The sequence below is a fragment of the Burkholderia sp. CpTa8-5 genome, assembly GCF_017815045.1.
Taxonomy (GTDB): Bacteria; Pseudomonadota; Gammaproteobacteria; order Burkholderiales; family Burkholderiaceae; genus Burkholderia; species Burkholderia sola.
The window spans coordinates 1-54,155 of record NZ_JAGIQD010000036.1 but is presented as its reverse complement, the minus strand read 5'-3'; the positions used below and the strand labels follow the sequence as shown (position 1 = coordinate 54,155).

Below are 54,155 nucleotides of genomic sequence, written 5' to 3'. Positions count from 1 at the left end.
GATCGGGCCGTCAAGTCCCGTCCTGCTCGTTATGCTGTCCGGTTCCTCAGAAAGAACCTTAACTGAACGGCATTAGCAAGCAAACGGCCGTTTCGGGCACCGGCGCCGGGTTCCGTTTGCTAGGATCGCGCGTCTTCCCTCCGCGCTCCTGCCGCCTTGAATCGCTTCGTGCCGTTTCTCCGAGATGCGTGGCTTCGTTGCCGCGCCCGTGTCGCGCCGCTCGCCGCCGCGTGCCGCACGCGCGTCCGCGCGCTGGGCGCGGGCGCGCTGCATCGCCTGCGCCATCCGACCCGGCGCGGCGTCGCGCTGACGCTCGCCGCGATCCCGGTGCTCGGCCTGCTGGTGCTGCTCGCGTTCGTTCCGTTCACGCCGAGCATCGGCGACATCCGCAAGGCGCGCATCGACCGCCCCGCGCGCGTGCTGTCGGCCGACGGCCAGCTGATCGCCGAATTCCGGCCCGTGAACCGTGAATGGGTGCCGCTCAAGCAGATCTCGCCGCATATGGTCGATGCGCTGATCGCGACCGAGGATCACCGCTTCTACGCGCATCACGGCATCGACTGGCGCCGCACGCTCGCGGCCGGGCTGCATACGTTCTCGGGCGACCGCCAGGGCGGCTCGACGATCACGCAGCAGCTCGCGCGCAATCTGTATCCCGACGAAGTCGGTCGCGCGCCGACGCTCACGCGCAAGCTGAAGGAGCTGATCACCGCGTTCAAGATCGAAGCGGTGTACAGCAAGGACGAGATCCTCGAAACCTACCTGAACACCGTGCCGTTCCTGTACAACGCGTACGGCGTCGAGATGGCCGCGCGCACCTACTTCGGCAAATCGGCCGATCAGCTCGACATTACGGAAAGCGCGACGCTCGTCGGGATGCTGAAGGGCAACAGCTACTACAACCCGGTGCTGAATCCGGACCGCGCGGTCCAGCGGCGCAACATCGTGCTCGGCCGGATGGCGCAGATGGGCATGCTGTCGCCGCAGCAGCTCGCGAAACTGCAGCGCCGGCCGCTGCGCGTCGACTTCGAACCGCAGACCGCGCAGCCGGGCCTCGCGCCGCATTTCGCGGTGCAACTGCGCAAGTGGCTGATCGCATGGGCCGACCGCAACAACTACGATCTGTACGCGGACGGCCTCGTCGTGCGCACGACGCTCGATGCGCGGCTGCAGGACATGGCCACGCAGGCGCTGACGCGGCAGACCGAACGACTGCAGGCGATCGCCGACGGCGCATGGCGCGGGCCGTCCGGTTGCGGGCTGCGCAACGACCTGTTCGTCGGCTTCATGCGGCAGACGCCCGAGTATCGCCAGGCGCGCGACACGGGGCTCACCGATGTGCTCGCGCTGAAGCAGCTCGGCGCGAATCGCGAATTCATGCGCGCGCTGTGCGAGCGCAAGACGCAGGTGCAGGCCGGCTTCGTCGCGATCGATCCGCGCAACGGTGCGATCCGTGCGTGGGTCGGCAGCCCGGATTTCGGCAGCGAGCCATTCGATCACGTGGTACAGGCGCGGCGCCAGCCGGGTTCGACGTTCAAGCCGTTCGTCTATGGCGCCGCGTTCGCGGACGGGATGCGGCCGGGCGATACCTTCGTCGACCGCCCCGTCGCGATCCCGATCGACGGCCGCGCCGTGTGGCATCCGACCGATGCGGAACCGCCGACCGGCGAGCCGATGACGCTGCGCGACGCGCTCGCGCTGTCGCGCAACCGCATCACGGCGCAGGTCATGCAGCACGAAGGCGCCGCGAAGGTCGCGCAGCTCGCCCGCGCGATGGGCGTGCGCGACAGCCCGCTCGATGCGGTGCCGTCGCTGGCGCTCGGCACGAGCCCCGTCACGCTGAAAGAGATGGTGTCCGCGTACGGCACGATCGCGAACCGCGGCGTGTACGTCGCGCCGCAGATGATCACGCGCATCGAGGATCGCAACGGCCGGGTGCTCGCCGCGTTCGGCAGCGCGCCGCCGGAACGCGCGTTGCCCGCGCCTGCCGCGCAGACGCTGGTCGACGCAATGCGCGGCGTCGTCGATTACGGGACCGGCGCGGACATCCGCTCGCGCTACGGGATCCGGATCGACGTCGCGGGCAAGACCGGCACGACGCAGGACAACACGGACGGCTGGTTCATCCTGATGCATCCGCAACTGGTGGCCGGCGCATGGGTCGGCTTCGACGACGGCAGCGTGACGCTGCGCAGCGACTACTGGGGCGCGGGCGCGCACAGCGCGCTGCCGATCGTCGGGTCGTTCTACGATGCGGCGCTGCGCGCGCGGGCGATCGATCCGCACGTGCAGTTCTCGCCCGACTTCCGGCCGCGCAGCGCGCCGGCGCCGAAGCGACGCGCACCGCCGCATTCGGGCCTGTTCGACTGGTTGAGGTTCTTTCGCTAAACGTGCCGGCGGCGCTCCGGGCTACCGCAGCGTCGTCGTCGCGTGCCCATCCGCGTACAGCCACACGGGAACGCCGTCATCGCGCAATGCGGCGACCGGTTCATCCATGCGCCAGCGCTGCGCGATCTCGACACGGCGAACGAACCACGGCATCAACGTCGCATGCCGTGCATCGTCGTCACGATCGTCGTCGAACAGCGCATCGTCGCCGATTCGCGTGTAACGCGCCGGATGCAGCACGGTGCCGTCCGCGCGCAATACCGTCGCGCGCACGTCGTGGCCGTCGTCGTCCTGCACGCTGGCGAGCCAGCCATGATCGGCGCCCCAGAACAGGCCGGCCACATCGTCGTAGCGCCCCTGCGCGATCGTCGCGCCCGTCTCGAGATCGCAGATCGCGAGTTGCCCCGGCTCGCCCGGCAGGACGCCGATCGCGTAACGCGTGAACAGCTCGCCCGGCACGGCTTCGTCGTCGGGCAACCACGTCAGCGCCCCCATGTTGACGAAGTCGAACGGCGTCAGCACGCGGCCCTGCCCGTCGACGATCGCGCAACGGCCGTCGTCGCGCCGCACGATATGGCGGATCGTGCCGAGCTCATCGAACATTTCCGCGTGTTCGCCGCCGGTCAGCGGTGCAACTTCCGCGTAATGCGGTTCGACGATCACCCGGCCTTTCGCATCGACGAGACCGACGTGACCGTTACGCCGCGCGACGAACGCGCCCCACTCGGACGACCATTCGAGCGACGCCCACTCGGGCTGTGCGCGCCATTGCCCGTCGCGCCCGATCAGCCCCCATCGCTCGCCTTCGGCTGCCGCCGCGACGGCGCCGTTCACGAATTCGTGCGCGTCGTCGAAACGCGGCGGAATCGTCCACGCGCCATGCGTATCGACGAAGCCCCAGCGGCCATTCAGGCTCGCCGACGCGACACCGCCGGTGAACTCGCCGAAATCGTCGAGCGTCGGTTCGAGTACCCACGCCCCGTCCGTGCGCACGAGCCCGAACCGCTCGCCCACGCGCACGCAGGCGACGTCGCCGCTGAAATCCCACACCGCGTCGAACGCCGGTTCGCGCACGATCCTGACACCGCCGCCCGCGACGTCCCCATCGGCAAGCAGCAGGCCGACCTTGCCGTCGCGCGCGGCCCACAACAACCGGTCGTCACGCGCGCCACTGGCCCACAGGTTCGTCCACTCGGGCGGCACGATCACGTCCCACGCGTCGTCGGTTTCACGCCGCACGCCCCACAGGCCGTTGCTTCCGCGAAAGCTGAACGTGTCGTGATCGAGCCAGTTGCCGTGCAGCTCACCGGCGTCGAACATCTCGGCGAACGTCACGCGGCGCGGCGGATTCTGGCGCCGGAAATAATGATGCGACACGCCGCCGAATCCGAAGCCCCACGCCCAGTCGCCCCAGTCAGCGGGCGTATCGATCTCGAGTGCATCGCGCACGCCGCGCACGTCGCGGAAGTCCATGCAGTTCGCGACCTGCCACCACAGGCGCGTGCACGCATCGCGTTTCTCGTCGATGTAGTCGTTCGGATCGCCGTCGTCGAGCCATGACAGTTCGTCGAGGTTCGCGGATAGCCGGGCCGCGCCGTGCGCGTCGCCGAGCGCATCGATCGACTCGCCGAGATGACGCACGACCGCATCGAACTGGCGCGCGAGCGCCGGATCGTCGCCCGGCAGTGGATACGCGGTGACGAACGCCGCGAGCCGGCTGAGGCGCGCAAGCGCGGCGCGTGCATCGCTCATGAGATTCGGCGTGCCGGCATCGCCGAACACGCGTTGATCGGTAATCGCGTCGCCCGCGCCGCCGTCGGCCAACAGCACGCGCCACAGCAGCGGAAAGTGATTATTGGATTCCGCGAACTCGATCGTTCGCGCGTCGTCGCCATTACCTGGCTGGAGATAAAGCCATGCTCGATTGCCCATCGGAAGGGTCGCCCTCGTTATTATTGTTGCCGTGATCGTGTCGGCGCCCATTATAGAAGCACGCGATGACGCCGGCGGTGGCCGCCTGCGCCGCGCACCATCACCGTCATCGTTCGACCATGACGGCGCGCAATACGCTATCCGATTTCGACCGCGACTATCTTCCCGATTCGAATGAATCGCCGGCCCGGCGACGTACCGGCCGGCGAGGCACTCGACCGCGTTCAGCCGGCCGCGAGCGTGGCGGCCAGCGCGTCGTATTCAGGCACCCACGCTGCACGCCACGCCGCCTTCGTCGCGTCATCGACCCACGCGCCGTCGATCCCGTTCAGCATGAACTGCTTCAACTCGGCCACGGTGAAGCCGAAATGGCTGAACATCAGCTCCCACGCTTCCGAAGGGTTCACCTTGTGCAACGTCGGATCGTCAGTGTTCGGATGGATCTTCAACCCGAGCCCCGGCATCTTGCGCATCGGATGCAGTTCGGCCCATTGCGCCGGCGGCAGCGTGCGCAGGTAATACGAATTCGTCGGCACGACGGTAAACACGATGCCGCGCTCCGCATAGCGGGCGCACAGCTCGGGGTTGTCGACGATCGTATAGCCGTGATCAATGCGGTCCACCTGCAGCAGATCGACGGCCGTCTCGACGTTGCGCCACGGCATCCCGAACTCGCCCGCATGCGCAGTCGTGCGGAAGCCGACCGCACGCGCGCTGCGGTACGCCTTCCAGAACAACTCGGGCGGCCGGTCGTTCTCGCGATAATCGATACCGAGTCCCGCGACTTCGTCCGCGCGATGCGCGCTCATCCACTCGACGATCGCAACCGCTTCGTCGGGGTCCTGCTCGCGGTCGATGCTCGGAATCACGCGCGCGCCGATTCCGAAATCGCGCGCGGCATCGCGAATTCCCGTCACGATCGCGGCCTGCGCATCCGCATACGCGATGCCCGACACGCGCACCGTTCCCGTCGGATTCCAGAAGAATTCCGCGTGCCGCACGTTGTGGGCGGCTGCGTCTTCCAGATACTCATAGGTAATACGCCGCAGGTCGTCGGGTTGCGTCAGCAGATATTTATCGAGCGCGCGCAGCACGTGCAGCACGCCGACCGGTTTCTCGCCGCGTGCGTAGAACGCCTCGATCTCCGCGCGTTCAATCGGTGCCCCGCTGCGTTCGGCCAGCGCGACGAACGTGTCGTGCCGCACCGCGCCGAGCAGGTGGCAATGCAGCTCGACTTTCGGCAGCGCGCGGAAGAAGGCCCGATGGGCCGTCGTGATCTCGATGCCCGTGCGCGCGGCCGGAACGTTGCCTGGTGTTCCCTTCATGTCAGTCTCTTTTTTCGGTAGTGCCATTGCGTCGCGAAGCCGTCTCTCAGTGCGGCTTCACGACGGTCCAGAAGTAATAGCCGAGCGGCAGCGCGAGCACGACGAGCCCCCACGACACGTCGCGCCAGCGCCCAGCCAGCAGCTTGACGAGCACGTAGCACAGCAGCCCGCCCGCGATGCCGGTGCCGAAGCTGTTCGACATCAGCGTGAGCAGCACCATCGACATCACGGGCAGCGCATCGGTGAAGTCGTCGAAATGCGTATGGCGGATCGTCGCGAACATCGACAGCCCGATCAGGATCAGCGCCGGCGCCGTCGCCTCCTTCGGAATCGCGAGCGCGACCGGCACGAACAGCAGCATCGCGGCGAACAGCACGGCCGCCGCCACCGACGACAGCCCGCTGCGGCCGCCCGACTCGACGCCCGCTGCCGATTCGATCAGCGCGGTCAGCGCGGGAATGCCGAACACGGGCCCGAGCGTCGCGGCGAGCGAGTCGACGAGAAACGGCCGGTTGATGTTCGGCAGGTTGCCGTGCTCGTCGAGCAGGTTCGCCTTCGCGCCGACCGCAAGCGCGGTGCCGAGCGTCGAGAAGAATTCCGCCGCGAAGAATGCGAACAGGTACGGCGCGGCGGCCAGGCTCAACGCGCTGCCGATATCGAGCTTGAACGCGATCGGCGCAATGCCGTGCGGCAGCGACATGACCGACGCGGGCAGGTGCGTGACGCCGAGCGGCACACCGGCCGCGGCGGCGACGAGGATCGCGATCAGGATCGCGCCGGGCACCTTGCGCGCCTGCAGCACGATCGCGACCGCGAGGCCGATCAGCGCAACCAACGCGCCCGGCCGCGAGAAGTCGCCGAGCGCGAACGCGTTGGTCTTCGCGTTCGCGACGACCATCCCCGCATTGCGCAGCCCGAGCATCGTGACGAACAGCCCGATCGACGCACCGAGCCCGAGTTTGATCTGCACCGGAATCAGCCGCACCACGACGCCGCGCGCGCCGAGTATCGTCAGCAGGAAGAACAGCACGCCCGACACGCATGCGATGCCCAGGCCCGTCTGCCAGCCGACGTGCTCGGTCGTCGCGAGCGTCACGCCGATGATCACCGAGCCGCCGATACCGGGGCCGACGAGGAACGGCAGGTTCGCGTAGAACCCCATCAGCGTGGTGAACAGCACGAACACGATGATCGTCGCGGTCGTCGCCGCGCCGCGGTCCATGCCGCCCGTCGCGAGCAGCGACGGGATCACGACGAGCAGGTACGCGGCCGCGAGAAACGACGTGACGCCCGCGATCGTCTCGGTGCGCACGCTCGTGCCGCGCGCGGCGAGCGCGAAGCGGCGTTCGAGCCAGTTGGCCGGCACGCGCGCCGGCATCGTGTCAGTCGCTGACATGGTGGTTCTCCTGTGATTCCGAATATTGTCCTGTGTCGGGTCGTGCAGCGCGGTCTTATACTGCCGCGTACCGCATCCCGACCGTCATTGCCCGATGTCCGACCGCTCGTCGCTGCTTCCCGCGCTCACGCTGCGGCAGGTCCAGCACTTCGTCGTCCTTGCACACGCACGCAGCTTCACGCAAGCCGCGCAGGCGCTGTCGCTCACGCAGCCCGCGCTCACCGCGTCGATCCGCCAGATCGAGTTCCTGCTCGGCGGCCGCCTGTTCGCACGCACCGCGCACCGGCTCACGCTGACCGCCGCGGGCGAAGCCGTGCTGCCGCTCGCCGAGCGCCTGCTCAATCAGGCGCGCGGCACCTTCGACGACATGACGCGGCTCATCGGCGAACGCATCCAGACCGTGCGCATCGCGTTCATCCCGTCGGTCGCGGGCCGCCTGCTGCCCGCGCTCAACGCGCTGCGCGCCACGCACCCGACGTTGCGCTTCACGCTCACCGATTTGCCGAACAGCGCGCTCGTCGAAGCGGTGCGCGACGGCGTCGCGGATCTCGGCATCGGCGTGCGCGAACCCGACAGCGACGACGGCACGCTGCGCTACCGGCAGCTGTTCGAGGACGAGATCGTGATCGTCGTGCGGCACGACGATCCGCTCGCCCGCGCGAAGAGCGTCACGTGGGCGAAGCTGGTCGATCGCGATCTCGCGGTGTTCGTGCGCGGCAGCGTCAGCGAATCGCTGCATCGCACCGGCGGCGCCGGAAAGCTGCGCCTGAACGTCACGTACCGGATGGAATACACGGAGCCGCTCTACGCGCTCGCGCGCAACGGCCTCGCGACCGCCGTGCTGCCGAGCCTCTACACGATGCATCTGCACGATCCCGAACTCGTCGCGCTGCGCGTCGACAAGCCGCGCGTCACGCGCGCGATCTCGCTGATCTCGCTCGCCGCCGACGATCGCGGCCCGCACGTGCGCGCGTGCCGCGAGTGGATCGAGCAGCGCATCTGATTCCGTTCGCCGCGCACGGCCGCCCGCACTCAGGGCAATTTCGCGATGCGCTCGACGAGCGTCGCGTAGAAGCGGTCCGCGTCGACCTCGTTGATCCATGTCGCATTCGCTGCACGGCCGCTGCGCCCGTTCCAGTCGACGATCGTCTCGCCGAGCGTCCACTGCCCGGTCGTCTCGACCACCACGTTCACCTTGCGGCCGCCGAACAGCGTCGGATCGACGAGATAGCCGACGGCCGTCGGGTCGTACATTGGCGCGTCTTCAACGCCGCGCCGCTTCTTGTTGTAGGCGAGCTCGGCCTCCATGATGTCGGCGACGATCGCGCCGCAGCGGTTGCCGAGCGCACGGAACGGCGCGACGCGCGCCGGCGTGATCGACGCCTTCACCGCGACGTCGCGCGGCAGCACGACGATCGGCACACCGCTGCCGAACACCACGTCGGCCGCGTGCGGATCGACGTAGATGTTGAACTCGGCGGCCGGCGTGATGTTGCCGCGCTCGAAAAACGCGCCGCCCATCAGCACGATGTCGCGCAACGCGGCGCGAATCTGCGGTGCTTCGACCAGCGCGGTCGCAAGGTTCGTCAACGGGCCGAGCGCACACAGCGTCACGCTGTTCGGCGCCGCGCGGCTCAGCGTATCGACGAGGTACGACACCGCGTGACCGGCGGCGAGCGGCGCGCGCGGCGCATGCAGTTCGACGCCTTCGAGCCCGGTCTTGCCGTGCACGTTCGCGGCCGTCACGAGATCGCGCACGAGTGGCCGCGGGCAGCCCGCATACACCGGCAGCGCGTTCGTGCGGCCGGCCCAGTCGCGGATGATCCGCGCATTGCGTTCGGTCAGCTCGAGCGGCACGTTGCCGGCCACGGCCGTCAGCGCGCGCACGTCGAGCCGGTCCTGCGCGCCGAGCGCAAACAGGATCGCGATGGCGTCGTCCTGCCCCGGATCGGTGTCGATGATCACCGTGCGGCGCGCGGCGTCGCCGCCGGCCGCGAATGCGCCCGTTTCGGGCAGCAGCGCGGTGCCGGCCAGCGCGGCGGACAGTTTCAGGAAGGTGCGGCGGGAGGCGATCGGATGGGTCATGGCCGGGCGCTCAGAACACGTGCCGGACGCCGAGCGTCGCCATCATCTGGCGCGTGCCGGTCGAACGCGCATACGCGAAGATCTGCGCATGGTCCGCGTCGCCGGCCGCCTGCTGCGCGATCACCGTCAGCGCGACGTCGGTGCGTTTGGACAGGAAGTAATCGGCCTGCAGGTTCACCTGATGCCATTTCGGACGCTTGTCGATCACGTCGTACTTGCCGTTCGTGAACGCATACGCGGCGCCGAGAAAGAGTTGCGGCGTCATCGTGTAGACGACGTTCACGCCCAGGTTCTGCAGGTGCAGGTGCGAATTGTCGAGGTAATCGTAGCGCACGTCGGTAAACATCGCCGCGAACTGCGCACGGCCGATCGTGTAGAAGCCGCCCGTGCCCGCGATCCGCTGCCGGCTTGCGTATGCGGCCGGCGACATCGCGCTCTTGCTGAAGATCAGCAGCGGCGACGCATAGTCGTTCGCGATCGCGCCGTCCTGGTTCGTCGCGCTGTACGGATGGTTGTACTGCGCATAGACCACGCTCCAGCGCAGCGGGCCGCGCTCATACCCGAGCCCGAAGCTGTACGCGCTATTGTTCGCGAAACCGGTCGTATTGCTGAAGCCGTACAGCGCGGTGAACTTCAGCCCGTAGTAGACGGGGCTCACGTACTTCACCGAGTTCTGCACGCGGATGTCGTTGTAGCCGTTATCGTTGTCGCCGATGTTCACGCCGTTGCTCGCGATGATCACGGGCCCGATGTAGTCGTGGATCGCATCGTACTGGCGACCGAACGTCAGCGAACCGTAGGTGCGGTCGGCGAGCCCCACGTACGCCATACGCCCGAACTCGCGACCGTTCTGCGCAGCCGTGCCCGTCATCACGTTGAAGCCGTTCTCGAGCTGGAAGACGGCGGACAGCCCCTGCCCGAGATCCTCCTTGCCCTTCAGCCCCCAGCGCGGGTTCTGGTTCGTGCCGGACAACGCCTGCCACGCGTTCTTGCCGCCCTGGTTCGTCGCGAACCCGACACCGGCCGAGATGAGACCGTACAGCGTGATGCTGCTTTGCGCACCGGCATGGGTCGCGAAGGCGCCGAGCATCGCGAGCGGAGCGAGCTTGTAGAGAGTTTTCATGCGGGTCGTGTGGTCGGTGGTGGTCCAGGCGCGGCAGGGTTCCGCGAAACTGGACTCGACTATACGAACCCGGATCGGATAATAAAAGTTTGCTTTCCTTATATGTCAATAAAACGGATTTATTCTCATCCTCGCGCATTCCGCTGTCGGTGAACCGGCGCTCAGTCCGCCGTGTCGCCGCCCTTCGGCAGCTTCGACCACGCGCCGCGCCCCGGCATCGGTGACCAGGCCGGGCGAGTCTTGCGGGCGCTATCGATCACGACCAGGTAGCGGCCCGCGATCGGCGTGACGTCGCGATCGCGACGCAGCACCCACAACGACTTGCCGGCCTCGACGCGTGCCTGATAGTCGTCGTCGAGCAGGCCGTGCTGGTCGAGGAACGTGTTCAGCGACGCGGGAATCCGCACGCAGCCCTTCGAATGCCGGATGCCGAGCAGCGCTTCGAGCCGGTCGGGGTCGGTCGCATGCATCTGGAAGCGCATCGGCGACACGCCACCCTTGCCCCAGCCGCGCTCGCCATCCACCCAGCCGAAGTCGTAGATGCGCATGTCGCGGTGGCCGTAGCCGCGAATACCGTTCTCGTTCGTCGTGCCTTCCGCGCGGAAATCCATCGTGTCGGGCGAGTGATGAAACACGCCGAGCGGTGTCAGGAAATGGTCGTACCGGCCCGGCAGCCCGGTGCCGACCGGCGATGCGCCAATCATCAACCACGCATTGGCCGGCGTCGCGCGGAAATAGATGAACAGCGCCTGCACGTTCGGCGCGCGATCGACCATTACGACGTATTCGCCGGCGAGATCGCCGAGATCCGCATCGGCGAGCGCTTTCTGAAGGCGGTCGCCGTACGCGCGCTGTTCGTTCGCGGGCACGTTCAGGCGTCGCGTGACTTCCTGCGTGAAGCGCTTGCGCATGTCGAGCGCACGGGTCGTCGCGTTTTGCGCCTCCTCGACCGACAGCGGCGGATGCCGGCGCGGCGGAGTGGGTGGAGGCGGCTCGGCCTCGCTGGCGGGCGTGCCGGATGCGGCCGATGCGGGCGCGGCGGCCGACGCGGCGGAAGCCGCGGATGCCCCCGATGTTGCGCTCGCGGATTCCGCGTGATTCGCGTGTGACGCGGCGGATGTTGGCGCGGCAGCCGATGCGCCCGACACTGCATGCGCAGATGAAGCCGGCGGCGTGCGGGACGCCGCTGAAGCCGGCAACGCAGTGGACGAAGACGGCGCAGCGTCGGACGCGGCAAAGGCAGGCTGCTCGGCGAGAACGGAAATCGACATCGCGACAGCGAGCCACACGTATGCGGCGGCTGCACGTTCGAGGCAACGCGGCTTCGCAAAGCGCCGCGCCAGAGGGGCAAGAATCATACGTTCGAAGCCATCGGCCGATCCGGCCGCCGCATGCTGCTGGTGCGAGCGGCGCATCTTCCGCGCAAGCCATCGACACGTCCGGCGCATCGTGCGCGCCCGGCGCCGACGCCTCTTCGCGGCGGAGCCGTCGCTGTGCAACGCGGGCGCTCCGATGGCGGCTAATGAGTCGTCAGGCCCTTCATTCTACTCGTCGATACGCGAATCGGCAGCGACCGGAAGCGCGCTTTTACGTGTAATTGCGCTTCGTCACGCTTTGTTTCAACTCGCTGCCGCTTGAGCTTTCGTTGCGTGGCAGGCTGGCGTGTTGGATGTTTTCGGCGCGCTTGCGTGTTTCATGCGGTTCCGATATCGCCTCGCAGTTGATTTGCATCCCAAATCATTTCGACGATGGCGAACACCGGAACGCAACCGCGCCGCACGCATGCCGCACGAACCGTGCGACACGCATGCGCAGATGCCGACTACTTCGAGATGGTTTCGAGTGCGATGCCCTTCGTGCGCGGCCCCATCCCCCCGATCGCGGCCATCACGATCACCATCGCGCCCGCGATGAACGCGAACACGCCGAACGTGCCGAAACCGCGCAGCACGGCGGCGATCACGAACGACGAGAAGATCGCCGAGAAGCGGCTCCACGAATAGACGAAGCCGACGGCCCGCGCGCGAATCGACGTCGGGAACAACTCGGCCTGGTACGCGTGGAAGCTGTACGACATGATGTTGCTCGCGAGCGTGAGGCCGATGCCGAGCACGATCAGGAACGCGCCCACCGTCGTTTGGCTGAACACCAGCCCGCAGACGACGATCGCCGCCGCCATCGCGACGATCACCGACTTGCGCTCGAAGCGGTCGGCGATCACGAGGCCGATCAGCGGGCCGATCGGCGCCGCGAGCGCAATCACGCTCGAATACATCAGGCTCGACGTGATCGTGATGCCCTGCTTGATCAGCAGCGTCGGCACCCAGTTCGCGAAGCCGTAGAAGCCGACCGTCTGGAACACGTTGAAGATCGTCATCATGATCGTGCGGCTGCGATACGGCGGCACCCACATGTCGCGGAAGCTGCCGCGCGGCGGCACGGGTTCGGCCGGCGCGGGCGGCGGCAGCGGCCGCCCGTATTCGGCCTCGACCTTCGCCTCGAGCGCGCGCATGATGCGGTCGGCTTCGTCGACCCGGCCCTGCTGCGCGAGCCAGCGCGGGCTTTCCGGCAATTCGCGGCGAATCCACCACACGAACAGTGCGCCATGCGCGCCGATCAGCACGACCCAGCGCCAGCCGTCGAGGCCGAACGGCGCGTGCGGCACGAGCAGATAAGCGAGGAACGCGACCACCGGCACCGCGACGAACCCCACTGCCTGCTCGCACGCGAACGCACGGCCGCGTATCTGCTTCGGCACGAGTTCGGAGATGTACGTGCCGATCGTGACCATCTCGACGCCGAGGCCGAGACCGACGACGAAGCGCCAGAAGTTCAGACCTGTGGCCGTGTCCTGGAACGCCATCACGACGTTGGCGGCCGTGTACCACAGCAGCGACCACGTGAAGATCGCGCGGCGGCCGAAGCGGTCGGCGAGGAAGCCGCACGCGATCGTGCCGATGAAGAGCCCGGAGAACAGCGCGGCGATGAAGCTCGCGACGCCCGTGGTGCCGAACAGGCCGTGCGTCGTCGCGGACAGGATGCCGCTTTTCACGAGGCCGGGCGCGACATAGCCGCTGTACAGCAGGTCGTAGAGCTCGAAGAAGAAGCCGAGGCTCAGCAGCACGACGAGCTTCCAGACGCTGCGCGTCGGCGGCAGGCGGTCGAGACGGGCCGAGATGGAGCCGGGGTCGATCGCGGCGGGGCGCGCGGCGCCTGCTGCCGTGAGCGGGTCGGGCTGGGTGGATGCCATGGTGGCGAGTCTCCGGATTCTTGATTGTCGTTAGCGCCAGCAGAGGGGAACTGGCGAGCGGCTTCGCGCATTTTAGCGAAGCGCGTGTGCGAGCACATCAATCGGGTGATGGGCGGGGCGGGCCGAATGTCTTCGGAGCGGTTCAACGGGCGGTTTCGCGATGAATGTCTAAACGAGCACTGGTTCATCTCGGCCCTGCCCTCACGGCACACCACTTACATCCCGGTCAAATATTTCGAAACTCCCGGATACTCAGACAAGAACTCTTCCGATTTGATAAACGAAATAACCGTACATCTTACGCTCTCGGGGGCCTTATTCACATACCTCAGCAGCAACCCGAAATCCCCATAATCAAATTCTATTCCAAGCAAAGTGACAGCCCATTGATTTTCAGGAGATCGATCAATCACCCCGCCCAACTCTTGCACGAGGGCCGGATAAAATATGTGACGATCAGCGGCCTCAAGTATATTGCGCGTGCACTCTTGAATACCGAAATCGTCCGCATCAGAAAAGGACCTAAGAAGCTCCACCGCGACCTCGTAGGTCATATTTTTCTCGGCCTCGATCAAGAGATTCAAGAATTCATCGGACTTGCTCTCGTCGACGAAGTCTTCACATGCGTACAAGCGTTCACGCCAGCGATCGAAATTGAAACCATCCGGCATTCTCACACCTCACTTCATCGGCAGTACGTGAAACGTGTGATCGCTCCGCTAGGTGTCGCACCCAAGTCGCAGTGGATAGAACCATTTGATGGAATTAGGTGAATATCGATAAAAGTACGCGACACCCAGGTTTCCATATGTGATTCCCTCCACACGAACCCAGTCGTACTTCAACGCAATCGACGCACCCCGATACGTTATATAAAACTCATCAAGTCCATAATTCCGAACAACGCCTAGATTCAGGAGCTCCTGATCGACCGCCTTCCAACTATTCCTACTTGCATCTTCACAAACCGCATCCAGATATTGCTCAAGCCGCGATCAAATCACGAACTATGACCACCCTTTCAGCACCCCTCTTTTATAACTCCTTAATCAAAAAATCTTTCAGCTCCGCCTCCGATAATTCAAACTCAGGCCCCGCATCCATTCCTTTCAGAAAATTCACCACATGTTCTAGACGAGGATCATCAAAAGAATGGTCCAGATAAAACTCGTACGCGTAGCGCGCGACCTTATCTGGAGAATAACCCTCCAGCTTGATGAGGGAATTCAGATCATTGAGAAACCGTTCTTTCATTTCAGACATGATTGCGTTTCCTTATGGGCATCTCGACGTTGCTCGACCAGAGGCCGTAGCCTTACCTTGATCAATATCCGCTTTTGTCGGCGGATAGTGAGGCAAGTCTAGTACCTCGCCACTGTTCATCTTGGGATGAACTCGGTTGACCTCGCCAGCCTGATGTATGTCTCCTCCCACGACCGAACTTGGCCGGTTCCCGGATTCCATTCGGTTACGTGCGAACGTCCGCGCGTAGGCCCCGGCTTTAGAGCAGGGGCTTCGGCATCGTAATACCTGATTCTCCCGTCAGGGAGTTGTCGTGTGCTGACCGCGCTTCCCTGTACCTTTTGGAGCGCGCGCAGCTTACGTGCGAGCTTCTCTGCCGGGCCGTCGCACCTAAGTCCCAACGGATCGATCCACTCGATAGGATTGGGCGCATATTGATACGCATTTAACCCACCCGCCAGACCAATCGGATCCCTACTGACAAAGCACCCAAGAACAGGATCATAGTACCGATACCGGTTATACCTCAGCCCCGTCTCCGCATCCTTCCTGCTGCCCCTGGAACGAGAGGGGCGCCTTTCCGTGCTGCATCAGGTTGTGGCTCAGGTGGAACCGTCCGGGCACTGCCGGTCAGTTCGGCATCAACTGACCGGTGGGATACCAGTAGTGAATCTCACTCCTTTCTTCGTGGCACGCAAAACAGCATCGGCCAATTGATCGCCGACGACAATGTATGTCGGGGAGTCGTATTGCCGGCCAATGCCATTGGCTGGGAAATCGGGGCGCAAGACCATCTTTTTGAAACCGACCTTAGCGTCAGGAAATCCCGAGACTTTCACCATTATCGGCTCTGAAGCATCGTGATCAACCACGTCAACTTTCCTAGTCGGGTTGAGAAGAAAGTACGGGCCATCAATCGCCTCTCCGTTCGATCTAACGACAGCCGGGATGAACTGAACATCATCGTCATTCGCCAGTTCTTCAATCGCAACACGCACCGCTTCACTTACGAGCGGAATCAAGATGTCTGACCAGATGACGCCGTAGTCTCGAATCTTTGACAGCCCTTTCTTGGGAAGCTCGAATAATAAGGGATCGAGTCTTGCGAGGCGCTTTGCCTCCTGCAACTCGAAGCGATCCACCCCATTTTTTGCCTCGTCGTAGAGTGCCATCCGACTTTCCGGATAGTCCGCCTCCGTGGTCCAGATTTTCGTCATACTTCCCCGCTCAGGTCGGACACGCCCATGGTCGATGATTCTGCCTTCAGTAGCCTTATCGGATCATGACTGATCAACGACTTCAAGCAGGCGGCCTAGAGTTCATCTTTCGCCAAGCGTCAAGCCTTTGAGATTCACCAACAAATCGGTCAGTGAGTCTGCTGATCTCTCCAGAAATTTCGGGTTCATCACCCCCATTCCTACTTCAAATACCTCTCCGCTGGAATTGATCAAAATTGCTTGACCACCACTATCATCCCCAATCATGAAATATCCCGGGAGGTATTTCTGGACTTCATAATCGACATTCCGTTCTGGCAAAATTTCTATCTCGTGCAGAGCCAAGCAGCCCATCGAATTTAGCCCGTTGGTGATTTGAAGAAGGTCAACGTATTCTTTAGGAAAAGACAACCCAATCTTCGTCTCCGCATCATGAATCTGACTAGAGGTCGCTGGAGTTCTCAGTTCGAAATGTTGGCTAAGATACGCTTTATTTAGCATTGAAAGCTCCCAAACAATCGAAATACTTGTAATTTTGCCGTATCGCTCGTCTCACGACACTTTCTGGAACACCGGCCGCCCTCATCTGCCGAGCGGCCTCGTTAAACTCAGTCTGTACATCCGTATTGAAGCCGTTTTGATTTCGGAATGCCCGCTGCATACCGGAGATTTGGGCATGGACGGAGCCCGAAGTGCTCGGCAGCAAAACCGCCGGCGCAGCTCGTGAACTATAGGTCCCGTTAGGAAACACCTGTTGCTTCGCCCATTCCTGCTGAATCGGATGATGCGACTGCACCAGCCCGTCGGCAACCGTATTCGTGTTACCTGGCGCACGATTCGCGTTGGGGCTAAGGTTGCCGTGTTGATCTGCGTCATTCACGCGATAGCCGCCCGGCCGGCGGCACGCCAAACCAAGTGGGTCAATCCAGGCGATCGGGTTTGTCGCGTATTGGTAAGAATTCACTCCACCCAGCAGCCCGATCGGATCTTTGGATACGAACCGCCCGCTACTCGGATCATAGTACCGATACCGGTTATACCTCAGCCCCGTCTCCGCATCCTCCTGCTGCCCCTGGAACCGAATCGGGTTCCTCGGCTCCACGCCCGCCGCCTTCGACGCCCGCGCAATCACTTCCCGCGCCTCGCCCCAGGCCCGATACGACGCCTCCCACACCACCTCCCCCACCTCGTCCGTCATCAGCAACGGCGTCCCAATCTGGTCGCAGTGGTAATAGAACAAATGCGCGTCCGACTGTCTTTCCGGCACACGTTGCAGCGGGTCCTTCTCCGGCACGTACGGCTCGCCCTCCTGCCACACCGGCGTCTGGATCCCCGCGATCGGTTGCGCCGTCACATATTGCGCAAGCGGAACGAACGTTTCCGGCTCGTAAACGTACTGCGTCGCACCGGTCTCGTTGCTTTCGTACGCCAATTGATCGCCATCCCACCCGAACACCGTCCGCACGCCATCCACGTCCTTGCCGATCCGGCGCCCGAAGGAATCGTAGAAATACCGCGCCTCATGCTGCCGCCCGGCCTCCTCGACACGCGCCACATGCAACCGGTTGAATCCGTCCCACTCGTATTCCTGCCGACCCACCGGTGATCGCTTGCCGATCAGGTTCCCGCGCGCATCGTATTCGAAGTGCGTACCCGCATATTCCTTCAACAGATTCCCGAGCACGCGCGGCACTTCCGCCGGCAATGTGCTGTCCACGCTGTCCGGCACAACCGGGCTTGCTTTCACCGCCCCCGGCGTACGAGCGTGCCGGGGACTACCGGGGTCAATGATGTTGCTTGCCGGGTCGAAGGCGAAAGTCTCGGTACCGAGCGGCCCGATCGCCGCGATGAGGCGGCCAACCGGGTCATAACGATAGTTGATCAACCCCTTGCGGCTGTCCTCGATATGCTCGAGCCGCCCCACGGCATCGTACCGATACCGGCGCTCGGCCAATGCGGCAGGCGCATTCGCTCGCCGAATGGCCTGCCGGGTGATTCGTCCGGCCGGATCGTACTGCGTCTGCTGCCCGACCTTGCTCGACAGCATCCGCCCGGTTTCTCGATGCAAATCGTCGCGCTCGAACTGGATTCGCTCCTCACCATCGAGCACGAGCCCGTGCACGTGACCCGACCCGTAGATCAACCAGTCCAGCACATGACCATCGGGGCGGACGGTCTTGATCCGCGTGCCGATTTCGTCGTATTCGTGATGCCACACATAGCTGCGCGATTCACCGAACAGCCGATAAGCATGATGTTCGCGCACCAGATTGCCGACCGAATCGAAAAACATCTGCGTCCGGCTGTGGCTGTTAAGCGCCTCGATGAGTCGCCCGCTGGCGTCGTATGCGAATCGCTCCTTGCTCGCACCCGAGGTCCGGCATACGATGCGGCCGGCCTGATCGAATTCGAGTTCGGTCACCTGCCCGCCCTCGTCGATCTTCACCGGCTGCAGCGTGCCCTCGCTGTATCCGTATGTGGTCCGCTTGCCGTCGAACCCGATCTCTTCCAGCAATCGCCCCGCTGGATCATAGTGAAATTGGTAGGTCGCGCGATTCGCGTCGGTCAACACCGTCAAGCGACCGAGGCGATCGTAACGATAGGCGAGCGTGTAGCCGAGCGCATCGACGCGGCTGGCCACACGCCCCGCGACGTCGTATGAAAAACGCGTCATGCGCTCGAGCGGATCGGTATGGGACAGCAGACGGCCTTCGGCATCGTGCGTATATCGATAGGTGCCTGCCGGAGACGAGATCTCGCTGACCGCCCCATTCGGGCCGTACCGGTAAACCGTGGCATTGCCAGCCGCATCGATCGACTGCGCCAGTCGCCCGTCGGCATCGTAGCGCCACTTCGTCACCTTGCCCGAGCAGTCGGTGTACTGAAGCAGTTGTGCCGCGTCATCGTAGACAAGTACCTTCGTACCGCCCTTCGCATCGACCATCTTGACCGGCATCCCGGCGGCGTTGTACGCATACTTCGTCTCGTGCCCGAGCGGGTCCTTCTGCACGATCAGGTTCCCCGCGTCATCGTACGAGCGCTCCCACACATAGCCTTCGGGATCCTTGAGACGAACGAGTTGATCGCGGTCGTCGTAACTCATCTCGATCACGGCCCCGTCGACGCGGTAATGCTTCGTCATGTTCCCGCGTGCGTCGTAGTCCATCTCCTCGATGCCGCCGTCGCGATGAACATGCATGACCAGGTTGTTGTCCTGGTCGCGCCGCATCCACTCCTCGGTGCCATCCGGATACGCGATCCGGTACATGTATCCGCGGATGTTGTAGTAGTACCGCGTGACGTTGCCCAGTGCATCGGTGACATAGGTCAGGCGGATGTTCGGGTGCCACATGAGACGAATGTCGTGGCTGCCGTCGTCGGCATATTCGCGCACGCACCGAGCATTCGTGTTGTCGTCGCGCTCCGCCCCTTCCCACTCGAGGTTCATGCCGCGGCCGGTGCGATCGGTATAGCGCGTGATCAGATGACGGTCGTAAGCATACTGGCGCACGTTGCCGTAACGATCCGCCGCACGCACGAGATCGCCGTTCTCGTCGTACTGGTATTGGGCAAGCGTGGTGCGCGTGTTCGCGTCGACGATCTGCTCGATCGTTGCGATACGTCCGCGGCTGTCGTGGCGAAACGCGAGCGTATGGCCGGCCGAACTGACGAGCCGCGCCAGACGATTCGCGTCATCGTAATCGAGCGCGATCGTATTTCCCGCGCGATCCTTCTGCAACGCGAGACGGAACGAATCGCCGCGCTTCTCGTACACGTGCAGCAAATCGTGACCGTACGCGACCGTCGTCCACGTGTCGTCGAGCCGGCTCAGTGTCACACCTTCCACGCGGTCGTCGTGAACCGCACCTGCCGCGAGCGCCGGATATTCGATGTTGCGGCCGGTCGAATCGCTGTAGATCCATTTGCCGTCCCGAACATCGATGCGCGTCATGTACGGCGAGAGCCAGCGCGCGCCCAGTTCGCCGGCATCGTATCCGGCCAGCCGGGACCGATAGACGCGTATCCAGACGACGGGCATCGCACCCGGCAATTCGAAATCGGCATGAGAAAACGTCTCGTCGCCGAACGCGTAGCTGATCGAACCGCCCGACGCGCCGACCCCGCACTCTTCGCAGTGGTCGACACCGGAGCCCTTCGCTCTCGCCTCCTTCTTCGTCGCGGCAACGGGCACCTGCGGCCGCCGGGCCGTCGCTTCCGTCGTGCCCTGCGATTTGATCGATGCGGCCCGCATCGCGTCGCGCTTGTGCCGCAACGCATTGACCAGCTTCAGCAGCAGCCACATCAGCTTGCCTTCGTCGCTGCCCTTCAGCTCGTTGATCTTGCCGACCACCACTGGAGCGAGCGTGCGCAAGGACACGGCAATCTGGCGAATCGGTGCGACGTATTCCTCCGAAATAAGCCCGGTCGCCGTGCTGGTCGCGGCGTTGGCGCCGCGCTTGACGAGCGCCGTCCTGGACTCGGCCAGATACCCCCACGCCCCCGTTACCAGATCCTTGCTGAACCATCCGCTCTTCTTCATCTGCTGACGATACTCGGCGGCCCGCCGCTCGTTCTCCGCAGGATCGAACAGTTGCCCCGCCAACACTGCATCGATGCCGTCCGCGAGACTTGTCAGGATCTCCCGTGCTTTCGCCGCGCAGTGATCGATCACATCGTTGAGCACGGCCTGCAGCTTCGTCAGGAAATCCTCGATCTCGGTCGCGCATGACGCCTGGACATGCGTGACGACGATCGATATGAGCGCGGCGCCGATGTCGCGCTTGTGAATCAGGATTTCATTGCGAATCAGCGCCAGAAGCGGCCGCGCCGTGAGGCGCATGGGCGCCAGTACCGGCGGAAATGGAATCACGCCGATCAGGTTGATCGCGAGTCCGAGATAGTCGAGCAGTTCGCCGCCGCGCTTGCGGATGATCGAGACGATGTCGGTGAGCGCATCGGCCAGCGCCATCAGGTTGTTGAGCACCGGAATCATGCTCGCGACCGTTTTCAGTCGATCGACGTCCACGTAGCCATGCGTCACGCTGATCAGCCACGCGTTGAAGCCTTCGCCGGATGCGACGACGTCGTCCGGATGAACATCGGTCAACCACGGGGTGGCCTGCTCATACTCCGCGCCCGGAGGGAGTTTTTGATCTGCCATGCTCTCAGGATTCTTCTGGTTGTTCGGCTTTCGACGTGCGGCGACGGCCTCGCCTTCTCGTGTCCCGCATGATCGGCCAACGGCTCGCGGCATTGTACCGACGATTGGGCGACGGGAAAATGAAAGGTCCGGTTTCCCCGTAGCCGCCCGGTTCTTCGCACCCCATTTATCGCGGCTCGCGGTCGCACCGACTTTATGTAAATTTCGTAACCGTCTGTCGCGGTGACAACGGCCGCCCGACGCTGAAAACGGCGCCCTTCCGGGGCGTGGCTCGATCGACACGGCCCCGATGCGACGGGATAAACAGGACTTCCGCCGGTCCGTCGCCCATGCCCGCGTCGCAGACACCGCGGAAGCAGATTCGAAAGTCGTTCATCTCCGCGCCCCGGTAACATGCTACCGGGCCAACTACCGGCTTCCGGCTGCCTTTCGGCAACCGGCATTGTCGGCAAATCGTAAGCATTCCATGTCCATACAACGACTATCCACGTACGCCCGCCGGATCGCGCTGATCGCGCTGCTGCAGTTCGCGGCGATCGCGACGGCGTCGGCGTTTCCGGCCGCCGCTTCCGCTCCCGTCGCGAGCGGCGTCGGCGCAACCGTGCCGGCCATCTCGCTGCCCGACGCCGTCGCGCAGCTCAAGCAGATGCAGGCCGAGCTGGACCGCATCAAGCAGCAGACGTCGACCGCGTCCAACAGCAAGGAGCTGGACGGGCTCGACGACTCGGCGCAGGAGCTGAGCACCGATGTCGCGAAACTGCAGAGCGATCTCACGCCGCAACGCGCGCAGGTTCAGGCGCAACTCGACGTGCTCGGCCCGCCGCCGGCCGAGGGCGCCGCGCCGGAAACGCCCGCCGTCGCGAAGCAGCGGGCCGCGCTGGACGCACGCAAGACGCAGATCGATGCCGCGCTGAAGCAGGCCGCCGACCAGAAGACGAGCCTCACGAACCTGACCGAGCAGTTCGCGAAACTGCACCGCAGCCTGCTGAAGAACCAGCTCGCGTTCCGTTCGGGCAGCATCTTCAGCGCGCAGTTCTGGCTGCCGCTGTTCCACCTGTCGCCGGACGACCGTCAGCGGCTCGACGATTTCAACGGCGAACTGTTCGACATGCTGCGCTCGTCGTGGGTGCCCGGACAACGGGCGATCACCACGCTGCTGCTGATCGCCGCGTTCGCCGCATGGCTCGGCGGCCGCCGGCTCATCGAGCGCGGGCTCGCGTGGATTGCGCTGAACCGCCTGCCGCCCACCCGCTTGCGCCGCAGTGCGCTGGCGCTGTCGACCGCGCTGTCGACCTTCCTGGCGACGGCCATCGCGATTCAGATCCTCTACCTCGCCGTCGCGCGCCACTACGAACTCACGCCGTCGCTGACCGATCTGTGGGACCAGTTCGCGAAACTCGCCGCGACCTGCGCATTGATCGCCGGGCTCGGCCGCGCACTGCTCTGCACGAAGCATCCGTCGTGGCGCCTGCCCGCGCTCGCCGATCCCGTCGCGCTCGCGATGAAGCCGTTCCCCGCCGTCCTGGCCGGGCTGCTGCTGGTGTCGGGCACGCTCGAATCGATCAACCGGATCGTCGACACCAGCCTGTCGGTCACGCTGTTCGGCCGCGGCATCGTGTCGCTCGTCGTCGCGCTGACGGTCGGCGCGTCGCTGTTGCGCGCGAACCGTGCGCGCAGCGCCCTCGCGGCGGCAGGCGAGGCGCCCGAGCAGCGCTCGACGCTTGCCGGGCTAATCCATGCCGGCGTCACGCTCGCGATCGTCGCGTCATTGATCGCACTCCTGATCGGTTACATCACGGTCGCGCGCTTCATCACATACGAGCTCGTGTGGTTCGAGATCGTGCTGTGTGCGACCTACATCCTGATCCAGTTGACGCGCGACGCGAGCGAAAGCCTGTTCTCGTCGAGCCTGTCGACGGGCCAGCAGATCAAGCATCTGTTCGCGCTCGAAGATCGCCACCTCGACCAGGCGCGCACGGTCCTGTCCGGCTTCGGCACGAGCCTGCTGATGCTGATCGCGGCGATCGCGCTGCTGACGGGCGGCTTCGGCACGACGCCGGGCGACCTGCTCGACAGTGCGGTCGCGATGATCGGCAGCCAGCGGCTGCAGAGCCTGAACATCATGCCCGACCGGATCTTCAACGCCGTGATCGGCTTCGCGATCGGCTTCTACCTGCTGCGCTCGCTGCGCCGCTGGCTCGACGGCGAGTTCATGCCCGCGCTCGGCATGGATACGGGCATGCGCGTGTCGCTGATCACGCTGTTCACCAACGTCGGTTACGTGCTGCTCGTGCTGATGACGCTCGGGCTGCTCGGCGTCCGGTGGAGCAATCTCGCGTGGATCGTCAGCGCGTTGTCGGTGGGTATCGGTTTCGGCCTGCAGGAAATCGTGAAGAACTTCGTGTCGGGGCTGATCCTGCTGACCGAGCGCCCGGTGAAGGTGGGCGACATGGTCAGCATCGCGGGCGTCGAAGGCGACATCCGCCGCATCAACGTGCGCGCGACCGAGATTCAGCTCAGCGACCGCTCGACCGTGATCGTGCCGAATTCGCAGCTGATCTCGCAGAACGTGCGCAACGTGACGATGGGCAACAGCACGCAGGGCGTCGCGACGCTGGTGCTGACGTTCCCGCTGAACACCGATCCCGAGCAGGTGCGCGACCTGCTGCTCGATGCGTATCGCGAGCATCCGGCGATTCTCGACAAACCGGCGCCGTCGGTGACGTTCAGCCAGCTCGCGCCGGACGGGATCACGCTGAGCGTGACGGGTTACGTGTCGAGCCCGCGGATCGCGAGTTCGACGAAGAGCGACCTGCTGTTCGAGATCCTCAAGCAGTTGCGCGCGGCGGCGATCACGCTGTCGAGCCCGCAGATGCTGGTCGTGCAGAACATGCCGACGAACGATGGTCCGACGCCGCACGAATCGTAAGCAAGCCATCGAGCGGGTACGCTCGCGATCGATCGGCGTGCCGCACGCCTCGCAATAAACGACAAGGGCCGGTTACCGCTTTCGCGACAACCGGCCCTGTTCATTCGACCGTCGATGCGCCCTGGCCGGGCGCCCGCCCTCACACGTCGAACTTCACCCCCTGCGCCAGCGGCAGTTGCCGGCTGTAATTGATCGTATTCGTCGCCCGGCGCATATACGCCTTCCACGCGTCCGAACCCGACTCACGCCCGCCGCCCGTTTCCTTCTCGCCGCCGAACGCGCCGCCGATTTCCGCGCCGCTCGTGCCGATGTTCACGTTGACGATCCCGCAATCGCTACCGGCCGCCGACATGAACTGCTCGGCCTCGCGCATGTCGTTCGTGAAGATCGCCGACGACAGGCCTTGCGGCACCGCGTTGTGCACGTCGATCGCATCTTCGAAGTCGTCATAGACCATCACGTACAGAATCGGTGCGAACGTCTCGCGCTCGACCACCGCGGATTGCTTCGGCATCCGCACGATCGCCGGACGCACGTAGTACGCATCCGCGTGACCGACGTCGATGCGCTCGCCGCCCTTCACTTCGCCGCCCTGCTCGCGTGCATCGGCCAGCGCTTTCTGCATCGCGTCGAACGACGCACGATCGACGAGCGGGCCGACCAGCGTACCTTCCTCGAGCGGGTTGCCGACCTTCACCGACGCGTAGGCCTTCTCGATGCGCGGCAGCAGTTGCTCGACGAGGCTGCGATGCACGATCAGGCGGCGCAGCGTCGTGCAGCGCTGGCCGGCCGTGCCGACCGCCGCGAACGTGACCGCGCGCACGACGAGGTCGAGATCCGCGCTCGGCGCGACGATCATCCCGTTGTTGCCGCCGAGTTCGAGGATGCCGCGCGCCAGGCGCTGGCTCAGCACCTTCGCGACTTCCTGGCCCATCCGCACGCTGCCCGTCGCGCTGACGACCGGCACCTTCTTCGACGCCGTCAGCACCTCGCCGACATCGCGCATGCCGAGCACCAGCTGGCTCAGCTCAGCCGGCGCGACGCCCGGATGCGTCTTCTCGAACTCACGGAGCGCCTTCTGGAGCAGCACGTGACATGCGATCGCGGTAAGCGGCGTCTTCTCGGACGGCTTCCACACGACCGAATCGCCGCACACGAACGCGAGCGCCGCATTCCAGGCCCACACCGCGACCGGGAAATTGAACGCCGAAATCACGCCGCACACGCCGATCGGGTGCCACGTTTCCATCATCCGGTGGCCCGGGCGCTCGGACGCGATCGTGAGGCCGTAAAGCTGGCGCGACAGACCGACCGCGAAATCGCAGATGTCGATCATTTCCTGCACTTCGCCGAGCCCTTCCGACGTGATCTTGCCTGCTTCGAGCGTGACGAGGCGGCCCAGCTCGGCCTTGTGCTCGCGCAGCACGTTGCCGAACACGCGCACGAGTTCGCCGCGCACCGGCGCCGGCACCGTGCGCCACTTGAGGAACGCGTCGTGCGCGGCGTCGATCTTGCGCTCGGCGTCGGCGGGCGTGTCGACGGCCAGCGTCGCGAGCGTCGCGCCGTCGAGCGGCGAGCGCGCGGTCAGCGCATTGCCTTTCCACTGGGCGAGATCGATGTCGAGCGCGGCAAGAATGTCGTTGAATTGCATCACTTCCTCTTCAGGGACAGATTGATCGGTGCGGCGGCAGCGCCGCCCGCGTGATTCGATTGGAGCGCGTTCGAGCGCCTCGTGCAAGCGGATGCGCCGCGCGGCGGGCCCGGTGCGCCATCCGGCGCATCGCGCGGCGCCGCCGCCGGCAAGCCCGGCCGGACGGCGCGCCCCAGCCTCGCGAGGCACGATCCATGAAACACATTGTCGATGGCCACAAGTCGGGCCGCTATTGATATTAACTCACGACTTCATTCCCAAAACGCAAGAAGTCAGCCGCGCAGCCGCGCCTTTGTCTACGCTGACATCAGACGGTTCCAAAGCCCGCAGACGGGCACGCGGACGCGTCCCGGCCCGACGCAAGTTGATGACGATCCCGCATCACCCTGTGCGGAAATATCGTTTGCCGCCCGTGCATCGGACCCCACACAATCGGTGCGACGTCGAGGTGCAACGCACCCGGCGCGCCGCCGGCCGCCACGACCGCCGCCGGACGACCGACGAACGCGACACGCACCACGGCCCGGGTCAGCGGGCCCGCTTCGCACCGCATCACCGCTGCCCGGCCCACGGCCGGCAACGCGTCGCGCTTCGTCACCGAAAAACAATCCCGGAGACAGCGCCCAGCGCCCGCCATGCATTCAGACGCCCGCCCCGATTCGTCCCGCCCGTCCGGCTCGCCGCCCGCGAAGCCGTCCCTCCACCGTGCGCTGCAGGCGCGCCATCTGCGAATGATCGCGATCGGCGGCTCGATCGGCACGGGCCTGTTCGTCGCGTCCGGCGCGTCGATCTCGCAGGCCGGGCCCGGCGGTGCGATGCTCGCGTACATGATGATCGGCCTGATGGTCTATTTCCTGATGACGAGCCTCGGCGAAATGGCCGCGTTCATGCCGGTATCGGGCTCGTTCGCGACCTACGGCGCGAAGTTCGTCGACGAAGGCTTCGGCTTCGCGCTCGGGTGGAACTACTGGTACAGCTGGGCCGTGACGCTGGCGGTGGAGCTCGTCGCCGCGCAGCTCGTGATGCACTACTGGTTCCCGCACGTGCCGGGCGTCTGGTGGAGCGCGCTGTTCCTCACGCTGATCTTCGCGCTCAACGCGCTGTCGGTGCGCGGCTTCGGCGAGGCCGAATACTGGTTCGCGCTGATCAAGGTGCTGACGGTGCTCGCATTCGTCGGCGTCGGCCTGCTGATGATCTTCGGGATCATGCAGGGCGGCCCGAGCGCCGGCTGGGGCAACCTCACGATCGGCGACGCGCCGTTCGTCGGCGGCTGGGCGACGATGCTCGGCGTCGCGATGATCGCGGGCTTCTCGTTCCAGGGCACCGAGATGATCGGCGTCGCGGCCGGCGAATCGGAGAATCCGCGCACGACGATTCCGCGCGCGGTGAGCCAGATCTTCTGGCGCATCCTGCTGTTCTACGTGTTCGCGATCTTCGTGATCGGCGTGCTGGTTCCGTACACCGATCCGAGCCTGCTGAAGAGCGACGTGACCGATATCGGCGTGAGCCCGTTCACGCTCGTGTTCCGCCACGCTGGGCTGGCCTTCGCCGCAGGCGTGATGAACGCGGTGATCCTGACGGCCGTGCTGTCGGCCGGCAACTCGGGCATGTACGCGTCGACGCGCATGCTCTACAACCTCGCGGTCGAAGGCCGCGCGCCGAAGCTGTTCGCGAAGCTGTCGCCGGGCGGCGTGCCGCGCAACGCGCTGTATGCGACCACCGCGATCGGCGCACTGTGCTTCCTCACGTCGCTGTACGGCGACAAGACCGTCTACCTGTGGCTGCTGAACACGTCGGGGATGGCCGGCTTCATCACGTGGCTCGGCATCGCGGTCAGTCACTACCGGTTCCGCAAAGGCTTCCTGAAACAAGGCTACCGGCTCGACCAGTTGCCGTACCGGTCGAAGTGGTTCCCGTTCGGCCCGCTGTTCGCGTTCGCGCTGTGCGCGGCCGTCGCGCTCGGCCAGGACTATCAGGCGTTCCTCGCCGACAAGATCGACTGGACCGGCGTCGCCGCGACCTACGTCGGCCTGCCGTTCTTCCTCGCGATCTGGCTCGGCTACGCGCTCGTGCGCAAATGCCGGCTGGTGCGCTACGAGGACATGGACATCGCGCCGTGGATCGAACGCAACGCGACGCATGAAGCGACCGAAAAGGCCGACGCCGGCTATCCGGCCTATGTCGCCCGTCCGGCCAACCCGACGCCGGGCGCCTGACGCCCGGTCACGCGCCGGCAGCCGCCCCTTCGCGGCGGCCGCTGCGCTGAAATCCCCATTCGACGCGGCGCGCGCGTTCAGGCAAGATCGACGCGCGCCGTCCGCCTTTCCGCCGTCACGAGTCACCGAACACGCATGCAGAACTTCTACGAAGCCACCGTTAGCCGCCAGCCCTACCCGCAACTGACCGACACGATCGATACGCAGGTCTGCATCGTCGGCGGCGGCCTCGCCGGGCTGTGCACGGCGCTCGGCCTCGTCGAGCGCGGCGTGCACGACGTCGTCGTGCTCGACGGCGAACGGGTCGGCTTCGGCGCGTCGGGCCGCAACGGCGGCTTCGTGTTCGGCGGCTACAGCCTCGACAACGCCGACCTGCTGCGCACGCTCGGCCGCGACGAAGGGCGCCGGCTGTACCGGCTCACCGTCGACGCGGTCGACCTGATCCGCGCGCGCATCGCCCGCTACGGGATCGACTGCGACATCGTCGACGAAGGCGTGATGCTCGCCAACTGGTTCGACGATCCGTCGCGGCTCGACGGCGTGCGCACGCTGATGAAGCGGGAATTCAACGTCGACTGGGAACCGGTCGCGACCGACGCGCTGCGTGCGCGGCTGAAGACGCAGCGCTATTACGGCGGCCTGTTCGAGCCGAACGCATTCCACTTTCATCCGCTGAAGTACGTGCTCGGCGTCGCGGCGGCCGCGTCGCGCGGCGGCGCACGCGTGTACGAACGCTCGGCCGCGCTCGGCATCGCGCGCGACGGCGCCGGCTACGTCGTGCGCACGGCGCAGGGCGCGGTGCGTGCGAAGGACGTCGTATTCGCCGGCGGCGGCTACGCGCGCGGCGTGTCGCCGCGCATCGAGCGCGCGGTGCTGCCGATCGCGACCTACGTGATCGCGACCGAACCGCTCGGCACGCGCCTACCCGACGCGATCGACGCGCCGTACGCGATCTACGACACGCGTTTCGCGTTCGACTACTACCGTCCGCTGAAGGACACGCGGATTCTGTGGGGCGGCCGGATCTCCGTGCTCGATCGCGGCCCCGACGCGATCGCGCGCCTGCTGCGGCGCGACCTGCTGCGCGTGTATCCGCAACTGGACGGCGTGAAGGTCGACTACGCGTGGGGTGGGCTGATGAGCTATGCGCGGCACAAGATGCCGCAGATCGGCCGCGACACGGACGGCGTGTGGCACGCGATCGCATTCGGCGGTCACGGGATGGCGCCGACCACCGTCGCCGGCGAGGTGCTCGCCGCCGCGCTGGCGGGAGAGCGTCCGGTGCCGAACGGCTTCGCCGCGTTCGGGCTCACGCGCACGTTCGGGCTGGCCGGCCTCGCCGCCGCGCAGCTCACGTATACGGCGTACCAGGCCCGCGACGCGCTCGCGTCCTGCCGCCGCTGAGCGCCCGCCGCGGCCTTGCCGATTAGAGCGGAAGGTCGGCCGGGCGGGCATTTCCCACATGCTAGAATGCCTTTTCCAAGCCGCCGCGAACCAGAACAAAGTCACATGAAAGCAGGAAGCAAGGCCGCCACGTCCGACCCCCGCGCGCTTGCGTCCGACGCGCGGCGCAAATACGATCCCGAGCAAACCAAGCGCAACATCCTCGACGTCGCCACGCAGGAATTCTCCGCGATGGGCCTCGCCGGTGCGCGCGTCGACGCGATCGCCGAGCGCACGAATACGACGAAGCGGATGCTCTATTACTACTTCGAAAGCAAGGAAGGCCTGTACGAGGCCGTGCTGGAGAAGGTATACGGCGACATCCGCGCGCTCGAGCAGGAACTGCACGTCGGCGACATGGAGCCGCGCGAAGGCATGCGCCGTCTCGTCGAATTCACGTTCGACTATCACGACAAGCATCGCGATTTCGTCCGCCTCGTGTCGATCGAGAACATCCACGGCGCGAAGTATGTCGAACAGCTGAAGTCGTTCAAGAACCGCAACGTCAGCATCATCAAGACGCTCGAGGAACTGGTCGAGCGCGGCGCGGCCAGCGGCGTGTTCCGCAAGGACATCGACGCATTCGACCTGCACCTGCTGATCAGCTCGTTCTGCTTTCACCGCGTGGCGAACCGCTACACGTTCGGCGCTGCATTCGGCCGCGACCCGTCGGCACCGCGCCTGCGCGCGCGACATCGCGACACGATCGCCGACGCGGTGCTCCGCTACGTCGCCGCGTAAGCGGCGGTAGTCGCCGGCCGGGGCACGCGACATCCGCGCCCCGCGAACTTCATTCAGCACTTCAGCGCATCAGTCCGTCGGCGCGGTCGACGCCAGCGCGATCCGCGCCTTCCGTTCCGGGCTCCCCGCCACGTAATACTTCTTCGCCCAGCTCGAATCGGGCGCGAGCGCGAGCCGCGCATGCGTACCCGTGCCGTGCTGCTGCTTCGCATGGATCGCCAGCGCGCGGGCGCGGTAGTGCTCGTACAGCCGCAGGAATTCCGCGAGATAGATCGCCGCGATCCGCTTGTCGCGGATCTCGAGCACGTTCTCGTCGTTGTACTGCTCGGAATTGCGGCTCATGTTCGCCGAACCCGTATAGACGACCGGATTCGCGCCTTCCGCATCGATCACGATGAACTTGTGATGGATCACGACGGGCGGGAAAACCGGCGCCGGTTCGCCCGGGAAAAGCCGCAACTCCGGCTCGAAACCCTGCGGCACCGTGGCCGGCGAGAAATACGACGCGTCGATCACGTCGTGGTTGTCGCGGCTGCGGTGGTACAGCTCGAGGTTCGCGAGCGTCGCCGCATCGAGCGTCTGGCCGTCGTGCTGCGCGGTATCGGCCTTCGTCGCGCTGCCGACGCTGATCTTGTTCACGAGGCCGAACATCATCAGCCCGCGGTCGCCAGCCGCGAAACACGCGTCGCGCAGCGCCGCGTCGGTCGGCATGAACAGGCAGAACGACACCGAATGCTTCGCGGCCGCGATCGCGGCGACGATCGTATCGATCTCGGTACGCTGCCCCGCGGGCTCCGGCGAGTACGCGACGCGCACCTGCGCGCTGCCGATCGTCATCGGCGCCGACCAGCCCGGCGACAGCCGCGCGGTCTCCGCAATCGACGGATTCCCGGCCAGCGCATGCGCGCGCTCGTTGTACAGCGCGGCGAGCGCAGGCGAGTCGAACGCATGCAGCACGTTGGCCTGCTCGGTCAGCCCCTCGGTCGTGAAGTTCGCGGAGCCGGTCAGCACGCGCGCGGGCGCCGGGTTCGACGGCGCATCGGTCACGATGAACTTGTCGTGCATGATGTGCGTCTTGTCGCGCGGCGCGAGCGTCGCGAGGCCCTGCAGCGCATCGACGGCCGGCTGGTTCGGCGACGGCAGCGGCGGCTTGCCCTTGCGCGCCGTCGTGTGCGCGTCGTAGACGATCGCGAGCGACGCTTCGCCGTGCTGGCGGCCGAACGCGTCGAACGCGGGCAGCGCCCACAGCGTGTCGGTCAGGTGATAGACGGCCGACACCGCGCGCGATGCCGGATCGAGCATCTGCGCGAACACCTGCTCCATGTCGTTCGCGAGCCACGTGCGCAGCTTCAGCGCCTGCGCGGCGCTCGGCGCCTCGTTCGGCGCGAGGCCGAGCGCCGCGACCTGCTTCGCGAACGCCTGCGAGCTGACCACCGCGCGGTTGAACCACGTGCCGATGCCGTCCTCGATGTGCGCGGGCAGCACGACGTCGCACACGCCGGCTTGCGCGTCGAGCACCTGCAGGTTCGCCGGCGTGCCGACGACCGGATAGACGTCGTAGCGGAACGACGCACCGCGGTCCTGCGGATCGATGCGCGCGTCCCACCACATGAATTTCTGGATCGGCGCCTGATCGGTCGGCGCATCGCCCTGCGTGTCGGCGGCCGGGCCGTCGAACGTCAGGCGGTTGGGCAGCCAGCTGTCCGGCGCACGCGTCTTGCCGTCGGCCGACCAGAAACCCGGCGTGCGCCGGATCGCGAAGCCGAGGAAATCGGACCGCGACGCCGCATCGGGCCAGTCGAAAGCCAGCAGGACCAGGGTGGGGGAAAGATAGCTGCGCACGCTGACGGTCATTCGTTGCTCCCTGGCCCGGCGGCCGGTCGAGATGAATGCGTCAGTCTTGATGGCGGTTCTTCCCGCGCGATGACCGTTCGATGAACCCTGTATGTCGGACGCGCGTCAGTCGCACACGAGCAGCTCGATCCCGCGCGCCGTCAGCGCGCGGCGCACGGCCTTGTCGGGTGCGCGTTCGGTCACCAGATAGCGGGCGGCGGACGTGCCGTTGATCCGCACCGGCGTCACGCGGCCGAATTTCGAATGGTCGGCGACGATGATCGCCGTGCCCGCCGCCGCAATCATCCGGCTGCGCACTTCGGCCGCGAGCCGCGAGTAGTCGGTGCACTCGCCGTCGGGCGTGATGCCGCCGGCGCCGACGAACGCGAAATCGACGTGGTATTGCGCGAGCTGGTGGATCGTGTCGAGCCCGAACGTGGCGTCCTCGTCGTCGGACAGCTCGCCGCCGAGCAACGTCACGCGGTTGCCGTTGCGCCGCGCGAGCACGAACGCGGTACGCCAGTCGTTCGTGTAGATCGACAGCCGGTGCCGGTCGGCGAGCGCCAGCGCGACCGCATGCGGCGTGCTGCCCGAATCGATCAGCACCGATGCATCGTCGGGCACGAATTCGGCCGCGCGCCGCCCGATCGTGCGCTTCGCGTCGGCGTTCGCGGCTTCGCGCTCGGACAGGCTCGGCTCGCGGCGATCCGCGGCCAGCGCGCCGCCATGTGTCATCACGAGCAGGCCGCGCGCGGCCAGCGCGTTCAGGTCGCGCCGCACCGTTTCGCGCGACACGTCGAGCGAACGCACGAGTTCCGCGACCGTCAGCGCGCCCGAGCGTCCGAGCGCCGACAGGATGTATTGATGACGTTGTTCCGCGAGCATCGCGTGTGCGCCCGAGGCGACTGGTAATGGGTAAGCCGGCCATTGTATTACGGACGTTTGACGACCATTTGACCGGGCCGGGTAACACGGCCGGGCGGCGGCCGCGCGCGTTGCCCGAAAGCGAAATTCTGTATTGCCCGGCGCGCGCGAATCCGCGCGGCGCCGGTTGCTACACTTTGCGCTTCGCCGAACGACCGACCAAGACCGACCAATAAAGGGGCTCGCGCCATGTATCGCAAAGGCAGTGTGATCGAAATCCAGTTTCCGCCGGAACGCCTCAACGACGCGGCAGGCGATCCGTACTGGATCGACCTGACGCTCGACGAAGCGCGTCGGCTCTACGAACAGCTCGCCGCGCGCTTCGCGACCGACGCACGCGCCAACCAGCCGCTCGATACGTTCTCGATCGACTGAGCGTCGCTGCTGCGCGCCCATCCGCGCAGCGCCGTGCCGTGCGGTGCCGCGGACGATCATCCCCGCCGCGCCGCGCACCGGCGCGCGATGACCGCCGCCCCGCTCACGCGCCGCGCGGCATGAGTGCAGGATTCGACAAGACGCCAGCGTCGCTTCGCCCGATACTGGCCGACTTTCCGGATCTGTCCGGCCGCGTCGCGGCCCGTCACGCATGCTCAACTCGATCGTCGCCGCCGTTTTCGTCGCGCTCTGGTCCACCGGCTTCATCGTTGCACGGGCAATCAAGCCCTACGCCGATCCGAACCTGTTCCTGCTCGCGCGCTTCGCGGGCACGGCCGCGCTGTTCGGCGTGGTCGCGCTCGCCGCGCGCGCGCCGTGGCCGGCCCGCCGCGAATGGCCGCGCCACCTGATCGCCGGCGCGCTGTTGCAAGGCGTCTATCTCGGCGCGAGCTACTGGGCCGTCGCGCAAGGGTTGAATGCGGGCGTGATGGCGCTGCTCGGCGCGCTGCAGCCGCTTGCCACCGCCGTGCTAGCGGTTCCGCTGTTCAACGAACGTCTGCCCGCGCGCGGCTGGCTCGGGATGGCGCTCGGGCTGGCCGGCGTCGCGCTCGTGCTCGCGCCGAAAGTCACCGGCGGCGTCGCGCCGCCGCCGGGCGCCGCGCCTGCGTGGCTCGTCGTCACCGTGTCGGTGCTGGCAGTCGGGTCGATCACCGCCGGCTCGCTGTACCAGAAAGGCAAGCTCGCGCAGAGCGACCTGCGCACGGCGGTCGCCGTGCAGAACTTCGGCGCGGCGCTCGTCGCGGCCGTCTTCGTCGTGCTGCTCCATGAAACCCGCTGGATCGACGCGCCGGCGCTGTGGGTGTCGCTCGTGTGGGGCGTCGTGTTCCTGTCCGGCGGCGCGGTCACGATGCTGATGTGGATGCTGCGGCACGGCAATGCGGCGCGCGCGACGTCGCTGCTGTTTCTCGCGCCGCCGCTGGCCGCGCTGCAGGGCTACGCGCTGTTCGGCGAAACGCTCGCGACGATCCAGCTCGCCGGCTTCGCGCTCGCGCTGGTGGGCGTCGTGCTCGCGCGGCGCTGACGGGCGAAGACGCACGCGGGATCGAGCGGCCACGCCATCATCGGGCCTCCATCCCTCCTCGCTGAAGCCGCGCGCACGGCCGCCCTTCGCGCAGCATCTCCTGCACCCGCCCGGCGCACCGCGCACCACGGCGATGCGGCGCGTCTCGCCGATGCAACGCGAAACCGCCGGAAACGCCTGTCCGGCGCGGCGGCGCGCCGCGATTGCGCTTATGATGAGCGCCTTGCATTTCGTCCCGGAACTTTCCTCATGACATCCGCCGATTACGCCAGCCGCCAACGCGCGATCATTGCCGAACTGAACGTCGCCCCGCACTTCGACGCCGAGGCCGAAATCGACCGCCGCGTCGATTTCCTCGCGCAATACCTTCGTTCGACCGGCCTGCGGACCTACGTGCTCGGCATCAGCGGCGGCGTCGATTCGTCGACGGCCGGCCGGCTGGCGCAGCTCGCGGTCGAAAAGCTGCGCGCCGGTGGCTACGACGCGCGCTTCATCGCGATGCGCTTGCCGAACGGCGTGCAGAACGACGAAGACGATGCGCAGCGCGCGCTCGCGTTCGTGCGCGCGGACGAGGTATTGACGGTCGACGTGAAGCCGGCCGCCGATGCGATGCTCCGTTCGCTGGTCGCGTCCGGCCACGCGTTCGAAAACCCCGCGCAACAGGATTTCGTGCACGGCAACATCAAGGCGCGCGAGCGCATGATCGCGCAGTACGCGGTGGCCGGCGCGCGGCGCGGCATCGTGATCGGCACCGACCACGCGGCCGAATCGCTGATGGGTTTCTTCACGAAGTTCGGCGACGGGGGCGCGGACATCCTGCCGCTCGCGGGCCTGAGCAAGCGTCGTGTGCGCGGGGTCGCACGCGCGCTCGGCGGCGACGAGCTGATCGTGATGAAGGTGCCGACGGCCGACCTCGAGGAACTGCGCCCGCTGCGCCCCGACGAGCACGCGTATGGCGTGACCTACGACGAGATCGACGATTTCCTCGAAGGCAAGCCGGTCGCCGACCGCGTCTACGAAACGGTGCTGCGCTTCTACGACGGGTCGCGCCACAAGCGCGCGCTGCCGTACACGATGTTCGACTGGCCGACCGCCTAAGCCGGCCGCCCGGCTACCGACATACCGCCGCGCGCACCGTCACGGCTGCGCGCGGCACATCGGCGCCGGGCAACGCTATGCGTTCCCGCCCGTCTTCTTCGCCTGCAGCGCACGAATCCGCAGCCGCGCGCCCGTATCGCTGACCGTCGCGTCGTACATCGTCGCGAGGTCGCGCTTGAGCGCGGTGCGCGAGCCGCCGTCGAGATACACCATATGCCCCGACGGGTAGAACCGCGCGGACAGGTTCTGCCGCACCTTCTGGTCCTCCAGCGGCATCTGCTGCAGATCGATCACGGTCTGGTAGAACGGCGTGACGAAATCGTAGAGGCCGTTCGCCGACAGCACCTTCAGGTCGACGTTCAGCGCCATCACCGCGGCGAGATCGCCGGCCGTGTAGAGGATCACGTTCCCCTGCGCATCGATGCCCTGCTGCGCGCCGGTCGGGTCGATGTGGCTGAAATCCCAGTTCTTGAAGGCCTGGTCGTTCAGGTCCGTGAACGCCGAGTTCGACGTGAACTTCAACTGCTCGTTCAGGTAGCTGTTCCACATCGCCGTATAGACGCCCGTCACGGCCGTCATCGTCGGATCGTTGCCGCCCGAATTCGGGTCGATCTTGCCGGCGATGCCCGACGAGATCCCGGTCACGCGGCCGTCGTACGAACCGAGCGCGAGCCCCTGCGCATGCAGCAGCGTCGTCAGGAACAGCGAATTGCCGCGCGTGTCGTAGCCGGCGATGTCGAGCCCCCACGATTGCAGCGTCGCCGTATCGATACCCGTGTATGCCGACAGCTTCTGCACGGTGGCCGGGTTCGCATGCGGCACCGCGCGCAGCGCGCTCAGGTAGTCGGTGCGCGCGAACTGCGCGACTTCCTCGACGAACGCGCCGAGATCGCTCGGCGCCGGCTTGATGCCGAGCTTCTTGTGATACCACGCATCGGCCGCGGCGGTCGGCAGCGCGCCGACCGGGTTGCCGGCCTGCCGGTAATCGAGGATCGACGATTGCAGCGTGACGCCGTTCAGGTCGACGCCGTCCTCGTGCAGCTTGTACGCGAGCACGCAGCTGCGCGCGGTGCCGTACGATTCGCCGAACAGGTATTTCGGCGAATTCCACCGGTTGTTCTTCGTCAGGTAGCGCTTGATGAACTGCTTCAGCGAATTCGCATCCTGGTCGACGCCCCAGAAGTCGCGGTTCTTGTTCGGCGCGACGGCCGCCGAATAGCCAGTGCCGACCGGATTGATGAACACCAGGTCGCTGTGGTCGATCATGCTGTCCGGGTTGTCTTCGAGCTGGTACGGCGCGGGCGGCGTGAAACCGGGCATCGACGTCTTGATACGCTTTGGCGCGAACGAGCCGAGCAGCACGAACACCGACGACGAACCGGGCCCGCCGTTATAGAAGAACGTCACGGGCCGCGTTTCCTCTTTCGCGCCGTCGGCCGTGAACGCGACGTAGAAAATCTTCGCGGCCGGCTGCGAACTGCTCGGATCGACCGTCACCAGGTGGCCGACCGTCGCCGTGTACGCGATCCGCTTGCCATCGATCAGGATCGTGTGGTGCGTGATCGCGGCCGCCTCGGTCGTGTCCGTCACCGAGTCGTCGGGGCCGTTGCCGTACGCGATCGGATCGAAGAACGGCTGGTCGCGGCCGTGGCTCAGCGCGACCGGGTTGATGGTCGGCGGCACACCATGCGAATTGTGGTCGCCGTGATGCAGCGGATACACGCCGCCGGAAGATGCGGAATCGATGCCCATCGTGCTGCTCCTGGAGGTGAAAAAAGACGCGGGCAGACCACCCGCGTCGAACGGAAAGGCGTGCGCCGGCGCGTCAGCTCGACGGCTTGCGCGCGAGGATCGTGGCGAGTTGCGCACCGTTCGGGCTGCCGAGGCCCGTGCACGCGTCCCAGCCGGACGCGGCCGCATACGTGCCGTTCGATCCCTTCGTGATGTCGCGCAGCGCGCCCGGATGCTTGTACAGCACCGGATTGATCCAGCCGGCCGGCGCGCCGGCCGTCGCATTGATCCGCGCGATCAGCGCGGCCCACAGCGGCGCGACCGCGCTCGTGCCGCCCATCACCGAAGGCGTGCCGGCGACCGACACTTCGTAACCCGTCTGCGGCGACGCGTCGCCGGCCACATCCGGCACGCCGCGCTTCGCGAGCGGCGTGGTGGTGCCGTCGGCGCGCGCGACCTTCAGCCCCTGCTGCCATGCCGGCAGGTCGAACAGCGAACTGACGCCGCCGCCGCCCGCCCCGCCGCCGGACGCCTCGTCGTTCCACGTGACCTCGCTGCGGATGCCCTGCCCGGGCAGCGCGTCGAGCTGCGTGCCGCCGCAGCCGAGCACGTACGGGCTCGACGCGGGGAAATCGACGTGATCGGCGCCATCCTGCAGCCCGTCGCCCGAGCCGCTGTCGCCCGATGCCGCGCAGACGGTGATGCCCTGTGCGGCGGCCGCCTGCAGCACGCGGTTGAACGCATGGGCGGACTGCGCCTGCCAGATCGCTTCCGGGCCGCCCCAGCTGATCGAGATCACGGAAGGCCGATTGGTCTTGTCGGTGACGGCCGCGTTGACGGCCTGGATGAAGCCCGCGTCGCTGTTCGGCGCGAAGTAGACGGCGATCTTCGCGGCCGGGGCGATCGCGCCGGCGATCTCGATGTCGAGCGCGACTTCGCCGTCCGGGCCGTTCGGCTCGCCGGTCGGTGCGTTGCGGCCGGTGCCGACGTTCACGTCGACGAGCGTCGGCGGCGTCGTGATCCCGAGCCCGCGGAAATACTGCTGGATGTCGGCCGCGCGATAGCCGCCGCCGAGTTCGACGATCGCGATGCATTGCCCGGCGCCGTCGCCGGCCGGAAAGTCGTACAGCGACGCAAGCTGGATCGGCGTGAACGTGACGGCCGCCGCGCCGCGCGCCGGCTTGAACGGCGGACGGAAGCGAAAGTGCGGCCGCGCCTGAGGCCGGCTGTCGAGGCCCAGCACGGCCGTCACCGCATCGCCGAGCTCGTCGGGCAGCGTGATCGGGCCCGAACGGCCGCGATACTGGCCGATCGACCGATGCTCGAAACGCTCGAGCTTCACGCTGAACGCGGCTTCGAACTGCGCGATCGTGCCGGACACCACGACGACGCTTTCGACCGGGTCGACACGATCGACCGTCAGTTGATGACGGTGCGCGAAGTCCTCGGTCTTGCGGATGTCGTCGGGATTAGCGGAGAAACGCTGCGCGAATGCGTCGCGCGACAGCGGTTTTGCACCGGCGTCGCCGCTGGCGAGCTGGTGGACCAATGCATCGAGTTGCCCTTCTTCCTGCCGCCGCAACATGATCGTGACGTGGATGCGTTCTGCCGGATCGCACTGGCCGAGACACTTGGACTCGGCGACGATACGGGGTTCACGGTCGGCTTGAAGATGCCTTGCCATGTTCAGACCCTCCTTGGTACCGCGTTGCACGGAACAGCCAGGAAATCGGACATAGCCCGCGGAAGACGGTTCCGTTCGGTCAGTCGATTCGCGACGGCGCGTTTGCGACGGCGCGTTTGCGACGGCGCGTTTGCGACGGCGCGTTTGCGACGGCGCGTTTGCGACGGCGCGAAGGTAGAGGAAGTTTAGAACAGTCAGACGATTTGCGCGCACGCCCTTCTGCGGCAAGCGTGCGCGCGAAGGCCGGCATCGCGCGCGGCCTGCCTACCCGCGCGGCGACCATGCGGCGGCGCTCGGTCTCAGTCCATCGACAACCGCAGCGCAAAACCGATCAACGCAGCGGAAAAGGTCCAGCGCTGCACCGTCTGCGCGAGCGGATGCGCGCGCATCCACGCCGCGATGCGCGACGCGCCGAACACGCACGCGAGGTCGAAGCACACGCCGGCCGCCACCAGCAGCGCGCCGAGCGCGAACATCTGCCAGACGACCGGCCCGGCCTCGGGCCGCACGAACTGCGGCAGCAGCACCGAGCAGAACAGCAGCGCCTTCGGGTTCAGCAGGTTGGTCAGCAGCCCCTTCACGAACGATTGCCGCAACTCGCCCGCCGCCGCGTCGCCGTCGCCGAGCGCGAACACCGGCGAGCGGAACACCTGGATCGCGACGTACGCGAGATAGAACGCGCCGCCGTAGCGGATCACCTCGTACAACCAGGGCGCGCTGCGGATCAGCGCCGCGACACCGCACGCCGACAGCGTCACGTGCGCGGTGCGCGCGAGCGACAGGCCGGCCGCCGCGGCCATCCCCGGCCGCACGCCGCGGCCGATGCTGGTCTGCAGCACGAGCGCCATGTCGGGCCCGGGCACCGCGTAAATGGCCGCCAGCGAGGCGAGATAAATCAACAGCAAATGCGTGGAAATCATGGTCTGCCCCCGTCCTTCAATGACGATATGTTGCCGCTGAAGGCGGAGGGATTATTGGCCAACTTTGGCTCAGGAATGGCGATTCATAGGGGAATCCGCCACAATCACGAAACTGTAAAAAGGATTCCACCAAAATGACCGAGCTCGACAAAACCGACCGCGCGATACTCGCCGCGGTGCAACGCGACGGCCGCCTGCCGATCGCACGGCTCGCCGAATCCGTCGGCCTGTCCGAGACGCCTTGCGCGCGGCGCCTCAAACGTCTCGAAAACGACGGCTACATCGAGCGCTATCGCGCGCAGCTGTCACGCCAGGCGCTGGGCTTCGGCGTGGTCGCGTTCGTGCTCGTGCGGTTCGCGACGCACGACCGCAAGGTCGCCGACCGGTTCGAACGGGAAGTGCTCGGCATCGAGCGGATCCTCGCGTGCCACAACGTCGCGGGCACGGCCGATTACCTGCTGCAGGTGGTCGCGCGCGACCTCGACGACTACGGCACGTTCCTGCGCGATTCGCTGCGGATGCTGCCGGGCGTGACGTCGATCGAATCGGCGCTGTCGTTGCGCGAGGTGAAGCACGACGCGGGGTTGCCGGTGCCGTGACGCACGCCGGGCCGACAAGCCGCGCGCGCAACGCTGGTTCACATTGTCGGCCGCGCCGGCGTCACACCGCGTCGAGCGACTGATGCGCGCGTTCGAGATCCTCGAGAAACGCTTCGACGACCGGATCGCCGCGCCCGTCGCGCGCCACGACCATGTGGAACGTGACTTCATAGTGCAGCTGCTCGGGATTGAGCGGCGCGAGCAGCCCCTGCGCGACATACGGCGCCGCGAAGTGCTGCGGCAGGTAGCCGAGGTGATGACCGGACAGGATCAGCAGCGCGACGGCCTCCATGTTGTCGGCGGTCGCGGTCACGCGATCGGGCGTCGTCGACATCTGCGCCTCCGGCAGCGGATACGAGCGCCAGGCCCACTCGAAGCCGGCGACGTCGGCCGGCGTCAGCGTGCCGGCGCGTTCGAACAGCGGATGGCCGCGGCCGCAGTACGCGACCTGCCGCTCGATGAACAGCGGCGTGTAGTCCAGCGTCGGCACGCGATGCCAGAAATAGCCGACCGCGATCTGGATCTCGTTGCTCAGCAGCTTTTCCTCGAGATCGCCCGGCGCGCGCACCGAAATCGAGAAGCGCACGGCCTCGTCGCGCGTGCGGAACGCGGCGATCGCCTCGGCGATCCGCGCATTCTGGCTGACCGGCGTATGACCGATCAGGCCGATGTTCAGCGTGCCGACCAGTTGGCGGTCCATGTGCCGCGCGGCCATCCCGAACTCGTCGAGCGCCGCGAGCAGCCTGCGGCTCATCGCGTGGAACCGCTCACCCTTCGGCGTGAGCCGGAAGCCGCTGCGGCCGCGCTCGCAGAGCCGGTAGCCGAGCCGCGTCTCGAGCGACGACAGCTGCGCGCTGATCGTCGACTGGCCGACGTTCAGCATCGCCTGCGCGGCCGACACGCCGCCCGCGTCCGTGACCGCGAGAAACACGCGGATCAACCGCAGATCGAGGGTCGACAGATTCCCCAGCACGTTCATCCCCTTCCATACATCGATGAAGATCGATGTTTACGTCGATATCTTCGCATTCTTCTTTCCCGGCCGAGCGCGTAAAACTGTGCGCCAGGCCGCGTCGCATGATACGGCAACCCCACACCGGAAGAGACGACCCCATGAACGACCCCATCCATTTCCAGCCGCTCGGCGGCAATGAAATGCCGCGCTCCGGCGGCATCGCGACGATGATGCGCCTGCCGCACGTGTCGAGCGCCGAAGGCCTCGACGCCTGTTTCGTCGGCGTGCCGTTCGATCTCGGCACGTCGAACCGCACCGGCGCGCGCTTCGGCCCGCGCCAGATCCGCACCGAATCCGTGCTGCTGCGCCCGTACAACATGGCCACGCGCGCAGCACCGTTCGATTCGCTGCAGATCGCCGACATCGGCGACGTCGCGATCAACCCGTACAACCTGCACGATTCGATCGCCCGCATCGAAGCCGCGTACGACGCGATTCTCGAGCACGACTGCAAGCCGATCACGCTCGGCGGCGACCATACGATCGCACTGCCGATCCTGCGCGCGATCCACCGCAAGCACGGCAAGGTTGCATTGATCCACGTCGATGCACACGCCGACGTGAACGACACGATGATGGGCGAAAAGATCGCGCACGGCACGCCGTTCCGCCGCGCGGTCGAGGAAGGACTGCTGCACGGCGACAAGGTCACGCAGATCGGCCTGCGCGGCACCGGCTACGCGGCCGAGGATTTCGACTGGTGCCGCGAGCAGGGCTTCCGCGTGGTCCAGGCCGAGGAATGCTGGAACAAGTCGCTCGCGCCGCTGATGGAAGAAGTGCGCGCGCGCATCGGCGACACGCCCGTCTACATCACGTTCGACATCGACGGCATCGATCCGGCCTACGCGCCGGGCACCGGCACGCCGGAAATCGCGGGCCTCACGGTGCCGCAGGCGCTCGAGATCATCCGCGGCGCGAAGGGGCTGAACATCGTCGGCTGCGATCTCGTCGAAGTCGCACCGCCGTACGACCCGTTCGGCACCACCGCGCTGCTCGGCGCGAACCTCGCGTACGAGCTGCTGTGCGTGCTGCCGGGCGTCGCGTATCGCGACTGACGACCGATCCCGCTACACGACCTATTCCAAATCAGAGGATTCCAGAGGAGCACACACAAAGATGGGGACTTCCGTCAAGCAACCGAAGCGGGCGGCGCTCGCTTCGTTCGTCGGCACCACGATCGAGTGGTACGACTTCTATAGTTATGCGACCGCCGCCGCCATCGTGTTCGGGCCGCTGTTCTTTCCCGGCGAAAACCGTTTCATCAGCCTGCTTGCATCGTTCGGCTCGTTCGCGGTCGGCTTCTTCGCGCGGCCGCTCGGCGGCGTGATGTTCGGCTATCTCGGCGACCGCTTCGGCCGCAAGCGGTCGCTGCTCGCGACGCTGATGCTGATGGCCGTGTCGACGGTCGCGATCGGCCTGCTTCCCACGCATGCGCAAGCCGGCGTGATCGCACCGATCCTGCTCGTGCTGATGCGCGTGCTGCAAGGCATCGCAGTGGGCGGCGAATGGGGCGGCGCGGTGCTGCTGGCCGGCGAGCATGCGCCCGAAGGCAAGCGCACGTTCTTCGCGTCGTTCGCGCAGCTGGGCAGCGCGAGCGGCCTGATCCTGTCGATGCTCGCGTTCGGCGCGATCAGCACGCTGTCGAAGGACGACATGATGAGCTGGGGCTGGCGCGTGCCGTTCCTCGCGAGTTCCGTGCTGCTGGTCGTCGGCTTCGTGATCCGTGCGAGCGTGTCGGAATCGCCCGAGTTCGAGGAAGTCAGGAAGAGCGGCAACATCGCGCAAAAACCGCTGCGCGAGGCGCTCAAGGCCTGGCCGCTGCTGTTGCTCGCGATCGGCGCGAACGTGTACGGGATCGCCGGCGTGTATTTCAGCAACATCTTCATGATCAGCTACGCGACCCAGTTCCTGTCGCTCGACCGGTCGATGGTGCTGCATTGCATGACGATCGTCGCGGTGCTGCAGTTCGTCGTGCAGCTCGCGGCCGCGTTCCTCGCGCAGCGCTTCGGCACCACGCGCGTGCTGCTGATCACGGGCGCGTGGGCGATGATCGTCCCGTTCGTGATGCTGCCGCTCGTGCATATGGGCACGCCGGTGTCGATCACGGTCGGCGTCGGCCTCGCGACGCTCGCGGAATCGGGCTACTACTCGGTCGTCGCGGGCTTCGTCAGCGGCATCTTCATCGCACGGATCCGCTATACGGCAATTTCGATCGCGTACCAGGTGTGCGGCGCGCTCGCCGGCGGCCTCACGCCGCTCGTCGCGACGCTGATCGCGCAGAACGCGGCCCCGCAATGGTGGCCGCTCGCGCTCCAGTACACGAGCGCCGCCGTGCTGTCGTCGCTGTGCGTGTGGTTGATCTCGCGCCGCGTCGGCATCGACGATGCGGGCGCGCCCGGCAAGACGCGCGAAGCGCTGCCGCGCGGCGCACGCGCCGCGTAGCGCTCGACGCGTAGCGCCTGTCGCACATGCATGCATGACGTAAAACGACCCGCTTTCGCGGGTCGTTTTCTTCGCCGCCCGATCGATGATCGACGATCGGCGACCGCTACCGCCCTGCATTCGCTGCGTGGTTACCGCACCTGGCTACGCAGCGTCTTCGCCGCGGCGACCATGTTCGTCAGCGCCGGAATCACTTCCGCCCACTGACGCGTCTTCAGCCCGCAGTCCGGGTTCACCCACAGACGTTCCGCCGGAATCCGCTCGGCCGCCTTCCTCATCAGCCCGACGATATGATCCTGCGTCGGGATGTTCGGCGAGTGAATGTCGTACACGCCCGGCCCGATTTCATTCGGATACTTGAAGGTGTCGAACGCATCGAGCAACTCCATGTCGGAGCGCGACGTCTCGATCGTGATCACGTCCGCGTCCATGTCGGCGATCGACGCGATGATGTCGTTGAACTCCGAATAGCACATGTGCGTGTGGATCTGCGTATCGTCCTGCACGCCGTTCGCGGTGATGCGGAACGACTCGACCGCCCACTTCAGGTAGTCGCTCCATTGCGCGCGGCGCAGCGGCAGCCCTTCGCGCAGCGCGGCTTCGTCGATCTGGATCACGCGCACGCCGGCCTTCTCGAGATCGAGCACTTCGTCGCGGATCGCCAGCGCAAGCTGGTAGCACGACACCGAGCGCGGCTGGTCGTCGCGCACGAACGACCAGTTCAGGATCGTCACGGGGCCGGTCAGCATGCCCTTCATCGGCTTGTCCGTCAGCGACTGCGCATAGGCGATCCATTCGACCGTCATCGCCTTCGGGCGGCTGATGTCGCCGAACAGGATCGGCGGCTTCACGCAGCGCGAACCGTACGACTGCACCCAGCCGAACTGGCTGAACGCATAGCCGTCGAGTTGCTCGCCGAAGTATTCGACCATGTCGTTGCGCTCGGCTTCGCCATGCACGAGCACGTCGAGTTCGAGCGATTCCTGTTCGCGCACGCTGCGTTCGATCTCGGCCTGCATCGCCGCGCGATAGCCGGCTTCGTCCAGCGCGCCGGCCTTGAACCGGCTGCGCGCCTGGCGGATGTCGGCGGTCTGCGGGAACGAGCCGATCGTCGTCGTCGGGAACGCCGGCAGGTTCAGGCGCGCCGACTGCTTCGATGCACGCTGCGTATACGGGCTCGCGCGGTTGCCGAGCGGCGCGTCGATGCGCGCGAGCGCGGCCTTCACCGCCGGGTTGTTCACGCGCGGCGAGCGGCGCCGCGAATCGATCGCGGCGGCATTCGCGGCGAGCGCGTCGGCCACCTTGTCGCGGCCTTCGTTCAGTGCGGTCGCAAGCACCTTCAGCTCGTCGAGCTTCTGCAGCGCGAACGCGAGCCACGAGCGGATTTCCGCGTCGAGCTTCTCTTCGCTCGCGAGATCGACCGGCACGTGCAACAGCGAGCATGACGGCGCGAGCCACAGCCGGTCGCCCAGTTGCTTCGCGAGCGGCTCGAGCCAGTCGAGCGCGGCGTTCAGGTCGGTCTTCCAGATGTTGCGGCCGTTGATCGCGCCGACCGACAGCACGCGCTCCGGCGGCAGTTCGCGCACCAGCGCGTCGGCTTCGTCGCGTGCGTTGATCGCGTCGATATGCAGGCCGTCGACCGGCAGCGACGCCGCGAGCGTCAGATTGTCCTGAAGCTGGCCGAAGTACGTGGCGAGCAGCAGCTTGATGCGGCGCGTTTCCAGCGCCTCATACGCGATGCGGAATGCCTGGCGCCATTCGGCATCGAGCTCGGTCACGAGAATCGGTTCGTCGATCTGCACCCATTCGACACCCTGCGCGGTCAGCGTGTCGAGCAGCGCGCCGTACACCGGCAGCAGCTTCGGCAGCAGCGCGAGGCGGTCGGAATCGTCCTTCGCCTTGCCGAGCCACAGGTACGTGACGGGGCCGAGAATCACCGGTTTCGCATTCACGCCCTGCGCGGTCGCTTCGGCGAGTTGCTGGAGCAGACGCGACGGATCGAGCGAGAAATTCGTGTCCGCATGGAACTCCGGCACGATGTAGTGGTAGTTCGTATCGAACCACTTCGTCATTTCACCGGCCGCGATCCCGCCGCAGCACGCGGCGTGCTCCTCCGTCGACTGCGCCGAACGGCCGCGTGCGACGCGGAAAGTGTTGTCGAGCGCATCGCCGTGGAAATCCTGCACGCGCTTCGGCAGGTTGCCGAGCGTGAAGCTCATGTCGAGCACCTGGTCGTAGAACGCGAAGTCGCCGATCGGCGCGAGATCGAGATCGCGCTGGTCGTGCCAATGACGTCGGCGCAACTCGGCGCCAAGCGCCTTCAGTTCGTCGCGCGACGATTCGCCCTTCCAGTAGCGTTCGAGACCGAACTTGAGTTCGCGCTTCGCGCCGATGCGCGGAAAACCGAGGTTGTGTGTCGTGACCATGAAGCTGCCGTCCAGAAGAAAGTGTAGATCCGGCAGCCATCATAGGGATTTCAAACCATGAAATAAAATGGCATTATTTCATTCATCCATTAACATTTTTCATGCATCTACCCGATGCACGCAATCCATGCTGGAACGATTCCATCTCGTCGTCATACGTGAAGTCGAGCGCCAGGGCTCGCTGACCGCGGCGGCCAATGCGCTGCACCTCACGCAATCGGCGCTCAGCCACACCGTCAGGAAAGTCGAGCAGCAGCTCGGCACGGCGATCTGGGACCGCGAAGGCCGCGGCCTGCGGCTCACGCAGGGCGGGCACTATCTGCTGAAGCTGGCGAACCGGCTGCTGCCGCAGTTCGAGCTCGCCGAGGAGCGGATGAAGCAGTACGCGAAGGGCGAGCGCGGCACGCTGCGCATCGGGATGGAGTGCCACCCGTGCTATCAGTGGCTGCTGAAGGTCGTGTCGCCGTACCTGTCGCGCTGGCCCGACGTCGACGTGGACGTGAAGCAGCGCTTCCAGTTCGGCGGCATCGGCGCGCTGTTCGGTTACGACATCGACGTGCTCGTGACGCCCGATCCGCTGAACAAGCCGGGGCTGCGCTTCGACCCGGTGTTCGACTACGAACAGGTGCTGGTGGTCGCGGATTCGCACCGGTTCGCGAATGTCGACTACGTGACGCCCGAACAACTGACCGACGAGATCCTGATCACGTACCCGGTCGAGACCGACCGGCTCGACATCTACAACCAGTTCCTGACGCCGGCCGGCATCGTGCCGAGGCGGCACAAGTCGATCGAGACGACCGACATCATGTTGCAGATGGTCGCGAGCGGGCGCGGCGTGGCCGCGCTGCCGCGGTGGCTTGCCGACGAGTATGCGGACCGAATGCCGGTCGTGCCGGTCAAGCTCGGCAAGAACGGCATCGCGAAGCAGATCTTCCTCGGCATCCGCGAAGCGGACGCAGCGATCGACTATCTGGCCGCGTTCGTCGCGCTGGCGCGCGAATCGACGTGGAGCGCGCCGCGCATGCTGCGCTAGGCGCGCCCGGTTGCCCCGCGCGTCAGGCGGCGCGCAGGCCGGCGCGTTCGCCGCGCTCGACCCACGCGCCGAACAGCAGGCCGATCGTCGTCCACATGATCACCTGCATGCCGATGGCCGCCACGCGGAACTTCCACAGCAAGGTCGCCGGGAAATCGGCCGGCAACTCGCTGACCGACGGCAGCCCGATCTGCACGGCCGCGATGATCGCGACGAACACGAGCCCGGCGACGATCGATGCGTTCCACGGGCCGAGCTTCGCCAGCAGATGGCGGCGCACGCCGACCGAGAACACCATCGTCGCGACCGAGATCGCGATCATCAGGAAGAACAGCCCCGTGCGATAGCCGATCGTGTCGGGGTCGCCGACCGACGGCGGATTGGCCGGGTACTTGAGGTTCGGCACGATCACGAGCGCGACGAACGCCGCCAGCGCGAGCCACGCGGCCAGCGGCCGTGCCGGCAGGCGGCTGCCGCGTCCGTACGCATACGCGAACACCAGCGAGAACAGCCCGCCGAATGCCGCGCCGTACGTCACGACGCCCGTCAGCAGCCCGAGGCCGGCCTGCGTGTGGCGGCTGACCAGCTCGGGTTCCGGCGCCTCGCCTTGGGCGGCGGCGGTTTTCTCTTCGACGGCGATCGCCTGATCGACTTGCGGTTCGCCGACGATCCTGGCGAAACCGAACGTGAGGAGGCCCGCGGCGATGCCTGCGAGCATCCCGCGCATGAGCAGCTTTCCAACCATCGCAGGCTCCGCGTCAGTGGCAGGGAAAGCCGAGCAGATGGCGGCCGTCGTGGACGAATTCGTGGACATACATGCCCGGCACGAGCGACGTCGCGCCCTGTTCCGCACCGACGAAATACAGCGCGAGCAGCAGGATCAGGCCGACGAACACGGCCCAGGGCAACAGCTCGCGGACGGGGATGGGTGCCGGCACGACCGCCGGCTTCAGCACTGCTTCGCTCATGGATGCACCTCAGGGGAATCGCGCCCCGACAAATGATGGATGGGTACGAAGGCAGGTCTGGCTTCCGGGATCGTCGATTCCCCGGTTACAGTGGCGCGACCGCGCCGGAATTGCACCGGCTTCCGCGCTTCGTATCGGGCGAATTGTACGCGCGAACGTTCGCGTATTGAAGCGATGACACACGGGTAAGCGCGTCCCGCTCCGGATCATCCGACAACCGACATGACCAAACCTGCCTCGCTCTGCCTGATCGCACACGCATCGACCCGCGCGATGCGCACCGGCACGTTTCCCGACGACGACCTGCTCGACGCGCACGGGCTCGCCGAAGCCGCTGCGCTGCGCGGCCGGTTGACGGGTGCTGCCGGCTCGCTCGTGCTGTGCAGCCCGGCACGCTGCGCAACGCAGACCGCCGATGCGCTCGGGTTGCACGCCGACATCGACGACGCGCTGCGCGACATCGACTACGGCAACTGGCGCGGCAAGCGGCTGCACGATCTCGCGCGCGACCTGCCCGACGAACTGGCCGCGTGGATCGGCACGCCGTCCGCGTCGCCGCATCGCGGCGAATCGTTCGACGCCGCCGCGCATCGGGTCGGCACATGGTTGAGCACGCTGCCGACGGATCGCGATGTCGTCGCGATCACGCATGCGCCGATCGTCCGCGCAACCCTCGCGCACGTGCGGCGGATGAGCCTCGAGGCCGCCGCGCGTCTCGACGTCGCGCCGCTGTCGTGCACGACATTCGTCGCGTCGCCGAGCGGCTGGACGTTGGCCGCGACGGCCGCCAACGTGCGCGACACCGGCGCGTAAACTCACTGTCCTGCTCACTATGTGAGCGAACGATGCGCGCCGACGCGTCGCATGTCGCCGCTCGCCTTACATCCCGTAAGACACACCGTTCGTCATCCCGACTGTCATCAAACTGACTGCTAGCCGCAGCTAGGATCGGACGCGGTTCCCTCACGAGATGCCGTCATGAATCAACCTGCTTCATCCGCCCCGAACAATCCGGGCTCCGTCGCACGCACCCGGCAGATCGGCTATGCCGCGTTCCTGCTGGTGCTCGTGCTCGGCGCCGTCTATATCGCCACGCACCTGATCGACGATCTGGCGCCGGTCCGCGAAGGGACGTTGTTCCCGTACCTGCTGCTCGGTGCCGCGCTGCTGATCGCGCTCGGCTTCGAATTCGTCAACGGCTTCCACGACACCGCGAATGCGGTCGCGACCGTGATCTATACGCACTCGCTGACGCCGAACGTCGCGGTGATCTGGTCGGGCATGTGGAACTTCCTCGGCGTAATGGTTTCGAGCGGCGCCGTCGCGTTCGGGATCCTGCAGTTGCTGCCGGTCGAGCTGATCCTGCAGGTCGGCAGCGGCTCGGGCTTCGCGATGGTGTTCGCGCTGCTGATCGCCGCGATCGTCTGGAACCTCGCGACCTGGTATTTCGGGTTGCCGTCGTCGAGCTCGCACACGCTGATCGGGTCGATCATCGGCGTCGGGCTGATGAACCAGCTGCTGCACGGGCCGTCCGGCACGAGCGGTGTCGATTGGGGCCAGGCGCTCGGCGTCGGCAAGTCGCTGCTGCTGTCGCCGATCGTCGGCTTCCTGTGTGCGTCGCTGCTGCTGCTCGTGCTGAAGGCCGCCGTGCGGATTCCTGAGTTGTACAAGGAGCCGCCGAAGGATCAGCCGCCGCCGTTCTGGATTCGCTGCCTGCTGATCCTCACCTGCACCGGCGTGTCGTTCGCACACGGGTCGAACGACGGACAGAAAGGGATGGGCCTCATCATGCTGATCCTGATCGGCACGGTGCCCACCGCGTATGCGCTGAACAAGGCCGTCACGCCCGCCGAATCGCAGACCTTCGTGGCGGTCGCGAACCAGGCGGCCGCGACGTTCGGCAAATACACGAACGGCGTCGCGCCGTCCGCGAACCCGCGCGCCGATGTCGAACACTACGTGCAGCATCGCGAACTGACGCCCGCCGTGCTGCCGGCCGTCGCGCAGCTGTCCACGTCGCTTGCGACCGCCGTCGGCGCGTCGGGCTCGATGGCGGCCGTGCCGCAGCGCGACGTCGACAACGTGCGCAACACGATGTATCTGGTGTCCGAAGCCATTCGTCTGATGGAGAAGTCGGGCCAGCCCGCGTTCGCCGCCGACGACAAGCTCGCGATCGACAACTATCGCAAGCAGCTCGACCACGCGACGAAGTTCATTCCGACGTGGGTGAAGGTCGCCGTCGCGATCGCGCTGGGTCTCGGCACGATGGTCGGATGGAAGCGGATCGTCGTGACCGTCGGCGAAAAAATCGGCAAGCAGCATCTGACGTACGGACAGGGCGCATCGGCCGAACTGGTCGCGATGCTGACGATCGGCGCCGCCGACATGTACGGGCTGCCCGTGTCGACGACTCACGTGCTGTCGTCGGGTGTCGCGGGCACGATGGCGGCGAACGGCTCCGGGCTGCAATGGAGCACGGTGCGCAGCCTCGTCCTCGCATGGGTGCTGACGCTGCCGGCGTCGATCGCGCTGGCGGCTGGGCTTTACTGGTTGTTCCGGTCGCTGGCGTGATCGTGTACGCGGCGGGGGGCGGGCGATAGCCGGCTACCTGCTGCGGTAGGTCGGATGTGGCGCTCCGCTGCCGCTCCGCTTCTCCGCCTTTCCGCTTCCCTCGCCGCTCCGGCCCGTCGCCACATTCAGTGTGCCGATGCCGCGCCTTCAACGTTTCCCCGTTTCCTGGCCGGAATTAAAGCGCAAGATCTGGAGCGTGCCGGCGCCCGGACGCCGCTAGACTGGGTTCGTCAACTTTCATCGTGGATTCGACCGTGCGCGACCGCACGGCGCCACACAGCCGATGCCCCGAGGTACGCCCGTGAACATTCTCGATCTGCCCCCTGCCGTCGAACCGCCGGACATCGCGCAACGCGTCGACTCTCTCGACTGGCCGAGCGTCGATGCCGAGCTCGATCGCTACGGATGCGCGCGCGTGCCGGGCCTGATGTCGGCAAGCGAGTGCGATGCGCTCGCGTCGCTCTATCCCCGCGATGCGCTCTATCGTTCACGTGTCGTGATGGCGCGACACGGCTTCGGCCGCGGTGAGTACAAATATTTCGCGTATCCGCTGCCTGCGATCATCGCCGAGCTGCGCACGACGATCTACCCGCATCTCGCACCGATCGCGAATCGCTGGAACCAGGCACTCGGGATCGACGTCCGTTATCCGAAAAACCATGCGACGTTCCTCGATCGCTGCCACGCGGCAGGACAGACGCGATCGACGCCGCTGATCCTGCAATACGGCGCCGACGACTACAACTGCCTCCATCAGGACCTGTATGGCGAGCACGTGTTTCCGCTGCAGGTCGCGATCCTGCTGTCGGCGCCGGGCCGCGATTTCAGTGGCGGGGAGTTCGTGTTGACGGAACAGCGGCCACGCATGCAGTCGCGTGCGGAAGTGGTGCCGCTGACGCAAGGCGACGCAGTGATCTTCGCGGTACACGGCCGGCCCGTGCAGGGAACCCGCGGCGTCTATCGCGTCAACCTGCGCCACGGCGTGAGCCGGATCCGAAGCGGCCATCGCCACACGGTCGGCATCATCTTCCATGACGCGCAGTAGCGGGAGCGGGGACAGTTGCGCTGCTGCCGCGCCACTTATTGCGCATTGCATTCATGCTCGTCTCGGCACCGCATGCCATCGTGAGGAAAGCGGTCCAACCGAGCATGGCCGGCCAGAACACCGCTCGCCCGCGGCGGCCGAAGACCGATTGCGCTGACCGTCAAGCGATCGCGGTCGCAATGAATCAGCGCTTCCGGTGAGCACGACGAAACACGCTTACTCACCTGTCGCTCCGCGAACATGATTTGCAGTCCAGCCTATCCTCGCGCCACGCTGGCCCGCAGCCGGTCGCCGGCATCGAGCGCCAGCCGTGCGTAGCCCGGCAACGTCAGCAGCGCGAGCACGCCCGCCGCGACGAACGCCCAGCGGAAATCGTCGAGCACGTAATGCATGCCGGCCGCATCGCCGCGCCCCCATGCCGCGAGCCGCAGCGACAATGCACCGAACGCGATCCCCATCCCGATCGTCATCTGCTGCGCGGCGCTCCACAGCGTGCTGGCCGCACTCGTCTGCTGAGCCGGGATGTCCGCATAAGCCAGCGTCGCGAGCGTCGTGAACTGCATCGACCGCGTGAGCCCGTAGACGAATACGACGAGCAGCGTGATCGCCAGCGGCGTCGACGCGGTCAGCCAGCCGCATGCGATCGTGAAGATGCCGACGATCGTCACGTCGACGAGCGCAACGCGCCGAAAGCCGTAACGGTCGAGGATCCACGACGTGCCCGCCTTCATCCCAAGATTGCCGAGCGCGCTCGCGAGCAGCAGCAGCCCTGACTGGAACGGCGACAGCCCGAAACCGATCTGGAACAGCAGCGGCAGCAGGTACGGGACGGCGTTGATCGCCATCCGCGTGATCGAGCCGGTGATGACCGTCACCGAGAACGTCGGCACCTTCAGCGTCGTGAAATCGAGCAGCGGATGCGCGCAGCGTCGCGCATGCAACCATGCGGCGATGCCGAACAGCACGCTCGCGCCCACCAGGACAACCGCGCGCGCGAAGTCGACATCCTGCTGACCGGCCGCTTCGGTGCCGATCAGCAGGCAGGTCAAGGCGCCGCCGGCCAGCACGAAGCCGACCCAGTCGAGCGGCCGTTGCTCGTCGGTCCGCGTATTCCGGACGATCAGCCAGGTACAAACGAGCGCGGCCAGGCCGAACGGGACGTTCAACAGGAAGATCCATCGCCACGATGCATAGGTCGTGATGAAGCCGCCGATCGGCGGCCCGACGACGGGCGCGACGATGCCCGGCCACGTGATCGTCGCGATCGCACGCATCAGCTTCGCCTTCTCGGTACTGCGCACGACGATCATCCGCCCGACCGGCACCATCATCGCCCCGCCGACACCTTGCAGCAGCCGGGCAGCCGTGAACGACATCACGCCTTCGGACAGCCCGCACAGCACCGACGCACCGGTAAAGACGACGATCGCACTCGCGAAGACGGTGCGCGAACCATAGCGATCCGCGATCCAGCCGCTGATCGGAATGAACACCGCCAGCGCCAGCATGTAGGCCGTCATCCCGAGGCTCAGTGCGTTCGGCCCCACACCGAACGAGCGCGCCATTTGCGGTAGCGCGGTTGCGATCACGGTCGTGTCGAGATACTCCATGAAGAACGTCGCGGCGACGAGATACGGCAAGAAGTCGGTCGTCCGACCACCTTGGGCAGGGCTGTCAGTCATGAACGATGCGGGAGACGAAATGCAAAAAGCGCCGATCGCGGGCGGATGCAGGCAAGCACCCGGGAATCGGGACGAACGGTGATATTACCCCGAAGGGTTGGCTCCCCGCTCTGCCGCGCACGTCGCGCGAATGAACTTTATGCGCATAGATTTTTGTGAGGATTTCGCGCTGCGTTCGCCGAGTGATGCGCATGACGCGGTGCCTCGAGGAACGCGCAGATGCGGAGATTTTCGCCAGAAAGCGGTATTTATCGATCATTGTCGCTCAATATCGCGCATCACCGGCCATCACAACATCGTCACCCGAAGTATGGCGTGGGACGGAATCGATCTGAAGATGGATGGGTCCGGTTGGCGGGAGGGGTGAGAGATTCAGACGGCACAACCGCGGAGTGCTCGAGAACGGCAGAGCGCTGAATGAGGGGCTCGCTCGCTGCGATGGATTGCGTAAGCGGAAAGCGGAGTAGCCTCGGTCACGCTTCGCCACATGCTTTTGGGGACGCCGAAATGCAAAAACCCCCGCCTTGTCGGGCGGGGGTTTTTGGCTTGAGGGAGCCTGACGATTACCTACTTTCACACGGGAATCCGCACTATCATCGGCGTAGAGTCGTTTCACGGTCCTGTTC

Annotated in this window: 40 protein-coding genes and 1 riboswitch; of the genes, 16 read left to right on the top strand and 24 right to left on the bottom strand. The window is 66.1% G+C overall.

Annotation, left to right across the window (positions count from 1 at the left end; all coding sequences use genetic code 11):
* Positions 1–156: 156 nt before the first annotated feature.
* The gene (locus tag J8I35_RS31475; protein ID WP_209928869.1) at positions 157–2,388 is read left to right on the top strand and encodes a transglycosylase domain-containing protein; all 2,232 of its coding nucleotides are present in this window, start codon (positions 157–159) and stop codon (positions 2,386–2,388) included.
* Positions 2,389–2,409: 21 nt separating this feature from the next.
* On the opposite strand, the gene J8I35_RS31470 is transcribed toward J8I35_RS31475, so the two are convergent.
* From J8I35_RS31470 to J8I35_RS31460, 3 genes are all read right to left on the bottom strand, one after another.
* Complete coding sequence (locus J8I35_RS31470) at positions 2,410–4,371, bottom strand: WG repeat-containing protein (protein ID WP_245170510.1); 1,962 nt, start codon at positions 4,369–4,371, stop codon at positions 2,410–2,412.
* 173 nt (positions 4,372–4,544) lie between these two features.
* Positions 4,545–5,645, bottom strand: a complete 1,101-nt coding sequence (gene add, locus J8I35_RS31465) for an adenosine deaminase (protein WP_209928866.1) — start codon at positions 5,643–5,645, stop codon at positions 4,545–4,547.
* Between the two features lie 46 nt (positions 5,646–5,691).
* A complete protein-coding gene (locus J8I35_RS31460) occupies positions 5,692–7,041 on the bottom strand; it encodes an NCS2 family permease (protein WP_209928863.1) in 1,350 nt (449 codons plus the stop codon).
* Between the two features lie 94 nt (positions 7,042–7,135).
* On the opposite strand from J8I35_RS31460, the gene J8I35_RS31455 reads away from it, so the two are divergent.
* Positions 7,136–8,044 carry a LysR family transcriptional regulator gene (locus tag J8I35_RS31455; protein WP_209928861.1) on the top strand — a complete coding sequence of 303 codons (909 nt, stop codon included), beginning with the start codon at positions 7,136–7,138 and terminating at the stop codon, positions 8,042–8,044.
* Positions 8,045–8,073: 29 nt separating this feature from the next.
* Here the strand turns inward: J8I35_RS31455 and J8I35_RS31450 are convergent, their stop codons facing one another.
* From J8I35_RS31450 to J8I35_RS31405, 10 genes are all read right to left on the bottom strand, one after another.
* Entirely contained in the window at positions 8,074–9,126 is a 1,053-nt protein-coding gene (locus J8I35_RS31450; RefSeq protein WP_124631660.1) for a nucleoside hydrolase, read from the bottom strand.
* Between the two features lie 10 nt (positions 9,127–9,136).
* Positions 9,137–10,249, bottom strand: coding sequence for a porin (locus tag J8I35_RS31445; RefSeq protein ID WP_050016275.1), 1,113 nt, complete (start codon positions 10,247–10,249; stop codon positions 9,137–9,139).
* A gap of 161 nt (positions 10,250–10,410) precedes the next feature.
* Positions 10,411–11,697 carry a L,D-transpeptidase gene (locus J8I35_RS31440; RefSeq protein ID WP_209928857.1) on the bottom strand — a complete coding sequence of 429 codons (1,287 nt, stop codon included), beginning with the start codon at positions 11,695–11,697 and terminating at the stop codon, positions 10,411–10,413.
* Positions 11,698–12,071: 374 nt separating this feature from the next.
* Positions 12,072–13,499 carry an MFS transporter gene (locus J8I35_RS31435; RefSeq protein ID WP_209928856.1) on the bottom strand — a complete coding sequence of 476 codons (1,428 nt, stop codon included), beginning with the start codon at positions 13,497–13,499 and terminating at the stop codon, positions 12,072–12,074.
* A 215-nt stretch (positions 13,500–13,714) separates the two neighbouring features.
* Positions 13,715–14,170: a hypothetical protein gene (locus J8I35_RS31430; RefSeq protein ID WP_209928854.1), complete on the bottom strand. Its 456-nt coding sequence runs from the start codon at positions 14,168–14,170 to the stop codon at positions 13,715–13,717.
* A gap of 364 nt (positions 14,171–14,534) precedes the next feature.
* Entirely contained in the window at positions 14,535–14,762 is a 228-nt protein-coding gene (locus tag J8I35_RS31425; protein WP_124681250.1) for a hypothetical protein, read from the bottom strand.
* 116 nt (positions 14,763–14,878) lie between these two features.
* Positions 14,879–15,271, bottom strand: coding sequence for an RHS repeat-associated core domain-containing protein (locus J8I35_RS31420; protein ID WP_209928873.1), 393 nt, complete (start codon positions 15,269–15,271; stop codon positions 14,879–14,881).
* A 111-nt stretch (positions 15,272–15,382) separates the two neighbouring features.
* Positions 15,383–15,913: a DUF1629 domain-containing protein gene (locus J8I35_RS31415; protein WP_235356268.1), complete on the bottom strand. Its 531-nt coding sequence runs from the start codon at positions 15,911–15,913 to the stop codon at positions 15,383–15,385.
* A gap of 147 nt (positions 15,914–16,060) precedes the next feature.
* Positions 16,061–16,459, bottom strand: coding sequence for an SMI1/KNR4 family protein (locus tag J8I35_RS31410; protein ID WP_209928853.1), 399 nt, complete (start codon positions 16,457–16,459; stop codon positions 16,061–16,063).
* The gene (locus tag J8I35_RS31405; protein WP_209928851.1) at positions 16,449–21,119 is read right to left on the bottom strand and encodes an RHS repeat-associated core domain-containing protein; all 4,671 of its coding nucleotides are present in this window, start codon (positions 21,117–21,119) and stop codon (positions 16,449–16,451) included. Before J8I35_RS31405 ends, J8I35_RS31410 begins: the two co-directional genes overlap by 11 nt.
* A 466-nt stretch (positions 21,120–21,585) precedes the next feature.
* Between J8I35_RS31405 and J8I35_RS31400 the strand changes: the two genes are divergently transcribed.
* Entirely contained in the window at positions 21,586–24,048 is a 2,463-nt protein-coding gene (locus J8I35_RS31400) for a DUF3772 domain-containing protein (RefSeq protein ID WP_124556285.1), read from the top strand.
* A gap of 139 nt (positions 24,049–24,187) precedes the next feature.
* On the opposite strand, the gene J8I35_RS31395 is transcribed toward J8I35_RS31400, so the two are convergent.
* Positions 24,188–25,699, bottom strand: a complete 1,512-nt coding sequence (locus tag J8I35_RS31395; protein WP_124631666.1) for an aldehyde dehydrogenase family protein — start codon at positions 25,697–25,699, stop codon at positions 24,188–24,190.
* Positions 25,700–26,430: 731 nt separating this feature from the next.
* Here J8I35_RS31395 and J8I35_RS31390 point away from each other — a divergent pair.
* The 3 genes from J8I35_RS31390 to J8I35_RS31380 all read left to right on the top strand — a co-directional run bounded on the left by J8I35_RS31390 (position 26,431) and on the right by J8I35_RS31380 (position 30,099).
* Positions 26,431–27,915 (top strand): amino acid permease, encoded by a 1,485-nt coding sequence (locus J8I35_RS31390; protein WP_311766598.1) that lies wholly within the window; start codon positions 26,431–26,433, stop codon positions 27,913–27,915.
* A gap of 135 nt (positions 27,916–28,050) precedes the next feature.
* Positions 28,051–29,319, top strand: coding sequence for an FAD-binding oxidoreductase (locus J8I35_RS31385; protein WP_209928848.1), 1,269 nt, complete (start codon positions 28,051–28,053; stop codon positions 29,317–29,319).
* A 105-nt stretch (positions 29,320–29,424) separates the two neighbouring features.
* A complete protein-coding gene (locus tag J8I35_RS31380) occupies positions 29,425–30,099 on the top strand; it encodes a TetR family transcriptional regulator (protein WP_012339399.1) in 675 nt (224 codons plus the stop codon).
* Between the two features lie 69 nt (positions 30,100–30,168).
* Here J8I35_RS31380 and J8I35_RS31375 read toward each other — a convergent pair whose 3' ends face one another.
* The gene (locus J8I35_RS31375) at positions 30,169–31,953 is read right to left on the bottom strand and encodes a phospholipase D-like domain-containing protein (RefSeq protein WP_209928845.1); all 1,785 of its coding nucleotides are present in this window, start codon (positions 31,951–31,953) and stop codon (positions 30,169–30,171) included.
* 105 nt (positions 31,954–32,058) lie between these two features.
* Positions 32,059–32,817, bottom strand: a complete 759-nt coding sequence (locus J8I35_RS31370) for a DeoR/GlpR family DNA-binding transcription regulator (RefSeq protein WP_050016302.1) — start codon at positions 32,815–32,817, stop codon at positions 32,059–32,061.
* A 228-nt stretch (positions 32,818–33,045) separates the two neighbouring features.
* On the opposite strand from J8I35_RS31370, the gene J8I35_RS31365 reads away from it, so the two are divergent.
* From J8I35_RS31365 to nadE, 3 genes are all read left to right on the top strand, one after another.
* A complete protein-coding gene (locus tag J8I35_RS31365; RefSeq protein ID WP_006480515.1) occupies positions 33,046–33,231 on the top strand; it encodes a hypothetical protein in 186 nt (61 codons plus the stop codon).
* 211 nt (positions 33,232–33,442) lie between these two features.
* Positions 33,443–34,312, top strand: a complete 870-nt coding sequence (locus J8I35_RS31360; RefSeq protein WP_050016305.1) for a DMT family transporter — start codon at positions 33,443–33,445, stop codon at positions 34,310–34,312.
* Positions 34,313–34,561: 249 nt separating this feature from the next.
* Entirely contained in the window at positions 34,562–35,410 is an 849-nt protein-coding gene (gene nadE / locus J8I35_RS31355) for an ammonia-dependent NAD(+) synthetase (RefSeq protein ID WP_089489686.1), read from the top strand.
* A gap of 75 nt (positions 35,411–35,485) precedes the next feature.
* Here the strand turns inward: nadE and J8I35_RS31350 are convergent, their stop codons facing one another.
* The 3 genes from J8I35_RS31350 to J8I35_RS31340 form a co-directional block, all read right to left on the bottom strand.
* Entirely contained in the window at positions 35,486–37,162 is a 1,677-nt protein-coding gene (locus J8I35_RS31350) for a peptidase S1 (RefSeq protein WP_209928839.1), read from the bottom strand.
* A gap of 73 nt (positions 37,163–37,235) precedes the next feature.
* Positions 37,236–38,825 carry a S53 family peptidase gene (locus J8I35_RS31345; protein WP_124556279.1) on the bottom strand — a complete coding sequence of 530 codons (1,590 nt, stop codon included), beginning with the start codon at positions 38,823–38,825 and terminating at the stop codon, positions 37,236–37,238.
* Positions 38,826–39,124: 299 nt separating this feature from the next.
* Positions 39,125–39,745, bottom strand: coding sequence for a LysE family translocator (locus J8I35_RS31340; protein WP_209928837.1), 621 nt, complete (start codon positions 39,743–39,745; stop codon positions 39,125–39,127).
* Between the two features lie 134 nt (positions 39,746–39,879).
* Between J8I35_RS31340 and J8I35_RS31335 the strand changes: the two genes are divergently transcribed.
* Positions 39,880–40,344: an Lrp/AsnC family transcriptional regulator gene (locus J8I35_RS31335; protein WP_050016315.1), complete on the top strand. Its 465-nt coding sequence runs from the start codon at positions 39,880–39,882 to the stop codon at positions 40,342–40,344.
* A 61-nt stretch (positions 40,345–40,405) separates the two neighbouring features.
* On the opposite strand, the gene J8I35_RS31330 is transcribed toward J8I35_RS31335, so the two are convergent.
* Positions 40,406–41,323, bottom strand: a complete 918-nt coding sequence (locus J8I35_RS31330) for a LysR family transcriptional regulator (RefSeq protein ID WP_209928835.1) — start codon at positions 41,321–41,323, stop codon at positions 40,406–40,408.
* A 134-nt stretch (positions 41,324–41,457) separates the two neighbouring features.
* Here J8I35_RS31330 and speB point away from each other — a divergent pair, with 134 nt between their 5' ends.
* Positions 41,458–42,414 carry an agmatinase gene (speB, locus tag J8I35_RS31325; RefSeq protein ID WP_050016317.1) on the top strand — a complete coding sequence of 319 codons (957 nt, stop codon included), beginning with the start codon at positions 41,458–41,460 and terminating at the stop codon, positions 42,412–42,414.
* A gap of 61 nt (positions 42,415–42,475) precedes the next feature.
* On the top strand, positions 42,476–43,801 hold the full coding sequence (locus J8I35_RS31320; protein ID WP_209928833.1) for an MFS transporter: 1,326 nt from the start codon (positions 42,476–42,478) through the stop codon (positions 43,799–43,801).
* A 131-nt stretch (positions 43,802–43,932) separates the two neighbouring features.
* Here J8I35_RS31320 and metE read toward each other — a convergent pair whose 3' ends face one another.
* A complete protein-coding gene (gene metE, locus J8I35_RS31315) occupies positions 43,933–46,227 on the bottom strand; it encodes a 5-methyltetrahydropteroyltriglutamate--homocysteine S-methyltransferase (protein ID WP_209928831.1) in 2,295 nt (764 codons plus the stop codon).
* A 127-nt stretch (positions 46,228–46,354) separates the two neighbouring features.
* On the opposite strand from metE, the gene J8I35_RS31310 reads away from it, so the two are divergent.
* Positions 46,355–47,263: a LysR family transcriptional regulator gene (locus tag J8I35_RS31310; RefSeq protein WP_089489691.1), complete on the top strand. Its 909-nt coding sequence runs from the start codon at positions 46,355–46,357 to the stop codon at positions 47,261–47,263.
* 22 nt (positions 47,264–47,285) lie between these two features.
* Here the strand turns inward: J8I35_RS31310 and J8I35_RS31305 are convergent, their stop codons facing one another.
* Together J8I35_RS31305 and J8I35_RS31300 are read right to left on the bottom strand one after the other, a co-directional pair.
* Positions 47,286–48,008, bottom strand: a complete 723-nt coding sequence (locus tag J8I35_RS31305) for a CbtA family protein (RefSeq protein ID WP_050016325.1) — start codon at positions 48,006–48,008, stop codon at positions 47,286–47,288.
* A gap of 13 nt (positions 48,009–48,021) precedes the next feature.
* Positions 48,022–48,231 carry a CbtB-domain containing protein gene (locus J8I35_RS31300; protein ID WP_006488502.1) on the bottom strand — a complete coding sequence of 70 codons (210 nt, stop codon included), beginning with the start codon at positions 48,229–48,231 and terminating at the stop codon, positions 48,022–48,024.
* Positions 48,232–48,263: 32 nt separating this feature from the next.
* A riboswitch (cobalamin riboswitch) is annotated at positions 48,264–48,407 on the bottom strand.
* Between the two features lie 46 nt (positions 48,408–48,453).
* Between J8I35_RS31300 and J8I35_RS31295 the strand changes: the two genes are divergently transcribed.
* The 3 genes from J8I35_RS31295 (at position 48,454) to J8I35_RS31285 (ending at position 51,847) form a co-directional block, all read left to right on the top strand.
* A complete protein-coding gene (locus J8I35_RS31295) occupies positions 48,454–49,044 on the top strand; it encodes a histidine phosphatase family protein (protein WP_050016327.1) in 591 nt (196 codons plus the stop codon).
* A 165-nt stretch (positions 49,045–49,209) separates the two neighbouring features.
* A complete protein-coding gene (locus tag J8I35_RS31290; protein ID WP_050016329.1) occupies positions 49,210–50,802 on the top strand; it encodes an inorganic phosphate transporter in 1,593 nt (530 codons plus the stop codon).
* Between the two features lie 283 nt (positions 50,803–51,085).
* Positions 51,086–51,847 carry a 2OG-Fe(II) oxygenase gene (locus tag J8I35_RS31285; RefSeq protein ID WP_060733620.1) on the top strand — a complete coding sequence of 254 codons (762 nt, stop codon included), beginning with the start codon at positions 51,086–51,088 and terminating at the stop codon, positions 51,845–51,847.
* A gap of 257 nt (positions 51,848–52,104) precedes the next feature.
* Here the strand turns inward: J8I35_RS31285 and J8I35_RS31280 are convergent, their stop codons facing one another.
* The gene (locus tag J8I35_RS31280) at positions 52,105–53,529 is read right to left on the bottom strand and encodes a DHA2 family efflux MFS transporter permease subunit (protein WP_089489693.1); all 1,425 of its coding nucleotides are present in this window, start codon (positions 53,527–53,529) and stop codon (positions 52,105–52,107) included.
* Between the last annotated feature and the right edge of the window lie 626 nt (positions 53,530–54,155).

What these genes read in the sequence shown, in the direction of transcription:
- metE (WP_209928831.1), bottom strand. Translation starts at nt 46,227, where the DNA reads ATGGTCACGACACACAACCTCGGTTTTCCGCGCATCGGCGCGAAGCGC.
- J8I35_RS31470 (WP_245170510.1), bottom strand. Translation starts at nt 4,371, where the DNA reads ATGGGCGCCGACACGATCACGGCAACAATAATAACGAGGGCGACCCTT.
- J8I35_RS31285 (WP_060733620.1), top strand. Translation starts at nt 51,086, where the DNA reads ATGCCCCGAGGTACGCCCGTGAACATTCTCGATCTGCCCCCTGCCGTC.
- J8I35_RS31360 (WP_050016305.1), top strand. Translation starts at nt 33,443, where the DNA reads ATGCTCAACTCGATCGTCGCCGCCGTTTTCGTCGCGCTCTGGTCCACC.
- J8I35_RS31440 (WP_209928857.1), bottom strand. Translation starts at nt 11,697, where the DNA reads ATGCGCCGGACGTGTCGATGGCTTGCGCGGAAGATGCGCCGCTCGCAC.
- J8I35_RS31330 (WP_209928835.1), bottom strand. Translation starts at nt 41,323, where the DNA reads ATGAACGTGCTGGGGAATCTGTCGACCCTCGATCTGCGGTTGATCCGC.
- J8I35_RS31380 (WP_012339399.1), top strand. Translation starts at nt 29,425, where the DNA reads ATGAAAGCAGGAAGCAAGGCCGCCACGTCCGACCCCCGCGCGCTTGCG.
- J8I35_RS31340 (WP_209928837.1), bottom strand. Translation starts at nt 39,745, where the DNA reads ATGATTTCCACGCATTTGCTGTTGATTTATCTCGCCTCGCTGGCGGCC.
- J8I35_RS31310 (WP_089489691.1), top strand. Translation starts at nt 46,355, where the DNA reads ATGCTGGAACGATTCCATCTCGTCGTCATACGTGAAGTCGAGCGCCAG.
- J8I35_RS31425 (WP_124681250.1), bottom strand. Translation starts at nt 14,762, where the DNA reads ATGTCTGAAATGAAAGAACGGTTTCTCAATGATCTGAATTCCCTCATC.
- J8I35_RS31375 (WP_209928845.1), bottom strand. Translation starts at nt 31,953, where the DNA reads ATGACCGTCAGCGTGCGCAGCTATCTTTCCCCCACCCTGGTCCTGCTG.
- J8I35_RS31295 (WP_050016327.1), top strand. Translation starts at nt 48,454, where the DNA reads ATGACCAAACCTGCCTCGCTCTGCCTGATCGCACACGCATCGACCCGC.
- J8I35_RS31415 (WP_235356268.1), bottom strand. Translation starts at nt 15,913, where the DNA reads ATGGCACTCTACGACGAGGCAAAAAATGGGGTGGATCGCTTCGAGTTG.
- J8I35_RS31430 (WP_209928854.1), bottom strand. Translation starts at nt 14,170, where the DNA reads ATGCCGGATGGTTTCAATTTCGATCGCTGGCGTGAACGCTTGTACGCA.
- speB (WP_050016317.1), top strand. Translation starts at nt 41,458, where the DNA reads ATGAACGACCCCATCCATTTCCAGCCGCTCGGCGGCAATGAAATGCCG.
- nadE (WP_089489686.1), top strand. Translation starts at nt 34,562, where the DNA reads ATGACATCCGCCGATTACGCCAGCCGCCAACGCGCGATCATTGCCGAA.
- J8I35_RS31460 (WP_209928863.1), bottom strand. Translation starts at nt 7,041, where the DNA reads ATGTCAGCGACTGACACGATGCCGGCGCGCGTGCCGGCCAACTGGCTC.
- J8I35_RS31345 (WP_124556279.1), bottom strand. Translation starts at nt 38,825, where the DNA reads ATGGCAAGGCATCTTCAAGCCGACCGTGAACCCCGTATCGTCGCCGAG.
- J8I35_RS31370 (WP_050016302.1), bottom strand. Translation starts at nt 32,817, where the DNA reads ATGCTCGCGGAACAACGTCATCAATACATCCTGTCGGCGCTCGGACGC.
- J8I35_RS31405 (WP_209928851.1), bottom strand. Translation starts at nt 21,119, where the DNA reads ATGGCAGATCAAAAACTCCCTCCGGGCGCGGAGTATGAGCAGGCCACC.
- J8I35_RS31280 (WP_089489693.1), bottom strand. Translation starts at nt 53,529, where the DNA reads ATGACTGACAGCCCTGCCCAAGGTGGTCGGACGACCGACTTCTTGCCG.
- J8I35_RS31450 (WP_124631660.1), bottom strand. Translation starts at nt 9,126, where the DNA reads ATGACCCATCCGATCGCCTCCCGCCGCACCTTCCTGAAACTGTCCGCC.
- J8I35_RS31455 (WP_209928861.1), top strand. Translation starts at nt 7,136, where the DNA reads ATGTCCGACCGCTCGTCGCTGCTTCCCGCGCTCACGCTGCGGCAGGTC.
- J8I35_RS31390 (WP_311766598.1), top strand. Translation starts at nt 26,431, where the DNA reads ATGATCGCGATCGGCGGCTCGATCGGCACGGGCCTGTTCGTCGCGTCC.
- J8I35_RS31305 (WP_050016325.1), bottom strand. Translation starts at nt 48,008, where the DNA reads ATGGTTGGAAAGCTGCTCATGCGCGGGATGCTCGCAGGCATCGCCGCG.
- J8I35_RS31435 (WP_209928856.1), bottom strand. Translation starts at nt 13,499, where the DNA reads ATGGCATCCACCCAGCCCGACCCGCTCACGGCAGCAGGCGCCGCGCGC.
- J8I35_RS31320 (WP_209928833.1), top strand. Translation starts at nt 42,476, where the DNA reads ATGGGGACTTCCGTCAAGCAACCGAAGCGGGCGGCGCTCGCTTCGTTC.
- J8I35_RS31410 (WP_209928853.1), bottom strand. Translation starts at nt 16,459, where the DNA reads ATGCTAAATAAAGCGTATCTTAGCCAACATTTCGAACTGAGAACTCCA.
- J8I35_RS31365 (WP_006480515.1), top strand. Translation starts at nt 33,046, where the DNA reads ATGTATCGCAAAGGCAGTGTGATCGAAATCCAGTTTCCGCCGGAACGC.
- J8I35_RS31335 (WP_050016315.1), top strand. Translation starts at nt 39,880, where the DNA reads ATGACCGAGCTCGACAAAACCGACCGCGCGATACTCGCCGCGGTGCAA.
- J8I35_RS31350 (WP_209928839.1), bottom strand. Translation starts at nt 37,162, where the DNA reads ATGGGCATCGATTCCGCATCTTCCGGCGGCGTGTATCCGCTGCATCAC.
- add (WP_209928866.1), bottom strand. Translation starts at nt 5,645, where the DNA reads ATGAAGGGAACACCAGGCAACGTTCCGGCCGCGCGCACGGGCATCGAG.
- J8I35_RS31395 (WP_124631666.1), bottom strand. Translation starts at nt 25,699, where the DNA reads ATGCAATTCAACGACATTCTTGCCGCGCTCGACATCGATCTCGCCCAG.
- J8I35_RS31400 (WP_124556285.1), top strand. Translation starts at nt 21,586, where the DNA reads ATGTCCATACAACGACTATCCACGTACGCCCGCCGGATCGCGCTGATC.
- J8I35_RS31300 (WP_006488502.1), bottom strand. Translation starts at nt 48,231, where the DNA reads ATGAGCGAAGCAGTGCTGAAGCCGGCGGTCGTGCCGGCACCCATCCCC.
- J8I35_RS31385 (WP_209928848.1), top strand. Translation starts at nt 28,051, where the DNA reads ATGCAGAACTTCTACGAAGCCACCGTTAGCCGCCAGCCCTACCCGCAA.
- J8I35_RS31290 (WP_050016329.1), top strand. Translation starts at nt 49,210, where the DNA reads ATGAATCAACCTGCTTCATCCGCCCCGAACAATCCGGGCTCCGTCGCA.
- J8I35_RS31445 (WP_050016275.1), bottom strand. Translation starts at nt 10,249, where the DNA reads ATGAAAACTCTCTACAAGCTCGCTCCGCTCGCGATGCTCGGCGCCTTC.